This is a genomic window from Rhizobium mongolense USDA 1844 (assembly GCF_000419765.1).
Lineage (GTDB): Bacteria > Pseudomonadota > Alphaproteobacteria > Rhizobiales > Rhizobiaceae > Rhizobium > Rhizobium mongolense.
In genome coordinates, this window is sequence record NZ_ATTQ01000003.1 from 55,162 (window position 1) to 110,536 (window position 55,375).

General features: G+C 59.8%; 54 protein-coding genes and 11 pseudogenes (2 of these 65 running past the window's edge). 39 read left to right on the forward strand and 26 right to left on the reverse strand.

The annotated features are described in order from the left end of the window. Together A3C3_RS0105915 and A3C3_RS0105925 are read left to right on the forward strand one after the other, a co-directional pair. Positions 1-1,082: the 3' portion of a LysR family transcriptional regulator gene (locus A3C3_RS0105915; RefSeq protein ID WP_233450575.1), read on the forward strand. Its footprint begins 292 nt before the window's first position; the window shows 1,082 of its 1,374 coding nt (coding positions 293-1,374); the start codon falls outside the window, past its left edge; it ends in the stop codon at positions 1,080-1,082. 316 nt (positions 1,083-1,398) lie between these two features. Then, positions 1,399-2,379: an MBL fold metallo-hydrolase gene (locus A3C3_RS0105925; RefSeq protein WP_028739437.1), complete on the forward strand. Its 981-nt coding sequence runs from the start codon at positions 1,399-1,401 to the stop codon at positions 2,377-2,379. A 200-nt stretch (positions 2,380-2,579) separates the two neighbouring features. Here the strand turns inward: A3C3_RS0105925 and A3C3_RS0105930 are convergent, their stop codons facing one another. Together A3C3_RS0105930 and A3C3_RS43285 are read right to left on the reverse strand one after the other, a co-directional pair. Beyond that, complete coding sequence (locus A3C3_RS0105930) at positions 2,580-2,786, reverse strand: hypothetical protein (protein WP_028739438.1); 207 nt, start codon at positions 2,784-2,786, stop codon at positions 2,580-2,582. A gap of 74 nt (positions 2,787-2,860) precedes the next feature. Continuing rightward, a pseudogene (locus A3C3_RS43285) lies at positions 2,861-2,989 on the reverse strand (WGR domain-containing protein); the annotation flags it as partial. A gap of 267 nt (positions 2,990-3,256) precedes the next feature. On the opposite strand from A3C3_RS43285, the pseudogene A3C3_RS42490 reads away from it, so the two are divergent. Then, positions 3,257-3,604 (forward strand): annotated as a pseudogene (locus tag A3C3_RS42490) (acyl-CoA dehydrogenase family protein); the annotation flags it as partial. 66 nt (positions 3,605-3,670) lie between these two features. On the opposite strand, the pseudogene A3C3_RS48475 reads toward A3C3_RS42490, so the two are convergent. Then, positions 3,671-3,829 (reverse strand): annotated as a pseudogene (locus A3C3_RS48475) (IS701 family transposase); the annotation flags it as partial. Here A3C3_RS48475 and A3C3_RS48480 point away from each other — a divergent pair. Further along, positions 3,809-4,045 (forward strand): hypothetical protein, encoded by a 237-nt coding sequence (locus A3C3_RS48480; RefSeq protein ID WP_022713699.1) that lies wholly within the window; start codon positions 3,809-3,811, stop codon positions 4,043-4,045. The pseudogene A3C3_RS48475 and the gene A3C3_RS48480 overlap by 21 nt on opposite strands. A gap of 222 nt (positions 4,046-4,267) precedes the next feature. Here A3C3_RS48480 and A3C3_RS0105950 read toward each other — a convergent pair whose 3' ends face one another. Continuing rightward, a complete protein-coding gene (locus tag A3C3_RS0105950; RefSeq protein WP_022713700.1) occupies positions 4,268-4,669 on the reverse strand; it encodes a RidA family protein in 402 nt (133 codons plus the stop codon). 146 nt (positions 4,670-4,815) lie between these two features. Between A3C3_RS0105950 and A3C3_RS0105955 the strand changes: the two genes are divergently transcribed. Further along, a complete protein-coding gene (locus A3C3_RS0105955) occupies positions 4,816-5,409 on the forward strand; it encodes a TetR/AcrR family transcriptional regulator (protein WP_028739440.1) in 594 nt (197 codons plus the stop codon). Positions 5,410-5,725: 316 nt separating this feature from the next. On the opposite strand, the pseudogene A3C3_RS46720 reads toward A3C3_RS0105955, so the two are convergent. Further along, positions 5,726-5,854: pseudogene (locus A3C3_RS46720) on the reverse strand (alpha/beta fold hydrolase); the annotation flags it as partial. On the opposite strand from A3C3_RS46720, the gene A3C3_RS48485 reads away from it, so the two are divergent. From A3C3_RS48485 to A3C3_RS0105975, 3 genes are all read left to right on the forward strand, one after another. Next, positions 5,848-6,138, forward strand: coding sequence for a hypothetical protein (locus A3C3_RS48485; protein ID WP_022713702.1), 291 nt, complete (start codon positions 5,848-5,850; stop codon positions 6,136-6,138). The pseudogene A3C3_RS46720 and the gene A3C3_RS48485 sit on opposite strands and share 7 nt — an antisense overlap. 211 nt (positions 6,139-6,349) lie before the next feature. Continuing rightward, on the forward strand, positions 6,350-7,210 hold the full coding sequence (locus A3C3_RS0105970) for an alpha/beta fold hydrolase (protein WP_022713703.1): 861 nt from the start codon (positions 6,350-6,352) through the stop codon (positions 7,208-7,210). A gap of 33 nt (positions 7,211-7,243) precedes the next feature. Further along, on the forward strand, positions 7,244-8,248 hold the full coding sequence (locus tag A3C3_RS0105975; RefSeq protein ID WP_022713704.1) for an NADP-dependent oxidoreductase: 1,005 nt from the start codon (positions 7,244-7,246) through the stop codon (positions 8,246-8,248). A 334-nt stretch (positions 8,249-8,582) separates the two neighbouring features. On the opposite strand, the gene A3C3_RS0105980 is transcribed toward A3C3_RS0105975, so the two are convergent. After that, the gene (locus A3C3_RS0105980; protein WP_022713705.1) at positions 8,583-9,161 is read right to left on the reverse strand and encodes a TetR/AcrR family transcriptional regulator; all 579 of its coding nucleotides are present in this window, start codon (positions 9,159-9,161) and stop codon (positions 8,583-8,585) included. Between the two features lie 111 nt (positions 9,162-9,272). Between A3C3_RS0105980 and A3C3_RS0105985 the strand changes: the two genes are divergently transcribed. From A3C3_RS0105985 to A3C3_RS43315, 6 genes and pseudogenes are all read left to right on the forward strand, one after another. Further along, positions 9,273-10,061 carry an SDR family NAD(P)-dependent oxidoreductase gene (locus A3C3_RS0105985; RefSeq protein WP_022713706.1) on the forward strand — a complete coding sequence of 263 codons (789 nt, stop codon included), beginning with the start codon at positions 9,273-9,275 and terminating at the stop codon, positions 10,059-10,061. Positions 10,062-10,183: 122 nt separating this feature from the next. Further along, a complete protein-coding gene (locus A3C3_RS0105990) occupies positions 10,184-11,269 on the forward strand; it encodes an alkene reductase (RefSeq protein ID WP_022713707.1) in 1,086 nt (361 codons plus the stop codon). Positions 11,270-11,387: 118 nt separating this feature from the next. Next, positions 11,388-11,576: pseudogene (locus A3C3_RS46725) on the forward strand (hypothetical protein); the annotation flags it as partial. A gap of 20 nt (positions 11,577-11,596) precedes the next feature. Further along, entirely contained in the window at positions 11,597-12,583 is a 987-nt protein-coding gene (gene acuI / locus A3C3_RS0105995; protein ID WP_022713708.1) for an acrylyl-CoA reductase (NADPH), read from the forward strand. Positions 12,584-12,739: 156 nt separating this feature from the next. Further along, positions 12,740-13,123, forward strand: a complete 384-nt coding sequence (locus tag A3C3_RS41210; RefSeq protein WP_233450576.1) for a DUF2147 domain-containing protein — start codon at positions 12,740-12,742, stop codon at positions 13,121-13,123. A gap of 60 nt (positions 13,124-13,183) precedes the next feature. Continuing rightward, positions 13,184-13,321 (forward strand): annotated as a pseudogene (locus A3C3_RS43315) (oxidoreductase); the annotation flags it as partial. 19 nt (positions 13,322-13,340) lie between these two features. Here A3C3_RS43315 and A3C3_RS0106005 read toward each other — a convergent pair. Continuing rightward, positions 13,341-13,919 carry a TetR/AcrR family transcriptional regulator gene (locus A3C3_RS0106005; RefSeq protein ID WP_022713709.1) on the reverse strand — a complete coding sequence of 193 codons (579 nt, stop codon included), beginning with the start codon at positions 13,917-13,919 and terminating at the stop codon, positions 13,341-13,343. Between the two features lie 633 nt (positions 13,920-14,552). Here A3C3_RS0106005 and A3C3_RS0106010 point away from each other — a divergent pair. The 4 genes and pseudogenes from A3C3_RS0106010 to dnaE2 all read left to right on the forward strand — a co-directional run. Further along, complete coding sequence (locus A3C3_RS0106010; RefSeq protein WP_022713710.1) at positions 14,553-15,563, forward strand: aldo/keto reductase; 1,011 nt, start codon at positions 14,553-14,555, stop codon at positions 15,561-15,563. Between the two features lie 42 nt (positions 15,564-15,605). Continuing rightward, on the forward strand, positions 15,606-16,790 hold the full coding sequence (locus tag A3C3_RS0106015) for a thiolase family protein (RefSeq protein ID WP_022713711.1): 1,185 nt from the start codon (positions 15,606-15,608) through the stop codon (positions 16,788-16,790). Positions 16,791-16,815: 25 nt separating this feature from the next. Next, on the forward strand, positions 16,816-17,718 hold the full coding sequence (locus A3C3_RS0106020; protein ID WP_022713712.1) for an alpha/beta fold hydrolase: 903 nt from the start codon (positions 16,816-16,818) through the stop codon (positions 17,716-17,718). A gap of 234 nt (positions 17,719-17,952) precedes the next feature. Further along, a pseudogene (gene dnaE2 / locus A3C3_RS0106030) lies at positions 17,953-18,396 on the forward strand (error-prone DNA polymerase); the annotation flags it as partial. 123 nt (positions 18,397-18,519) lie between these two features. On the opposite strand, the gene A3C3_RS0106035 reads toward dnaE2, so the two are convergent. Genes A3C3_RS0106035 through A3C3_RS0106055 form a run of 5 tightly spaced genes read right to left on the reverse strand, consistent with a single transcriptional unit; the run spans position 18,520 to position 23,846 of the window. Further along, positions 18,520-19,482, reverse strand: a complete 963-nt coding sequence (locus A3C3_RS0106035) for an ABC transporter ATP-binding protein (RefSeq protein WP_022713715.1) — start codon at positions 19,480-19,482, stop codon at positions 18,520-18,522. Next, positions 19,479-20,450: an ABC transporter ATP-binding protein gene (locus A3C3_RS0106040; protein WP_022713716.1), complete on the reverse strand. Its 972-nt coding sequence runs from the start codon at positions 20,448-20,450 to the stop codon at positions 19,479-19,481. Before A3C3_RS0106040 ends, A3C3_RS0106035 begins: the two co-directional genes overlap by 4 nt. Then, positions 20,450-21,367 carry an ABC transporter permease gene (locus tag A3C3_RS0106045; RefSeq protein ID WP_022713717.1) on the reverse strand — a complete coding sequence of 306 codons (918 nt, stop codon included), beginning with the start codon at positions 21,365-21,367 and terminating at the stop codon, positions 20,450-20,452. Before A3C3_RS0106045 ends, A3C3_RS0106040 begins: the two co-directional genes overlap by 1 nt. Further along, positions 21,364-22,284, reverse strand: coding sequence for an ABC transporter permease (locus A3C3_RS0106050; RefSeq protein ID WP_022713718.1), 921 nt, complete (start codon positions 22,282-22,284; stop codon positions 21,364-21,366). Before A3C3_RS0106050 ends, A3C3_RS0106045 begins: the two co-directional genes overlap by 4 nt. A 41-nt stretch (positions 22,285-22,325) precedes the next feature. After that, positions 22,326-23,846, reverse strand: coding sequence for an ABC transporter substrate-binding protein (locus A3C3_RS0106055; protein WP_022713719.1), 1,521 nt, complete (start codon positions 23,844-23,846; stop codon positions 22,326-22,328). Positions 23,847-24,057: 211 nt separating this feature from the next. On the opposite strand from A3C3_RS0106055, the gene A3C3_RS0106060 reads away from it, so the two are divergent. From A3C3_RS0106060 to A3C3_RS45035, 4 genes and pseudogenes are all read left to right on the forward strand, one after another. After that, positions 24,058-24,843 (forward strand): IclR family transcriptional regulator, encoded by a 786-nt coding sequence (locus tag A3C3_RS0106060; RefSeq protein WP_022713720.1) that lies wholly within the window; start codon positions 24,058-24,060, stop codon positions 24,841-24,843. Between the two features lie 69 nt (positions 24,844-24,912). After that, positions 24,913-25,629: a ribonuclease activity regulator RraA gene (locus A3C3_RS0106065; RefSeq protein WP_022713721.1), complete on the forward strand. Its 717-nt coding sequence runs from the start codon at positions 24,913-24,915 to the stop codon at positions 25,627-25,629. A gap of 87 nt (positions 25,630-25,716) precedes the next feature. Next, positions 25,717-25,974, forward strand: coding sequence for a hypothetical protein (locus tag A3C3_RS0106070; protein ID WP_022713722.1), 258 nt, complete (start codon positions 25,717-25,719; stop codon positions 25,972-25,974). 69 nt (positions 25,975-26,043) lie between these two features. After that, positions 26,044-26,189: pseudogene (locus tag A3C3_RS45035) on the forward strand (FAD-dependent oxidoreductase); the annotation flags it as partial. 125 nt (positions 26,190-26,314) lie between these two features. Here the strand turns inward: A3C3_RS45035 and A3C3_RS41215 are convergent. The 3 genes from A3C3_RS41215 to A3C3_RS42500 form a co-directional block, all read right to left on the reverse strand. Then, on the reverse strand, positions 26,315-27,034 hold the full coding sequence (locus A3C3_RS41215; RefSeq protein WP_145611694.1) for a 2-keto-4-pentenoate hydratase: 720 nt from the start codon (positions 27,032-27,034) through the stop codon (positions 26,315-26,317). 161 nt (positions 27,035-27,195) lie between these two features. Then, on the reverse strand, positions 27,196-27,702 hold the full coding sequence (locus A3C3_RS41220) for a beta/alpha barrel domain-containing protein (RefSeq protein WP_051154440.1): 507 nt from the start codon (positions 27,700-27,702) through the stop codon (positions 27,196-27,198). Beyond that, positions 27,675-27,932, reverse strand: coding sequence for a hypothetical protein (locus A3C3_RS42500; RefSeq protein ID WP_051154441.1), 258 nt, complete (start codon positions 27,930-27,932; stop codon positions 27,675-27,677). The genes A3C3_RS41220 and A3C3_RS42500 overlap by 28 nt, the downstream gene beginning before the upstream one ends. A gap of 47 nt (positions 27,933-27,979) precedes the next feature. Between A3C3_RS42500 and A3C3_RS37800 the strand changes: the two genes are divergently transcribed. Continuing rightward, positions 27,980-28,438, forward strand: coding sequence for a Gfo/Idh/MocA family oxidoreductase (locus A3C3_RS37800; RefSeq protein ID WP_198019852.1), 459 nt, complete (start codon positions 27,980-27,982; stop codon positions 28,436-28,438). A 433-nt stretch (positions 28,439-28,871) separates the two neighbouring features. Continuing rightward, complete coding sequence (locus A3C3_RS0106090) at positions 28,872-29,171, forward strand: MurR/RpiR family transcriptional regulator (RefSeq protein WP_022713724.1); 300 nt, start codon at positions 28,872-28,874, stop codon at positions 29,169-29,171. A gap of 193 nt (positions 29,172-29,364) precedes the next feature. Here A3C3_RS0106090 and A3C3_RS0106095 read toward each other — a convergent pair whose 3' ends face one another. The 5 genes from A3C3_RS0106095 to A3C3_RS0106115 all read right to left on the reverse strand — a co-directional run bounded on the left by A3C3_RS0106095 (position 29,365) and on the right by A3C3_RS0106115 (position 34,300). Then, the gene (locus A3C3_RS0106095) at positions 29,365-29,709 is read right to left on the reverse strand and encodes a hypothetical protein (RefSeq protein ID WP_022713725.1); all 345 of its coding nucleotides are present in this window, start codon (positions 29,707-29,709) and stop codon (positions 29,365-29,367) included. A gap of 15 nt (positions 29,710-29,724) precedes the next feature. After that, positions 29,725-30,924 carry a mandelate racemase/muconate lactonizing enzyme family protein gene (locus A3C3_RS0106100; protein WP_022713726.1) on the reverse strand — a complete coding sequence of 400 codons (1,200 nt, stop codon included), beginning with the start codon at positions 30,922-30,924 and terminating at the stop codon, positions 29,725-29,727. A gap of 17 nt (positions 30,925-30,941) precedes the next feature. Next, complete coding sequence (locus tag A3C3_RS0106105; protein WP_028739441.1) at positions 30,942-32,303, reverse strand: mandelate racemase/muconate lactonizing enzyme family protein; 1,362 nt, start codon at positions 32,301-32,303, stop codon at positions 30,942-30,944. A 65-nt stretch (positions 32,304-32,368) separates the two neighbouring features. Beyond that, a complete protein-coding gene (locus A3C3_RS0106110; protein ID WP_022713728.1) occupies positions 32,369-33,535 on the reverse strand; it encodes a mandelate racemase/muconate lactonizing enzyme family protein in 1,167 nt (388 codons plus the stop codon). Between the two features lie 54 nt (positions 33,536-33,589). Beyond that, positions 33,590-34,300, reverse strand: a complete 711-nt coding sequence (locus A3C3_RS0106115; protein WP_022713729.1) for a GntR family transcriptional regulator — start codon at positions 34,298-34,300, stop codon at positions 33,590-33,592. Between the two features lie 211 nt (positions 34,301-34,511). Here A3C3_RS0106115 and A3C3_RS0106120 point away from each other — a divergent pair, with 211 nt between their 5' ends. The 6 genes from A3C3_RS0106120 (at position 34,512) to A3C3_RS0106145 (ending at position 40,990) form a co-directional block, all read left to right on the forward strand. Continuing rightward, the gene (locus tag A3C3_RS0106120) at positions 34,512-35,993 is read left to right on the forward strand and encodes an ABC transporter substrate-binding protein (protein WP_022713730.1); all 1,482 of its coding nucleotides are present in this window, start codon (positions 34,512-34,514) and stop codon (positions 35,991-35,993) included. A gap of 74 nt (positions 35,994-36,067) precedes the next feature. Next, on the forward strand, positions 36,068-37,027 hold the full coding sequence (locus A3C3_RS0106125; protein ID WP_022713731.1) for a carbohydrate ABC transporter permease: 960 nt from the start codon (positions 36,068-36,070) through the stop codon (positions 37,025-37,027). Beyond that, on the forward strand, positions 37,024-37,914 hold the full coding sequence (locus A3C3_RS0106130; protein ID WP_022713732.1) for a carbohydrate ABC transporter permease: 891 nt from the start codon (positions 37,024-37,026) through the stop codon (positions 37,912-37,914). Before A3C3_RS0106125 ends, A3C3_RS0106130 begins: the two co-directional genes overlap by 4 nt. A gap of 10 nt (positions 37,915-37,924) precedes the next feature. Then, on the forward strand, positions 37,925-39,022 hold the full coding sequence (locus A3C3_RS0106135) for an ABC transporter ATP-binding protein (protein WP_022713733.1): 1,098 nt from the start codon (positions 37,925-37,927) through the stop codon (positions 39,020-39,022). Positions 39,023-39,055: 33 nt separating this feature from the next. Continuing rightward, on the forward strand, positions 39,056-40,219 hold the full coding sequence (locus A3C3_RS0106140; protein WP_022713734.1) for a mandelate racemase/muconate lactonizing enzyme family protein: 1,164 nt from the start codon (positions 39,056-39,058) through the stop codon (positions 40,217-40,219). 21 nt (positions 40,220-40,240) lie between these two features. Further along, a complete protein-coding gene (locus tag A3C3_RS0106145; protein ID WP_022713735.1) occupies positions 40,241-40,990 on the forward strand; it encodes a ribonuclease activity regulator RraA in 750 nt (249 codons plus the stop codon). 340 nt (positions 40,991-41,330) lie between these two features. Here the strand turns inward: A3C3_RS0106145 and A3C3_RS0106150 are convergent, their stop codons facing one another. Further along, complete coding sequence (locus A3C3_RS0106150) at positions 41,331-42,218, reverse strand: GntR family transcriptional regulator (RefSeq protein ID WP_022713736.1); 888 nt, start codon at positions 42,216-42,218, stop codon at positions 41,331-41,333. Positions 42,219-42,317: 99 nt separating this feature from the next. On the opposite strand from A3C3_RS0106150, the gene A3C3_RS0106155 reads away from it, so the two are divergent. From A3C3_RS0106155 to A3C3_RS0106165, 3 genes are all read left to right on the forward strand, one after another. After that, positions 42,318-43,376, forward strand: coding sequence for an ABC transporter permease (locus A3C3_RS0106155; RefSeq protein ID WP_022713737.1), 1,059 nt, complete (start codon positions 42,318-42,320; stop codon positions 43,374-43,376). Beyond that, positions 43,373-44,137 (forward strand): ATP-binding cassette domain-containing protein, encoded by a 765-nt coding sequence (locus tag A3C3_RS0106160; protein ID WP_022713738.1) that lies wholly within the window; start codon positions 43,373-43,375, stop codon positions 44,135-44,137. Before A3C3_RS0106155 ends, A3C3_RS0106160 begins: the two co-directional genes overlap by 4 nt. A 79-nt stretch (positions 44,138-44,216) precedes the next feature. Then, positions 44,217-45,134 (forward strand): sugar ABC transporter substrate-binding protein, encoded by a 918-nt coding sequence (locus tag A3C3_RS0106165; RefSeq protein ID WP_022713739.1) that lies wholly within the window; start codon positions 44,217-44,219, stop codon positions 45,132-45,134. Between the two features lie 329 nt (positions 45,135-45,463). On the opposite strand, the gene A3C3_RS0106175 is transcribed toward A3C3_RS0106165, so the two are convergent. After that, entirely contained in the window at positions 45,464-46,573 is a 1,110-nt protein-coding gene (locus tag A3C3_RS0106175) for a LacI family DNA-binding transcriptional regulator (RefSeq protein WP_022713741.1), read from the reverse strand. A gap of 349 nt (positions 46,574-46,922) precedes the next feature. Here A3C3_RS0106175 and A3C3_RS0106180 point away from each other — a divergent pair, with 349 nt between their 5' ends. The 4 genes and pseudogenes from A3C3_RS0106180 to A3C3_RS41225 all read left to right on the forward strand — a co-directional run bounded on the left by A3C3_RS0106180 (position 46,923) and on the right by A3C3_RS41225 (position 51,123). Further along, positions 46,923-47,885, forward strand: a complete 963-nt coding sequence (locus tag A3C3_RS0106180) for a sugar-binding protein (RefSeq protein WP_022713742.1) — start codon at positions 46,923-46,925, stop codon at positions 47,883-47,885. Between the two features lie 79 nt (positions 47,886-47,964). Continuing rightward, a complete protein-coding gene (locus A3C3_RS0106185; protein WP_022713743.1) occupies positions 47,965-49,506 on the forward strand; it encodes a sugar ABC transporter ATP-binding protein in 1,542 nt (513 codons plus the stop codon). Positions 49,507-49,549: 43 nt separating this feature from the next. After that, the gene (locus A3C3_RS0106190; protein ID WP_022713744.1) at positions 49,550-50,575 is read left to right on the forward strand and encodes an ABC transporter permease; all 1,026 of its coding nucleotides are present in this window, start codon (positions 49,550-49,552) and stop codon (positions 50,573-50,575) included. Between the two features lie 37 nt (positions 50,576-50,612). After that, positions 50,613-51,123 (forward strand): annotated as a pseudogene (locus A3C3_RS41225) (DUF4334 domain-containing protein). A 295-nt stretch (positions 51,124-51,418) separates the two neighbouring features. On the opposite strand, the gene A3C3_RS48490 reads toward A3C3_RS41225, so the two are convergent. The 3 genes and pseudogenes from A3C3_RS48490 to A3C3_RS0106205 all read right to left on the reverse strand — a co-directional run bounded on the left by A3C3_RS48490 (position 51,419) and on the right by A3C3_RS0106205 (position 53,485). Beyond that, positions 51,419-52,081: an NADP-dependent oxidoreductase gene (locus A3C3_RS48490; protein WP_446692553.1), complete on the reverse strand. Its 663-nt coding sequence runs from the start codon at positions 52,079-52,081 to the stop codon at positions 51,419-51,421. A 34-nt stretch (positions 52,082-52,115) separates the two neighbouring features. Further along, positions 52,116-52,391, reverse strand: a pseudogene (locus tag A3C3_RS48955) (alcohol dehydrogenase catalytic domain-containing protein); the annotation flags it as partial. A gap of 203 nt (positions 52,392-52,594) precedes the next feature. Beyond that, complete coding sequence (locus A3C3_RS0106205; RefSeq protein WP_022713745.1) at positions 52,595-53,485, reverse strand: LysR family transcriptional regulator; 891 nt, start codon at positions 53,483-53,485, stop codon at positions 52,595-52,597. A 104-nt stretch (positions 53,486-53,589) separates the two neighbouring features. Here A3C3_RS0106205 and A3C3_RS0106210 point away from each other — a divergent pair, with 104 nt between their 5' ends. Beyond that, a complete protein-coding gene (locus A3C3_RS0106210) occupies positions 53,590-54,459 on the forward strand; it encodes an SDR family oxidoreductase (protein WP_022713746.1) in 870 nt (289 codons plus the stop codon). A 34-nt stretch (positions 54,460-54,493) separates the two neighbouring features. Continuing rightward, positions 54,494-54,967: an SRPBCC family protein gene (locus A3C3_RS0106215; protein ID WP_022713747.1), complete on the forward strand. Its 474-nt coding sequence runs from the start codon at positions 54,494-54,496 to the stop codon at positions 54,965-54,967. Positions 54,968-55,055: 88 nt separating this feature from the next. Here the strand turns inward: A3C3_RS0106215 and A3C3_RS41235 are convergent. Continuing rightward, a pseudogene (locus A3C3_RS41235) lies at positions 55,056-55,375 on the reverse strand (ATP-dependent DNA ligase); its annotated part runs 348 nt beyond the window's last position; the annotation flags it as partial.

Genomic DNA, 55,375 nt, shown 5'->3' on the forward strand with positions numbered 1-55,375 from the left:
ACCGGCTAGAGGGAGAATATTGCGAGCTTGCGGAACCGATCGAGGCAGGGGTTGCCGACGAGGAGATACGGTCGCCTGCCGGACCGGCTTTGACTTCGCCTTGGAAAAGCGCTGCGCAATCCGTTACTTTGGACATTGGTCGGATCAAAATCAGGACGTTGGACTTGGCGCATCGTGTGGGCGATCTGGAAATCAATCTTTTGCTCACGCTCGACGCGCTGCTGCGCGACGAAAACGTCACGCATGCGGCCGCAAGGCTGAATATCACCCAATCTGCCTTGTCCGGTCGGTTGAACAAGCTTCGGCAGATCCTCAATGACCCGCTGTTTCTTCCGGCGTCGACCGGACGGGGCGTAACGGCGACGCCGCATGCCCTGGCAATGAAGCCGGAATTGGAGCAACTTCTCGAGCGCTTGAAGCAGTTCGCGCAGAAGGCCCATCTCTTCGATCCCGCATCGAGCGATCGCACTTTCAGGATCGCAGCGTCGGACAATCCTGCGGCAATTCTCGCTCCCGACCTGCTTCCTCTTATTCATGATCGGGCGCCCGGCGTCAGGATCGCGTTCATCTTTCCCGACAGGAGCAGGATCGGCGAGCTGTTGGAGCATGGTGACCTCGATCTCTACATCGGCGCGCCGGACGATGCGCCCCAGGATCTGATTGGCCGCAGCCTGTTCGACGACGAACTGGTAACCGCCCAGCGGATCGGTCATCCCCGCGGAACCGGGCCACTGTCGCTCGACGAATTCTGTTCGCTCGACCATCTGTTGATTTCGTCAAACGGGGGCATGTTTTCGGGGATTATCGACGGAGCCCTGGCTGAGCACGGCCGAAGCCGCAGAGTGACGGTGTCCGTTCAAAGCTATGCGCTCGCTCCTCTCCTCGTGGCGACGACCGACTGCCTGTGCACGCTGCCGAGGCGGTTGCTCCAACGCTTCACCCACAGCCTTGACCTTTTCGAACCACCGCTCGCCCTCGGAAGGTTCGCATTGAAATATTTCTGGCATCCGAGGATGTCGGCGGACCCCGCGCATCGCTGGCTGCGGTCCATGGTGGCTGAAGCGGCGCTTGACAAGTCCTGAGGCGGAATTCAGCCATCAGGCAATGCAATAGGTCGCATGATCCATTGCGATTGGTCCTCGGCGTCGGAGAATGGCACTTTTGGGACGGCCGCAAGATTGGCCGCCGAGAGCTGGATCTCGCTTTTGACGTCAAGCCGATCGACATCTTCGAGCGTCGTTCAGTTCAAGCATCAGATGAGCGGCCGCAAGCCAGCTTGTTTTCTCGCCACTGACGCTTCCGGCCCGCAATCCAGGCCACTCGCTCACTCTTTGTCGCTCCTCGCCGACCACCTGTGCGGCGATGGATTTCAACGTCCAAAAAGCAGGAATGAAAGACATGACAACTGCAAGAACCCTACTTTTATCGACCGCCGTGGCCCTTCTGACCGCGGTTTCTGCACCCGCCTTCGCAGTCGACAACGCACCGGCGACGGCGAGATACCAGCAGGTCACCGACAGCTACTCCTTTCCTCTCGGTGATTTGCGGATCACAGCCCTTTCGGATGGCACCGTCCCGCAGGATCTCTATAAGCTCCTGATCGGAACATCCCACGCCCATACCGACGATCTCCTCGACAAGGAATTCCTGGCAAACCCCGTCGAGGCATCGATCAACGCCTTTCTGATTCAGGACGGGACGCGCACCATCCTTGTCGACACCGGCTCCGGCGACCTCTTCGGACCGGGGAATGGCGGCAAGCTCCTCGACAGCCTTTCCGGCGTCGGCGTGAAGGCCGGTGACGTGACGGACATTCTCATCACGCATATTCACACGGACCATACGGGCGGCCTAGTGCGCAACGGTCGACCCGCATTCCCCAACGCCACGGTCCATGTGGGCGCTCCGGACCTGAAATTCTTCCTCGATCCCTCCAATGCCCAGAAGACAGGCTATGCGGATCAGTATTTCGACGAGGCGGCGAAGACGATTGGTGTCTATGAAAAGCTGGGGAAGGTGAAGACATTTGGTGACGGCGACACGATCCTGCCCGGCATCGCGACCTCCTTACATCCAGGCCACACGCCAGGCAGCGCCTTCTTCACCGTCACGAGCAAGGGCCGATCGATGACTTTCATCGGTGATGTGATCCATGTCGCAGCGGTCCAGTTTCCCGATCCGAATGTGACAATCGTCTACGACGTCAAGCCACGGGACGCCGCGTCCGCGCGCAAGGAAACCTTCTCAGATTTTGCCGCGCGTCGCGAACTCGTCGCCGCGCCGCATCTTCCCTTCCCTGGCATCGGCTACATTCGTGCTGAAGGCCCGGGCTCGTTCTCCTGGCATCCGGTCGAATATCGCAACCGCGCCAGCCAATAGAGCCTGACGAAACGTGCCGCCCCGGAGGATGCAAAGGCGTGAGCCTTGCCGGGCCAGTGAACGAACCGGGGCGGTGCGCCTAGGTTGTGCCTGCAAGGGCCTCCTGTGCTCTCGAACATGGTGCGGCCGCGGAAAAGTCACAGCAATTTGCTGTTGCCATGAGTGCCTTCCGCGCATCTCGCTTGCGTGCGAAAAATTTGTTAGTTGCACCGGTCTGCATGCTCGCGGGGGCGCCAGGGCCGCGCAAGGCCTTCCTTGAGCAGGATCTTACTGACCTCCTGGCTATCGGGAAGATAAACATTCACGAGTGGCCGGTTCTTCGGCGTGTCGTCTCTGCCCCTGGCACCGATCTTGAGAGTCCTGCTCGGCCAGAAGCTGGCCATCAAGCTCTCGTTCTTTGTCGACATCGAAGTATGCTTCCAGACCGGCCGGGACCGGCGAAGGTAAGGTGGTTTCAAGGCTCGCCTCGGTGGGCCTTCCTTCACCACCGCACAGCAGCGCGGGGACAATAGCCGCGATTTCGTTTTTTTCGGAGGAGTTCGAGAAACAGCCGGACCGCATCCTCGTCCCTGTCGAAATGATGGATCATCATCTGTCCCTTCGCTCCTAGAGCGTTTCATGGTTAGACGGAAGCATAGCCGGCGGCTTTGAAGTAGGCGGTGCACTCGTTTGGATTAATGGTTTGGACCAGTTGGCGCAGGTGACCACCGTGTAGACAAGTCCTATCAAGGAACGACACGGAAAGGCTAGCTAGCGGTACAAGCAACTGACCAGATACCGTGGTAGCGCCTACGGTTGCTAAGCTGGCGAGCAAGACGTAGTTCGATGCGGCTGCACTGACCACTAAAGCTATGGCACAGGCGGTCTCAAGGATCGGCAGCTTGCCATCAAGGTCGAGGCCGCGGCTGCTTTGCTTGCAGAAGCAGGTCGAAAGGTGGATATTGCGCGCGTGCAGCTGGAAGCGGCAACGGTGAGCGCGACGCTCGCAGTTGCGGGCGCAAAAGTTCTGACGACGGACGCTGCAATCGACGCATCCAACGCGCTTTTCGAGCTCGCCGGGACACAGTCCGCAAGAGAGGGGCACAATTTCGACCGGCATTGGCAGAATGCTCGGACGCACACCTTGCACGATCCGGTGCGATGGAAGTTCCACGTGGTGCGAGCATGGCTTGGGCTTGGTGTTTTCGTCGCCGGAGGGACCATTCCAAAACGAAGGCCGGCTTGAGACGTGGCGGCATGAGGAGCCGAACGATCAAGCGCGGACTCCGGGGGATGAGATCGATTTTGCACCTCAGGTAGCGATTGATGTGTTTGGAGCCCTTTCCTTCGGTTTGCTGCAAGCCGACCGGCGCAAGTCTGCTCCGAAGGCGGCGGTGACCATGACCAGCGTCACATCGCGGCGCCAGACATGCCAGGAACGGGCTTCGCAATGATCGAGACAGAGGTCGTCCGCGCTGATACCTTCTACATCGATCGGTCAAGCGCCAGCTGGTCGCCGTCGATCCGGCATGGATACGCTCCGTCTGGCGTTTATTTCCATAAGATCGGCCAGACGCGCCTAGCGAAAAACCTGTTCTCCTGCCTGCGCCGCCTTCGTGTGAGGGCTCCGGTCGCCTGCCTGACGGCAATCGTGTTTGACGGTGTCGAGATTGCCGCCATGGTCTAGGACGGCCAACCGATCGTCGATTATTTCCGCCGCCTTGATGGATAGAGGGTTATGGGAGCGATGATGATCTGCGGCGACGAGCGGATCTATTTCTTCGAATTCGAGCGCGTCGATGAACCTTTAGAACCAGTCACCCACAGTTCATTTGTCTCCCATCACCCGTTTGATGACGCTTGCCGAGCAGCTTGTCAGCCGGGCGGAGCTAGCGCGACAGCAGTCCTGTCAGGCCGGCGCAGACGCAGGAATGCGAGCGACAACCTTTATCTCGAAGTCGAAGCCGGCGAGCCAATTTACCCCGATCGCCGTCCAATTGGGGTACGGAGGTTTGCTGAAGACCTGCTGTTTGACAGCCATAATCGTTCCGAACTGGTTTTCGGGATCGGTGTGAAAGCTGGTTACGTCCACGATGTCATCCATCGTGCAGCCGGCCGCGCCGAGTGTAGAATTCAAGTTTTCGAATGCCAACTGTACCTGCCGCTCGAAATCGGGTTCAGGCGTTCCGTCGGCGCGGCTGCCGACTTGTCCAGACACAAACAACAGGTCGCCGGATCGAATTGCTGCGGAATAGCCGTGCTCTTCGTAAAGGGCATGCCTGTTTGCGGGGAAAATAGCTTGGCGGGTCATTCTGATTTCCTCTTGGATAGGTGGCCGGCGAGCGCGGAGTAATGCTTCACAGACTGGACTTCATTTGATATACGACGCGTATGTAATACTCATCTACGCCTCGTATGTCAATCCCACATACGCACCGTATCTGAAATGGAGATAACATGCCCAAGCCCCGCAAAGAGACGATGGAGGAAAACCGCATGAAGCTAATCGCGGCCGCTCGGAAAGCGTTCGCTGAAAAGGGATATTCCGCCGCCTCGATGGATGACTTGACTGCTGAGGCAGGTCTGACGCGAGGAGCGCTCTATCATAATTTCGGCGACAAGCGGGGACTGCTTGCAGCGGTGGTTGAGCAAATCGACTCGGAAATGGCCGCTCGCGCGCAGGCGATTGGGACGCGCGAGGGCGACGAATGGCAGGCGATTTTGGCCGAGGGAGCGGCCTATATTGAAATGGCGCTCGACGCGGAGGTCCAACGCATTGTCCTGTTGGATGGACCTGCTGTCCTTGGCGATCCCTCCAAGTGGCCGAGTCAGAACAGTTGCCTGCAAGTGACCAAGCGATCGGTAGAGCGACTCATCGCCCAAGGCATCATCAAGCAGCTTGACGCAGAGGCTGCGGCCCGGTTGCTCAGCGGCGCCGCTCTCAACGCTGCTCTCTGGGTGGCCGCGAGCGAAAACCCACCCAACGTGCTGCCGAAAGCTGTGGAAGCTTTCCGCTCCCTCGCCGATGGATTGCTGTCCAAGCCGTCGTGAACCACCTGTCGGCGACGGGCACCTTTCCTATGTCCCCAACCGCGTACCGAAAGGAAATTGAGTTAAAGCACTGGCTCGGTTATTCAATTCGGAGGGCACCGAAAAACAAAAATCAAAATGCCGCCTCCGAGCAGCCGCTGTCGCTTCTCAAACAACTTGCATCCAAGCCGGAGAAGCTCTTCTCCGGAGCATTTCGTCAACAATATGGGGCCCTGTGCTTTCGCTACAACGACGATCGAGAGGTCGAAATCTTGTTGGTAACATCCCGCGACACCTGGCTCCCGCACCATCCACGTCTCCCGCCACTCCATGAACGGGCAAGGCCTTCCTTGATCAAAACGTCGCCCAGCTTGAGCAGTTTAACTGCCTTCGAAGCCGACTCTGCAATCGGAACGACCTCGTCGTCCTGGCCGTGTAGCACCAGCGTCGGTACGGTGATTGCCTTCGAATATCATTCCAATCTTCCATGATGAGGCGGTCGAGGAGCTTCTTGCGGCCTTGCCAACGTGCGCTGCTGGCCGCAGGAGCGCCTGCCGCGAGCGCAAGGCACTCGGGTCGCATTGCGAGGCGCTGATCGCGCGGCTGAAGCAGGAGATCGAGAAGGTTCGCTGCGGGTCACAGCCGCACCGAGCGCAAGGCGCGGCCTCTCGAGCAGATGGAACCACACAGCTCGAGGAACTGTTAGACGACGCCAGTGACGACGAACGGGCACCGGAGATGGCTGCCTAGTCGTCCGGCCCTCCGCAATGCGCCCGTCAAAAAAATCTCTTGACATTGTTAGATACGATCATCATTAAGCGATAACGATGATGATCATCATCATTATAATTTCGACCCTGTGCAGTTCGTGCCGCGGCCAAGAATGAGCAAACATGATGCAGTGTGATCCGACCGACGGCCATCTAACCTCGCCGATCCGGCCGACGCGATGGAGCAAACAATGACCAGTTCTGTGCGTTATCTTTCTACTGCGCGCTACATAGATGCGCCAAACCTCTCGATCGACGTACAAGGGGTTACTTTTGCATACCGCGACCTCGGCCCCCGCAACGGCGTGCCGCTCATCCTTCTCAACCATTGGGGCGCTGTTCTTGACAATTTCGACCCACGGATAGTTGATGGCCTCGCTGCCAAGCATCGCGTGATAGCCACCAACTACAGGGGTATCGGCGCCTCGGGCGGGATCGCGCCTGTCACGATCGACGAAATGGCGCGGGATGCGATTGCGCTGATCCGCGCTCTGGGTTTCGAGAAGGTCGATTTACTCGGCTTTTCCCTTGGGGGATTTGTGGCGCAGGACATCACGCTGAAAGCACCGGACCTTGTGCGGAAACTCATTCTGGCCGGCACGGGTCCAGCCGGCGGCAAAGGTATCGAAAAGGTCGGGCCGGTGTCCTGGCCACTCATGATTAAAGGCTTGTTGACGCTGCGCGACCCGAAATTCTACCTGTTTTTCACATCCACGAACAATGGTCGCCGAGCGGCGAAAGCCTTCCTAGGCAGGCTGAAGGAGCGCAGGGCTGATCGTGATAAAGGACCTACACCCCGTGCCTTCTTGCGGCAACTGAAGGCGATCAAGGCCTGGGGACAGAAGGCGCCGCAAGATCTTGGCAGCATCCGGATCCCGGTCCTAATCGCGAATGGCGATAGTGATATCATGGTGCCGACCGCCAACAGCGCCGATATGGCCCGACGCATCCCGGGCTCGCAACTGGTGCTCTACCAAGATGCCGGGCATGGTGGGATTTCCCAGAATTGTGCCGACTTCGTGCCGAAGGCGCTCACCTTCCTCGAGGCCTGAGCCGTCACAAAATTTAATATTGGAGAAGACGCCATGAAGGCATTCGTCGTCGATAAATACAAGAAAATGGGTACTCTGCGCTTGGCCGATATGCCAGCGCCGGAGTTGCGCGACGACGATGTCCTGGTCGAGATCCACGCTACGTCTGTGAATCCGCTTGATTCCAAGGTCAGGGATGGGGAATTCAAACTCTTTCTGCCGTATCGCCCGCCCTTCATTTTGGGCCATGATGTTGCGGGAATAGTGACAAGGGTAGGTCCGAGAGTCAGTCGGTTCAAGGTCGGCGATCAGGTCTATGCGCGTCCGCGAGATCATCGGGTAGGAACATTTGCTGAATTTATTGCCATCAATGAAGCGGATGTGGCGCTGAAGCCTAAGAACCTGAGTATGGAAGAGGCCGGCTCAATTCCATTGGTTGGCCTGACCGCATGGCAGGTGCTGGTTGAAACGGCCCGTCTGAAGCCGGGCCAGAAGGTCTTCATTCAAGCCGGCTCCGGCGGGGTCGGGATCTTCGCCATCCAGCTTGCGAAACATCTCGGCGCGACGGTTGCGACGACGACGAGCACGAAAAATGTCGAGTTGGTAAAAAGCCTCGGCGCTGATGTGGTCATCGACTATAAGAAGCAGGATTTTGAGAAGATTCTCTCGGGGTACGATCTAGTCATCAACAGCCAGGACAAAAAGACGCTCGACAAATCCCTGGGTGTGCTGAAGCCGGGCGGCCTGGTCATCTCGATTTCGGGTCCACCCGACCCTGAATTCGCCAAGCGCCTCGGGTTGAACCTTTTCCTGAGACTGGTGATCCGCCTACTGAGCCGTAGTGTGCGGAAAAAGGCCAAAAGCCTCGGCATTCGCTATTCGTTCCTCCTCATGCGAGCGCAGGGTCAACAGTTAAGCGCGATCGCCTCCCTGATTGAGTCCGGCGTGATCCGCCCGGTGGTCGACCAGGTTTTCCCGTTCGAGAAGACCGGCGATGCTTTAGCGTACGTCGAGACAGGGCGCGCGAGCGGCAAGGTCGTTGTCACCATGAAACGATAGCACCCGTCTTTAGGTTGCTTCCTCTTCGCGCGCTTTCCGCACAGGTGCACCTCTTCAAGCAATTGCCTCTGTTCAGGGGCGATGCTGCCCGGAGCGAGGCCATTGCTGGCTGCGCGGCTGGGAAGGTTCGGCTGCCTGAGGATAGACAGTAACTTCCCCGTCGTGGTAGTCCGAAGCGGGGTGATAAGGGAAACACCATCGCGCGGAGGGCGGGGTATTCGACGCCCAGCGCACGTCTGACGGCGCTTGGCACACCGACGCTGACTGGTGTCGAAGCTGGCTATGGCATGACAACGCTATGGTGGCGAGACGCGGAACCCGGCCGAAATGCTCCTCATTGAGGCTCTGAAAGTGCGGAGGCCGGCCGGCCGGGTCCGTTATGGATCCAGGCCAGGGTCTCCGTCAGTATCTCCTTCGACAAGATGGGATCAACCATCGCCCGCGCCAGAATCGTCGCCCCGACCATCGCCGACCAACTGGCGATTGCCCGGCGCCGGCGGTCGGCGTCTTCAGGCCCTTCGACCTTCTCGCTCATCCAGTCGATCTGCGCCCGCACGCCCTCCGTTATCGCCGCACGGGCCTCAGGGGTCTGGCGTAGCGTGTCGGCGGCAAGTCCGGAAACCGGGCAGCCACCGGCCCTGTTGTCGCGATGGCGCGGCGACAGATACTCCTCCATATAGGCGCCAAGAGCAAGTGTTGCGCCGTTGCGCTCGCCAAGCGCCTGCGTGAGCGCCTGGACGATCAGGTCGTCCTTCGAGCTGAAATGACCGTAGAAGCTGCCATGCGTGAGTCCCGCGGCCTTCATGACCTCTGCGACGCCGACTGCCTCAAATCCTTTCTCCCGAAACAATCGGCTTGCGATCTCCAGGATCCTATGGCGGTTTTCGGCCATCTGTCCACGGCTGATTTTCATTTGGGAATCTCCATCTCCGCTCTTGACTTTTTGATGATACGCATCATTTTAAAGCCGTAATTAGGATCGTCATCATAATTATATAACACTCATTGGAAAGAGAACAAGACAATGGCTGACACTCCCACCGTCCTCATCACCGGCGCATCCTCGGGTATTGGAGCGACATATGCGGAACGTTTCGCCCGGCGTGGGCACAATCTGCTACTGGTCGCGCGCAACAAGGCAAGACTGGAGGCTCTGTCGGCGCGACTTCGCGAGGAAACCGGGGTGACAATCGACATTCTGCCGGCCGATGTCACCAATTCCGATGAGCTTGCGGCGGTGGAAACCCGTCTTCGCGACGATCGTCAGATCGGAATTCTCGTTAACAATGCCGGTGCGAGCCTGGAAGGGACATTCGTCGATCAGGCTGCGAATGATATCGCCCAACTGATTGCGCTCAACGCGACGGCCGTTGCCCGTCTCGCCAGTGCCGTTGCGCCGCGGTTCATCGAGGCCGGCTCGGGTGCGATCATCAACATCTCCTCGGTCGTCGGGCTTGCCCCGGAATTCGGGATGTCCGTCTACGGCGCCACCAAGGCCTTCGTTACGTTTCTCTCCCAGGGGCTCAGCCTCGAACTCGGACCCAAGGGGATCTATGTGCAGGCAGTCTTACCGGCGGCGACGCGGACGGAGCTCTGGGAGCTTGTCGGCATCGACGTCAATACGCTTCAGGGCGTGATGGAAGTGGGCGAGCTCGTGGACGCAGCCTTGGCAGGCTTCGACAAGCGCGAGCCCGTCACCATCCCGCCGCTGCACGACGCCGCCCAATGGGATGCCTATCAGGCCGCGCGCCAGACGATGATCCCGGGCTTTGCGCAGGTCCACGCGGCAGAACGCTATCGCTCCGCCTCGTAGCGCCTCCCGCAGAAACGCGCCGTGACCGAACACAGGCTGTGCCGGAAGGCCGGGCTGTGCCGAGTTCCGGCGCGAAATTCCGAGACATTACGAGATCCTAAAATCCGGACGAAAAAAACGAAATGACTGACAACACACTTTTTGAACCCTATAAGCTCGGCGCGCTGACGCTTGCGAACCGTATCGTCATGGCGCCTTTGACCCGCAACAGAGCCGGCCCTGGCTTCGTGCCGGGCGATATTGTCGCGAAATATTATGCCCAGCGCGCGACAGCCGGCCTGATTATCTCGGAAGGGGCGCAGATTTCTCAGGAAGGGCAGGGCTACCAGGATACGCCAGGCATTTATACGCAATCCCAGATCGACGGGTGGCGGAAAGTCACCGAAGCGGTGCATGCTAAAGGCGGACACATCTTTCTGCAGCTCTGGCATGTGGGTCGTGTTTCACATGTCGATCTGCAGCCGAATGCGCAAGCGCCGGCCGCGCCATCCGCCATCAAGGCCGAGACCAAGGTCTTCGTGAACAATGCCTTCGTCGATGTGTCCGAACCTCGCACGCTCAAACTGGATGAGATCCAGGCCATCATCGCAGATTTCCGTCGCGCCGCCGCCAACGCGATTGCCGCGGGCTTCGATGGCGTCGAAGTCCATGGCGCCAATGGTTATCTGCTGGAACAGTTTGCCAAGGACGGCTCCAACACCCGCACCGACGCCTATGGCGGCTCCGTCGAACATCGGGCACGGCTGATATTGGAGGTCGCTGCCGCCGTGGCTGCCGAGGTCGGCGCGCACCGGACGGGCGTCCGGATTTCGCCGGTCAACAGCATCACCTCGAGCGATCCGCAGGCGCAATTCAACTACATCGCCGAGAAACTCGGCCACATGGGCATTGCCTATCTTCATGTCGTGGAAGCCGGGCGCGGCGGGCCGCAAGAGGCTGCTACCTTTGATTACACGGAACTCAGGACCAAGTTCGCGAACACCTACATCGCCAATAGTGGCTACAACCTGGAACTCGCGACGTCGCGGTTTACGCAGGGCGATGCTGATCTCTTTTCGTTTGGTCGGCCATTTATCGCCAATCCCGATCTCGTCGAGAGACTGAAGACTGCTGCTCCGCTGGCTGAGGTGAACCCGGCGACCATCTACGGTGGTGGCGCCGAAGGCTATACCGATTATCCATTCTTCGTGGCCTCGAACCACGGGTGATAAGTCGGCGCTGCGCCGTTGCCTGGCTCTTTGCTACACGCTCGATGAATGGAAGGCGCGGCCTGCGGGCGCTTTCCTCAGTCTTGAAAGAATGCGGCCGTACTGGCGCCTATCGGACGGGGAGGTGGTGGATGCGGCGCTCGTCGGCTTCGATCGCCGCGAACCCGTAACCATCCCGCCGCTTTACGATGCTGCGCAGTGGGAGGACCATCGCGCGGCGCGAACAGCCATGCTTCCAAAAACTAGGCGGCAATATGCCGCCGGCTGTATCGGTCGATCGATTAATCACGTTCGACATGACTGTTGATGCACTCAGAGGATAAATCAATGACGTTCAAAGCCCTGCTAGCCACCAACGATGGTGAGAAGATTTCGACAAATCTGGTCGAACTCGATGACACAGACCTTATGCCAGGCGACGTCACGATCGCCGTCGATTACTCGACGGTGAATTACAAGGACGGAATGGCGCTTACAGGTCGCGCAGAGATCATCCAGAAATTTCCGTTGATCCCGGGTGTCGATCTTTCCGGCACTGTCGAAGCGTCTTCCTATCCTGGCATCGAGGTGGGCGACCGAGTCGTCGCCAATAGCTGGGGTCTCAGCCAGACACATCACGGCGGCTACGCGCAAAAAGCCCGATTGAGCGGCGACTGGCTCGTCAAGATTCCGGAACCCCTCTCAACGCGGGATGCTATGGCCCTTGGAACGGCAGGTTACACGGCGATGCTGTGCGTGCTGGCGCTCGAACAGGGCGGTATCACCCCCGACCGGGGCGACATCCTTGTGACCGGCGCCAATGGCGGCGTCGGATCGGTTGCAATCGTGCTTCTGTCCGACCTCGGCTACCGCGTGGTCGCTTCGACGGGGCGTCTCGAAGAGGCCGATTATCTGCGCGAGCTTGGCGCGGCCGATGTCATCGACCGCCGCACGCTTTCCGAGCCGGGAAAACCTATCACAGGTGAGCGTTGGGCCGGGGCGGTGGACTCCGTCGGCAGCCATACGCTGGCGAACGTGCTGGCGCAGACCCAGTATCGTGGTGTGGTGGCGGCCTGCGGCCTCGCTCAGGGCCTCGATCTTCCTGCAACAGTCCTGCCCTTCATCCTGCGCAACGTCACACTTGCTGGCATCGATTCCGTGAACGCGCCGCAAGCGGTGCGCATCGAGGCCTGGTCGCGTCTGGCGCGCGATCTCGACCTCGAAAAGCTCGCCCGCACGACGAAGGTGGTCGGTCTGGCCGCGGTGCCGGATATCGCGAGACAAATTCTGGAAGGAAAGGTTCAGGGACGCACGGTTGTCGACGTCAACTCGTAACCGGGAGGCAAGGGAGCTTCCCTCCCAACACCTGCATGAACTTCTGACCGCCACAAGGGTCCAACCCAGCGTCATGGAGACGATAGAAATGCGTATCTCGAAACAGTTTGCCGTTTTCACACTCACTACCGCAGCGGCACTCATGTCATCCACAGCATGGGCGGACGATTCTTCGCTTGTTGGCTTGTGGCGGAACGTCGACGACGTCAGCGGCAAGCCGAGGGCCTTGATCCGAATTACGGAGTCAAATGGCACCCTGCAGGGCAAGGTCGAAAAGTCTTTCTCGGCCCGAACGAGAGCGGGACATGCGTGAAATGCGAAGGCGCGCTCAAGAACGCTCCTGTTACGGGCCTGGTCATTCTGAGTGGCCTGAAGAAGGACGGTGACAAATATACCGGCGGCAAAATCCTCGACCCGGATAGCGGTAAGATCTATAGCAGCAAGATTTCCCTGACCAACGGAGGCAAGAAGCTCAACGTGCGCGGCTTTGTTGGCGTTTCGATGCTCGGACGTTCGCAAGTCTGGGAACGTCAGGATTAGTTTCTAACTCTTGGGTGAAAGCGGCCAACAAGACACTCTTTGAATCGATCATTTCGGATGGCAACCCAGATCTCGCGGGGTCAAGGCTATCAGAACACGCCTGGCATCCACAATCAGACGCGGATCGACGGCTGGCGCAAGGTGACCGACGCCTTTCATGCCACGGGCGGGCACATCTTCTTGCAGTTCTGGCATAGAGCCGCCCAGGCGCGGGGCCCTATTGCTCGCGCACGGCTGCGATGGCGTCGCGGCAATCGTCCAGGCAGGCATCCAGGATTTCATCCGCCAGCGAGGACCCGTCCGGGCAAGCTCTCGAAAGCACGACGGCTCCGACGGCCTGGGCGAGGAGGCTGATGGCTAGTGCGCGTGACCCAGCTCCCGGCGGCTGATTTCGTGCTATGTCGCCCTCGAACGCGCGTAGGAGGTTCTCTATTCCTGCGGCAAAAGCCGACCTGGTTTCATCGGGCTGCCGTGCTGCCTCGCAACTCAGTGCCGCAGCCGGACACCCTTGACCACGGGCATCCCTGTGCTGGCGCGAGATATATAGTTCGATGGCGGAGAGGGCATCGTGACCCGCATAACGCTCCAAAGTTTCTCCGAAACCCCTTGCGGCCGCCTCCGCGATTAGGTCCTCCTTGGACCGGAAGTGGTTATAGAAGCCCCCATGTGTGAGCCCGGCGCGCTCCATCAGCTCAGCCACGCTCACTCCATCGAAGCCGCGTTCGCGAAACATCTCGGACGCGATAGCGACGATCCGTTCGTGGTTTTCCTCGTACTTTTCCTTCGTTATCCGCACTTCAAACCCCTTTTGACGGCTCTGTCCGATTAATGATGTTGTTCATCATTGTGGCTTGACTATTTTGATGATGAATATCATCGTAGCGTCCGACACTTCAAGTAGGAAATCAACGATGGGCACGCATGTGACGACCCCGCCCCGAGGGGATCACTACGACTATCGTCGCCGGGGGCAACGCGGATTCCGGTCGAGCATCGTCAGCCGGTAAGGTTCACTGAACTCGGACGTGTCGCCCAGCTTAATCGCTCGACCGTCGGGCGATTTGCGCGTGCTGGACCATATGGGCCGGGTCGAAACGGGAGGCGGCGAGACGATCAAAGAGTAACGATTGTCACACTCGCGGCTCGCGGTAGCCAGGTGCTGGAGGTCGCACCACTTTTGGGATGAATGCCAACGGGAGATCCAGGCTCGGTTCGGTCCTGCGAACGTAGAAGCTCTGGGAGAGATACGCCATGCAAACCGAACTTCGACTCCGGCGCGGGCGCAAGTAGGGAACTTCATGACATAGCGCACTTCCCCAGCCCTTCTCCTTTTTGGGGCGCGATTGGACCTCCGTGTGGCGCGCCCTAGCCGCAAGGATCGCATGAGTGCTGGCAACGCCTCGCAGGGCTCGAAAGAAAGGAAATGCTCATGAAATACACGCAATTCGGGAACACCGGTCTTCAGGTCTCGCAAATTGCCCTTGGCACCGGAAACTTCGGCACAGGCTGGGGGCATGGTGCCGACCCCGACACGAGCAGGGCGGTCTTCGACGCCTATGCGGAGGCCGGCGGCAATTTCATCGACACGGCCGATATCTACCAGTTCGGGCAGGCCGAAGAGGTTCTGGGCTCGCTGCTGCAGGGGCGTCGCGAGAATTTCGTGATCGCCACCAAGTTTACCAACGGCGCCGTGCCCAATGCCGACCGGCTCGTAACCGGCAATAGCCGCAAGGCGCTGGTCGCCTCGGTCGAGGGCAGCCTCAAGCGCCTAAAGACGGACCGCATCGATATCTACTGGGTGCACCATCCTGATGGCGTCACGCCTTCCGAAGAGATCGTCCGGGGTTTCGAGGACCTCGCCCGCGCCGGCAAGATTCTCTATGCGGGCCTCTCCAACTTCCCGGCCTGGCGGCTTTCGCGCGCGGTGACCTTGGCGGAGCTTACCCATGCCGTTCCGATCGCAGCGGCGCAATTCGAGCACAGCCTGGTTCATCGCGAACCCGAAGCAGAACTCTTTCCGGCGTCCGAGGCGCTTGGGCTCGGCGTCGTGACATGGTCGCCACTCGGCGGCGGCATGCTAACGGGCAAGTACCGGCAAGGCGAGAAGGGCCGTGCCGAAGGCTTGGGCGGTAGTGTGTTCCAGCCCGAGAATTCGGCGCAGCGCACGAAGGTCCTCGACACCGTGCTCGATATTGCCGACGAACTCGGCGCCAGCGCCGATCAGGTCGCCATTGCCTGGGCGGGAACCCATGGCGCGATTCCTATGATCGGCCCGCGCTCTCTGATGCAATTGACGAGCAATCTCGGCGCGATCGCCGTCGCGCTTTCTGCCGAACAAATTGACCGGCTCGATGCCGTCAGCAGCCTCGATCCGGCCACGCCGGTAAGGAGCCCGCGTTTATGGGCAGGCGACGTAACTCCACGAAAGGTCGTTGCCTGAATGCGCTTTCGACAGCTCGACCATCAATAAATGGAGAAAACCATGAGCAAACGTGACATCATCCTCGCCCATCCGGTTCGCACCGCGATCGGCACATTTAACGGTACGCTAAAGGGCACACCCGCCACCGAACTCGGTGCGATCGTGGTGCGGGAGACCCTGCGGCGCGCGGGGCTTTCGGGCGACAAAATCGGCACAGTGGTCATGGGCAACGTCATCCAGGCGGGCAACCGGATGAATCCGGCAAGGCAAGCTTCTATCGGCGGCGGCCTCCCGGTCTCCGTCCCGGCGCTCACCGTCAACCGGGTCTGTGGCTCGGGCGCGCAGGCGATCTTGACCGCAGCGCTAGAAATTGCCGCCGGCGACAGCAATGCTGCCGTTGCCGGCGGAATGGAGAACATGGACCGCTCGCCTTACCTGATGGATGGCGGACGCTGGGGCTACCGTATGGGACCGGCCCAGATCCTCGACAGCATGCTGACGGATGGGCTGAACGACGCCTTCTCCGGCGAGCATTCCGGCTGGCACACCGAAGACCTCGTCACGAAGCTCGGGATCACCCGTGAGGATCAGGACGCTTTCGCAGCTAGGTCTCAGAAGCGCTTTGCCGCCGTACAGGATGCCGGCCGGTTCGCGGACGAGATCGTCGCCGTCGAGATCAAGGGCCGCAAGGGAACAGAGCGTTTTGCCAGAGACGAGGCGCCGCGTGCCGACACGACGCTCGAGTCGCTCGCCCGGCTGAAACCCGCCTTCCGGCCGGATGGCACGATCACCGCCGGCAACGCGCCGGGGCTGAACAGCGCCGCTGCGGCGATGATCGTCGCGGAGCGGGGTTTTGCCGATGCGAAAGGTTTTGAGTCCATGGCGCGCCTTGCGGGTTATGGCGTTGCCGCCGTCGACCCGGGATTGTTCGGTCTCGGGCCGGTGCCCGCCGTTCGAAAGGCGCTGGAAAAGGCGGGCTGGACACTTGCCGACATCGAGCGCATCGAGATCAACGAGGCTTTCGCCGCCGTGCCGATTGCGGTGATGCGCGAACTCGGCCTGCCGGAGGACATCGTCAACGTGGAGGGAGGCGCTGTCGCGCATGGTCACGCCATCGGCGCGACGGGAGCGATCCTCACCACACGGCTTCTCCACTCGATGAAGCGCGACGGGATATCGAAAGGCATTGTCACGCTGTGCATCGGCGGCGGCCAGGGTATCGCCCTCGCTATCGAGACGCTGTAGTCGTCGCAAAAGCGGGGAGGGGAGTATGTTCGAGGGTTTTGAAAACCGCCGGATTGCCGTCGACGGGATAGAGATCGCCTATGTCGCTGCGGGTGCCGGCGAGCCGGTGCTGATGCTGCATGGCTTTCCGCAGACCAAGGCACTCTGGGCACGGATCGCACCGGGGCTGGTGGCGCTCGGCTATCGGGTCATCTGCGCTGACCTGCGGGGCTACGGCGCCTCCGACAAACCAACCGCCCAAACCGATCTGGCCAATTACAGCTTCCGCACCATGGCGACCGACCAGGTTGGGTTGATGCGCGCCCTCGGGCATGAGCGGTTTCATCTCGTGGGACACGACCGCGGTGCCCGGGTGGCGCATAGGCTGGCCTTGGATCATGCAGCGGCTGTGGTTACCGTCGTGCTGATGGACATCGTGCCAACGGCTGTCATGCTCACCGACCTTCGGAAGGAAGTTGCTCGTTCTTATTGGCACTGGTTCTTCCTGGCTCAGCCAGCGCCTTTTCCGGAGAAGATGATCGAAGCAAGCCGTGATCTCTTTTATGAAACCTGTCTCTTCGGCTGGGGCGCGGCGGGTCCGCAGGATTTCGATATCGAACAGCTCGCTGCCTACCGGGCTTCATGGCATGATACCGAGGCGATTGCGGGTAGCTGCAACGATTATCGCGCGGCACTGGCCGTCGATCTCGCCCACGATCTGGCGGATCACGGCAAACGCATATCAGCTCCCGTGCTGATCCTGTACGGCGCTTCTAGCGCGATGGCCAAACTCTATGACCTTCCTGCTACCTGGGCGGATCGCTGCACGACCATGGAGGCTCAAGCTGTACAAGGTGGGCATTTTTTCCCGGACTCTGCGCCAGAGGAAGTTACAGAACAATTGGCTTCATTTCTGAGACGTCGTCCCTTGACCCCCGTGCCAGACTAAAGACCGTGAGAAACGTTGGAAACGACAATTGCTGCATATCGAAGCGCTCGGCGTCGTCGACCGCGACAGTCTCGCAGGCATCGTCCGGGCGCTGGAAGCGTCGCGCGCCACAGGGCTGCGGCTCGTCATCGGTTGCCGGCTCGAGGTCTTTGGCGATCGCGCCTATGTCCCGCTCTGCCTGCGCGGCCGCCCTAACGATCAGCTCCGGCTGCACCAGCTCTCGAACCTTGCCGTGGCGTACCAGTCGCCTCGCTCGTCGAGCTTGCCGAAGCCGATGCCTTTTTGCCGTCTCTCCGTCTCGAGCGTCGTGATGCGCTCTGGGCGATCAAGGCCCTGCGCAACGAGCCGCTGCCTCTCTTTGCCGCTGCGGCGGAGCGGGAGGCCAGGGTGATTGCGGAGCAGCAGGAGCCGGAAGTCGAGCTCAGGCAGATGACCGAGGGCCACAACGTGGTCGAGGATTACAGCCATACCGGCCTGACGCTTCGCCAGCATCCCTTGAGCTTCCTGCGGAGCGACCTCACCAAACGTCGGATCGTCCCCTGTGCCGAAGCGATGGCGGCGCGTGACGGGCAATGGCTGATGGCGGCCGGCCTGGTGCAGGTGCGCCAGCGACCGGGCTCGGCAAAGGGCGTGATGTTCATCACCATCGAGGACGAGACCGGTGTCGCAGTGATTCTGAAGGATGAACGCGGGTCAGCGGTTCGGTTCCTGTCAAGACCTTCAGCCTTGAAAAGGCTCGGCGCTAGCTAGTTTTCAACGCAGCGAACCTTTTCGCTGTGTTTGCGATGCCGAAATAGCTTGCTAATCGACATGGTGGCATGCTGTCAGCAGGCCCGGAGCGGGCGTCCTCTTGATCAACGTCGGTTCCTGTTCGGCGCAAATCGACGTCGCCTTCCAGCAGCGCGTTCGGAAGCGGCATCCGCTGGGCGGATTGACAGGGCTCGGAAGGTCACCCTGCAGCACGATGCGGTTGCGCTTCCCGCGAAGCCTCGGATCCGGGGTCGGTACCGCGGAAAGCAGGGCCTGCGTGTAAGGGTGAGCCGGCGCACTGAAAATAGAATGCTTGGGCCCGGTCTCAATGATCTTGCCGAGATACATGACCATGACCCGGTCTGAGATATGGCGCACCACGGCGAGATCATGGGCGACGAAGAGCATCGCCAGGTTGCGTTCACGTCTCAGCTTGAACAGCAAGTTGACGACCTGCGCCTGGACGGACACGTCGAGGGCCGAAACCGGTTCGTCGCAGACGAGGAGCGTCGGGGTGAGTGCCAGGGCGCGCGCGATTCCAAGCCGCTGCCGCTGGCCACCCGAAAATTCGGAAGGATAGCGGTCCGCATGTTCCGCACGCAGCCCCACGGATTCAAGCAGCTTGACCGTCTCTTCCCGCCAGCGGGCCCTTGGCACGGCACCCGGATGCAGCGCCCATGGTTCGGAGATCAGCCGGTCGACCCGCATGCGGGGATTAAGCGACTGGTAGGGGTCCTGGAAAACGACCTGCATCTTGCGGCGCAGTTCATGCAACTCGCTCCCGGTCGCTTTGGTGATTTCCACGCCATCAAGCACGGCACTGCCGCTGGTCGCTGGCCCGAGCTTCAGGAGGGTTCTGACCAGGGAAGTCTTGCCGCAACCGCTTTCGCCGACAAGACCGAGCGTCTCCCCGCGGGCGATCTCGAAGCTGACGTCATCGACTGCGCGCACGGGGGTCGCGCCGCTGCCGTAGTGGCGGGAAAGGTTTTCGACTTTGAGAAGAGGCTGGTTCATGCTGATGATACCGGGAAGTGGCAGGCGGCCTGGCGGCCGGGCCCCACGGTTTCAAGGGGAGGGACGACCTCGGCGCAGAGCCCTGCGGCGCGCGGACAGCGCGTCCTGAACGCGCAGCCTGAAGGAAGGGCGACGGGATTTGGGGCCGAGCCGGGGATCGGCGCCAGTTCCTCTTCGTCGGTATCCACGCGCGGCTGCGAGGCGAGCAGTCCGACGCTGTAGGGATGTCGAGCATCCTCGAAGAGTTCGAAGACATTTGCGGTCTCGACGATGCGGCCGGCATACATGACGGCCACGCGGTCCGCGAGTTCGGCTACCACACCCAGATCATGGGTGATGAAGATCATTCCGGCATCGCTGCGTTTACGGATGGTGGCCAGAAGATCAACCACCTGCGCCTGGATCGTGACGTCGAGCGCCGTCGTCGGCTCGTCGGCGATGATGACATCCGGTTCGAGTGCTACGGCCATGGCGATCATGATGCGCTGGCGCATGCCACCGGAAAATTCGTGCGGATACTGCCGCGCCCGACGTTCGGGATCGGGAATGCCGATTGCGGTCAGAAGATCGATCACGGCTTTCTCGAGGCCGCCTTCGGGGTTGCGGCCGTGGATGCGGTACATCTCTGCGATCTGCCAGCCGACGGGATAGACAGGATTGAGCGCCGCAAGCGCATCCTGAAAGATGAGGGCGATCCGATTGCCGCATAGATCTCGCCGCTCGTTGCGCGAAAGCTGCAACAGTTCCGCCCCGTCGAAGCGGATCGACCCCCGGTCGATCGCGCCCGGAGGATTGGGAACGAGGTCCATGATGGCAGATGCAGTCACGGACTTGCCGGAGCCGCTTTCGCCAAGAAGCGCCAAGACTTCACCACGCTCCAGCGAGAAGGAGACGCCATTGAGCGCGAGAATGCGGCCGGACGCCGTATCAAAACTGACTTGCAGGTCCTCGACTTCGAGAAGAGCCATCAGCGCCTCCGGCTCACAAGGCGCCAGTGCTGCGACGGATCGTTGACGATACGGAACCAGTTGGCGAGGAGGTTGAAGGACATGGTGGTGAGCATAACGGCCAGACCGGGGAAAAAGCCAAGCCACCAGGCGGACGACAGATAACCCTGGCCCTGGGCGACCATCAGGCCCCAGCTTACCGACGGCGGCTGGATGCCGAGGCCGAGATAACTCAGGCCGGATTCGAACAACATGACCATGGCGAGATTGACCGAGGCGAGCGTCAGCATGGTGGGCGCGACGCTGGGGAGGATGTGGGTGCGCAGGATCCAGGCCGGTCCGCCACCGAAGACGCGCGCCGCATCGACGAAAAGCCTTTCGCGGACCTCCAGCGTTTCGGCCCTTGCGACGCGGATATAGGCCGGCATGCGGGTGACGGCGAGAACGATCACGAGGTTGCTGACGCTCGGACCGAACAGATAGAGGCCGAAGAGTGCCACCAGCAGCGTCGGGAAACCGAGGATGATATCGCAGATCCGCATGATGACGTTTCCGACAATGCCGCCGAAATAACCGGCGATCACCCCCAGCAGCGTTCCGCCGATCAGGCTTGTCAGCACGGTCACCATGGCGATACCGAGCGTCGTCGAAGCCGCCTGGATGAGGCGGACGAGCAGCGGCCGCCCGAGTGCGTCGGCACCCAGCCACAAAGTCCAGGACTGGCCGAAATCGAACGGCTGCAGGTTGCGCGCCTTCAGTGAAATACGGTTGTCGCCCAAGAGTGACAGGGAATCGGTGAGGATGGCGAGCACGACGATGAGCAACCAGATCGCCGCGGCGACGGCCATCGGGTCACCCGCGAGCGCACGCAGGAGCCACAGGATGCGGCGGCTACGGCGCTTTCGGGTCGGGAGGAATTCGGCAGACGTGTCTGTCATTCGACCCTCACGCGCGGGTCGATCGAGGCATAGAGCATGTCGACCAGGACATTGATGAAGAAGATCACCACCGCGACGGCAAAGATCGATGCTTGGACGATCGCAAAGTCGCGTTTCAGAATGCCGTCGATCAGGAGCTTGCCGATGCCGGGAAACCCAAAGACCACCTCGACGACGCCGCCACCGCCGGCGAACTGGGCGGCAAGGTCGCCGGTCACCGTGACCGCCGGAAGGAGAGCATTGCGGAGCGCATGCACGAATGTGACCCGTCCGTCATGCGCGCCCTTGGCCCGCGCCGTGCGGACGAATGTCGCATTCAGCGCCTCGATCATCGAGCCGCGGACAATCTGCACGAGAGTTCCGAAAGGTCGGGCAAACAGGCAGGCGACCGGTAGCACCCAGTAGACCGGGCCGCCGAAACCTGACGTCGGCAAAATGCGGAATGTGACCGCGAACAGAAGTACGCCCATCAGGCCGAGCCAGAAATCCGGAACGCTTGCGGCTGCCTGCGACAGGACATTGACGCCCCGGTCGATCCAGCCACCGGCATTGACGGCAGCAATAGATCCCATGACGATCGCGGCGGTGAAGGCCAGCGCCAAAGCGATGGCGCCAAGTGCCAGCGTGTTCGGCAGCGCCTCCAGAACCACGTCCATGGCCGGGCGATTGTGCCAGAGAGACATTCCGAAATCGAGCCGGAGAATATCCCAAGCCCAATCGAAAAACTGCGCCGGGAGCGAGCGATCAAGCCCAAGACGGACGCGCATGGCTTCGCGCGCCGCATCCGAAGCGTCGACAGGCAGGTAGAGATTGACGGGATCGCCCGTCAACCGCACGAGGAAAAAGGCGGATGTCATCAGTGCTGCAAGCGCGAGCGCTGCGAAGGCTGCACGTTTCAGGAAATAGGTGAAGGACATTCGCTCTCCTCAAGCGACATACAAGCCGTCGGCCGGGCAGATCAGCGATAGCTGATCGACTTCAGTTTGATCTCGTTGCCGGCCTGCACATCAGGCGTATAGTTCACGTTCTTGGCGACACGGGCGATGGTGACCATGTGAAAGAGCGGCGCAATGTTGACCGCATCGACGGCGATGTACTTGAACGCCTGTTGGAACAGCCTTTTGCGCTCGTCCCCGGTCGCCTTCGAGCCATCGGCGATCAGCTTGTCGAGACCGGCGTCGATAATGGTCGACTGGTTGCCATCGGCGGTAAAGCGGTTCGGCAGCGTGAACACTGCGTCGCCCTCGGCATTGTCGATCTGCGTCTGCAGGATGGAGGGCTGGCGATCCTTGTTCCATGGCTTCAGCAGCCGCTTTAGCCACGGGCTTGTCTCGAGCATTTCAAGCCGGGCGTTGAAACCGGCATCCGCCAACATGGCCTGAATGGCCTCCAGGCTTTCGGACGAGTTCGGATAGATGCCGATGCGGCCGTAGATAACAATCTCCTTGTCGACCGGCACGCCATCTGCCTTGGCGGCTGCAACCAGCGACTTTGCCTTTTCCGGATCGTAGTTCCAAACGGGAATGTCAGGATTGAAGCCGAAGACCGACGGCGGCACGACCTGCATCGCCTTTTGAGCGTCCTTGTGGAAGATCGTTCCGACGAGGCCATCCCTGTCGATCGCGAGGTTGAGTGCTTCGCGAACGCGCCTGTCGTTGAGGGGCGCAATCTGCGCATCGATCCTCAACAGCGAGGTTTCGGCGTTTGGAAAGGCATGATCCTCTTCGGTCGTGCCGTCCTGGGGTGCAATCTCATAGGCGATCTGCGCTTCGCCGGTGTCGACCATCGCGGCGCGGACCGCGGACTCGGCGCGCCAGATGATCGTTGCGTTTGGAATTGCCGGCTTGTTGCCCCAATAGCCGTCGTAGGCCACGAGACCGACCGACTGACCGGGCGTCCAAGCCTCCAGCTTGTAAGGGCCCGTTCCGGCCGGGGTGCGCGTCTTGGCGTCACCCGGGGTTGCCGGCGAGCCGATGTCCAGCGCGGACATCTTGTTCGGGAGGATTGGCTCGACGACGTCCGTCCTTATGAGGAGGGTCGTCGGGTTCACGGCTTCTGCATTGAGTTTAAGACCCTTCAGCGTGGCAAGGCCCACTTCGCATGCCAGGGCCGGATCCTGCGCCCGCTTTAGAGCCGCGATGACCGCATGGGTATCGAATGCCTTGCCGTCGTGGAAGGTCACGCCCTCGCGCAGCTTGAATTCCCAGGTCAGGCTATCGAGCTGCCGCCAGCTGGTGGCGAGGCTCGGCACGACCGAACCGTCCTTGGGGCTGAGGTTGACGAGTGCTTCCGTGATATTGTTATGCAGAATGCGTGAGTTGCCCGAGAGGTCCGTATCGCACGGGTCGAGCGATTTCGGCTCATCCGTCACCACGACCGTCAGCTTGTCCGGGGCCGCGCGAGCGGGAATGGCGACGCTTGCCGCCAACGACATTGCAATCCCCATGCTCAACGCATGGATACCCTTGATCTTCTTCATGAAAGCCCTCCAATACATCCAAACGAGCCGCATATGGCGCCTCGGTGATCCCTTCCTGAAAGTCATCCGGGTTCGCGGGGCCACCCGCGATCAAATGCCTTTACTTCCTCCTGCAACCGAGTAGTGTCAAATATGACACTTGCGGCTTGGAGCATGCGCGTCCGGTCCGTCCAAGTCAAGGCGATTAATTCTTATATGGAATTCGTAGTTCATGATTGAACCTAAGCATGGATCGCCCGTTGTTGAAAAGACCGCGCACCTGCTCCAGGCGGTCGCCGATGCCAAAACGGGGATCTCCCTGGGCGAATTGGTCGCTCAGCTTGGAGTGCCTCGTTCGACGGTCTATCGCATCCTCAATTCGCTGACCGCACATGGGCTTGTGGCGCGGGTGAAGGGCGGAGCCTCCTACGAACTGGGGCCAAAGTTTGTGGAACTCGCGCGACGTATTTCGCCTGGCGCGGACAGGGTAACGCTGATCGAGATCGCAAGGCCAATCCTGACGGCTGCGGCGGAGCGGATTTACGAGTCTTTTCGGTTGGCTGCGCCTGAAGGCGATGAAATGATGACGATTTTTGCGGCGTCCAGCCCCGGCGACTACGCGCTTTTCATAAAAGTCGGAGGACGTTCTCGAAAGCATGTCGGAGCGGCCGGCAAACTCGCTCTTGCTTATTCCGACTATAACGAAGTTGAAGTCTACTGCGCCGGCGGGCTCGAAGCCAGGACGCCCTATACCATCACAGATCCCGAAGCGCTGAAGGAAGCGCTCGCCGATATTCGCCGCAATGGCATTGCCGAGGACAATCAGGAATCCAATCTCGGTCTGCGGGCTTTTGCGGCTCCCGTTTTCGATTCCGGCGGCCATCTGGTGGCAACGATAAGCGTGCCGTTTATCGGAGAGGCGACGCCGGATCGGGCTCGCTCGATCAAGCGTGAAGTCGTAGAAGGAGGCGCGGCTTTGACGAAGGCTATCAATGGGGTTCATCCATTATCCAAATAAGAAATACGATATTCTATATTGAACTGTTAGCCCGTTGTGCTAGACCTCTATGCAGATACGGAGGATCTCATGACGGCTTTGGACCCATCGGTTTACGCAAAACTCCTGCGCACAAATTCAGCGAGCCTCAGCACACTGCTCTTGAAGCGCGGACTCAGGAACACGGCGGTTCGCGGCGTGCGGCCGCTCGCCGGCGCCGACAAGCCGATGGTCGGCCCGGCCGTGACGGTGCGCTACATTCCCGCACGCGAAGATATCGACGGTTCGACCTACAGCTCCGATCCGTCAAACCAGCAACGCAAGGCAATCGACACGATTCCGGAAGGCCATGTTCTCGTGTTTGATTGCCGCTCGGTGGCAGAGATTGCAGGCATCGGTGCGATGCTCGCCCGCCGGCTGGTCTACCGCGGCTGCGCTGGCCTTGTTCTGGACGGAGGCGTCCGCGACACGGCCGACATCGCCCAGCTTGGACTTCCCACCTATTGCATGGGACCGGCGGCCCCTGCCAATCTGGTGGCGCACCACGCATCGGATATGAACCAGCCAATCGCCTGCGGCGGCGTCGCGGTCTATCCGGACGACATCATTTTCGGCGACAGCGAAGCCGTGATTGTCATACCGCGCGAATATGTGTGCGAAATCGCCGATGAGGCAGTCGCGATGGAGGAGCAGGAAGAGTTTCTTAAGCTCGAAATCGTCTCCGGCAAATCGACGCTGGGCATCTATCCTCCGAACGCGGAGACGCTAGAACGATTTGAAGCGTGGCGCAGGAGTCGTACCGCCTGACCTTGTTCTCGCTGAGGAGTTCTTGCGGGTAACGGGAAATCCGAGGTGCAATCATAGCGACGTCGAATAGCGCCTCTCGCGGTCGGCGTGGCGCTCGCCTTCGGCGTCCTCGGTTATTTCATGGAAGAAAACGGCATTCCGATCGCGCCCTTCGTGCTCGGAATCGTTGTCGGCCCCCTGGTGGAACAAAACTTCCTGACCTCGATGATGAAATCCGGCGGATCGTTGATTGCATTTTTCGATCGACCCATTGCCGCAGTTGTCGGCGTCATCACGCTGCTTATCTGGGCATCGCCAATTATCGCAATGCTCAGGCGACAGAATTCGAGGTCGCACCGGGTGTGACCTTGGCGATTAACCGTCCGATCCGATTACAGGTGCTACCGCGCTGGCAATGAGTATTGAAAGCTACCGATGAGTGCCACCCAAATGCCAGAACGGGAATCGATGGCATTCGACGTTGTGATCGTTGGGGCCGGGCCTGCAGGGCTTTCGGCTGGCGATCCGTCTCAAACAGGTCAACCGATCTGTCGATCGTCGTCCTCGAAAAGGGCGCAGAATGCGAACCCGATATTCAATTGAATTAGCATCGTTTCTGCAATTTCGAGCGGGCCCTAACACAGCGTAAAATTCAGAACAGCGTCTATGCCCAATTGGACGGATACGTCGCCGGGATCGGTAACATCTACTGCACCACAAAGGCTTCCCGTCGTGATGATTGCGCCTGCTCTGAGCGACGAGGCGGGCCTGGATCGGACATTCGCGTAATCGCAGAAAGCCAGGTCAGAACGTCTTTCGTGGGATGCTGAGCAGCATCGTCGAAAGCGACCTGCTTGTTGAGCCAAAGCTTGAGGGGAATATTCGAACCGGGCTGAAGGACTGCCAAGGGTAGGGCCGGCCCTCTAACATAACCCGCGTTTCCAAGGCGGTCTGCCAGAAAGGCCAGGAAGGAAATGCTACCGCCTTCCGCAATGCCGCTCCAAACCAGTTCTGCGCCAAGATAGACGTCGGAAACTACGGCCTCGATATCGGCCCGCCCGTAGGCCTTGTCCGTCCGAACAGGAAGATCCTGGCTAAGCTGAACCGCGATTTCGACCTCAATTTTCATACCTTTTCGCCAGGCGACTATCGCATTGGAAGGTTTATCTAAGTATGGATGCAGAGGGGCGGCGATTGGGTTACCGTCGGGCGATTTGGCTACCTTCCAAGCCGAGACGTCTGCTCCTTCAAGCTTCGACAACTGGCTCTGTACCTCTATCGCGTCCTCAAGCGCTAAAGGCACTGACACCAGCTGACCGGTCGGAATCTGGCGTCCGTCATGACGGAGGCTGCGTAGTTTATAAGCCAAAGCAATTATATCAGGAGTGGCTAGCATATGGGTCGTGTCTGCCTCTTGAAAGGTCATTCGGATGGCGGTTGCTTGAAAGATGACAGTTTCGGAATCGTGCGATCTTGACCGCACTAAAGCCCGGCGCGCTCAGCGGATAATTGCCATTCTTGAGGGCGCGGTTTTCCATTGCCACGCCCTTTCAAAAAGCGACGAAATCTGACGGTGACTGTTATTCGCTAGGACACCTGCTTGATCCGGTCACGAAACCCTGCCGTCCCTTGCTGAATATGGTCCAGCAGATCCATAACTGCCCAGTGACGCTCGGCAATGTCATAATCTGTGACACGAGAATGGACGCTCTCAAAGGTGCCAAGACGCTTGTGCCAAACCTTGGCAAGACCCGGATAGCCCATCGGCTCAGCCATCGCCGCTAGCGCCAGGAAAATTTCCAGTTCGCGGCGAAGCTCGCTGTCGTCGGAGGCATGCGTGTAAAGCCAGGCGTACAGGTCTGGGTGGATATTGGTAAAGACGCCAGAGAACCCTTTCGAACCTGCCCGCATAGCGGCTGCGGCGATGGCTGCATTGGCGTTGACGATCGCAAAGCCAGAATCGCCGGAGAGCGCGACGCGTCGCTTGACCGTTTCGAGATCGCAGGAGACATCCTTCAACGTTACGAAGCGGCCGGTGTCGCGGCACAGCTTGAACTCGTCATCGCTCAAGAGACGGCGATAGGAGCCGGGCATTCGTACAGACCGAGAGCCAGGTCGCTCGGGAGCCAACTCAAGATGGCATCGAGGCTGGAACGAAATGCTTCGGTTCCGGCATTCCCAGTGTCGAGCCTGTTGCTGACCAGGACAAGTGCATCGATGCCTGTTTCCGCCATCGCCGCCAGTTCGGCGCGCTGGTCATCGCGGTTCTCGCTGATGTGTCCTGACGAGATCACCGGCACGCGCCCGCCAGCCAGCGAGACCACCTTTTTGGAAAGCTCAACTCGCTCTTCCAGACATGGCGAACTTTATCATGGGCGCGGCTCCGGTGAGCATTTCGGCGGTCGGAACGTCCGTCGTCGATCCTGAGATTGGCGCGGCAGGCGATGTCGATACCGCCGTCGTTACCCTTTCCTACGCAGATGGCCGCATTGCCGTGATCAGGAACAGCCGCCGCGCCCTCTACGGCTATGATCAGCGGTTGGAACTCCTGGGCTCCGAAGGCCTGCTACAGGCTCAGAACGTGCTGGAGAACACGTTGATCAAGTCCAGCGCGTCCGGCGTGACGAGCGCAAAGCCGACTTATTTCTTTCTTGAACGCTACATGCCCGCCTATGCGGCGGAATGGGCAGCATTTGTCAACGCTGTGAACACAGGCTCGGCTCTGCCGGTCACGCTCGATGATGGTGTCGCAGCGCTCGCCATGGCGGAAGCTGCAACCCAGTCTGCAAAGAACGGATCCCCCGTGAAATTGGTAGAGGTTCTTGGCTGAGCTTTCGGAGAAGCAAAATACTCTCTGTCGGACTACTCCTCCTGTCCGATCTAGCGGCGGCACGAACTTCGGATCGAGCCGCCGCATACTACTGATTTACCGAAGGATGGTGCGACGCGAAGGACTCGATCAACGAGCTGCTGCAACTACAGGTACCGGCCGAGGATATCAGCTTCAACGATGGTGCGGACGGGAATGTTCGCCATCCGAGGGGACGGTTTCGTAAACTTCGATCCGGTCGTCCGGTTTGTGAAGAACGCGGATTGTGCCGGATGGCTCGTCGTCGAAGCGGGCATGACCCCGCGATCGCGCCTCCGAGAGAATACATGGCGCAGGCCTGTGGTTCCATCCAGGCAAAGTTCAGGGGTTAGATGACAACCTCCAACGACCCTTCCCAATAAGTCATAGCCGAACATGCGCCGGAAGCACGATCATGAGCACGGAAAAAACCATTCGAAAGCCGACGACCATCGCCGAGCTCAAGGAGATGATTGTAGCAACCGGGCTTAGCCTCCCAGAGCAACAGGAGCGCGTCGCACGCACGGCTCTCGCCCATCCGGAAATTGTAGCATTCGGCACCGCGCAATCGCTTGCGGACCGATGCGTAGTGTCGCCCTCAACCGTGGTCAGAGTGGCCACTGCTCTCGGGTTCGATAACTTCAGGGAGTTCCGACAGGTTTTCCGTCAGCACATCCGGGAGAGCTCGATTCGAGCCGCGGACACCCTATGCTGACAGGAAAGCCGCAATCACCGCCACGAATGACATGAGTTTCATAAATGGCTGTTATGCCAGCTTGGCTCACTGAGGGGCCGAAGGTTCGAACCCCATCAAGGCGAGCAATGGGGCATGGCTCCCCTTGTGGGACGTATAGCTTTGATACATAAACGATGAAGTGAATGAGGTCAGGCAGAACGCCGCGGAATGGCTAGAGGCGATCTGCGCAAGAGCCGACACGCGTCAGGATTTGTTTCAAGCTGGGCCTGCCGTGATAATAGAGGGCTGCGGTCCGCTCATACGCGGGTTCGTAAAGCCCAAAGGTCTCGGGGGCGGAAAGGCTGAACGCGGGATTGCTGCTAATATCCGGATTGTCGAGTTTTGGAAAGCGCCGTTGTTTGTGGGCTAGATATGCTTCCGTGCCGATAAAAGCCTGCGCGTCCGGGTGGTCCAGCAGACAGTAAATGTCGTAATAGTGCCGAAGGAAATTGGAACCGGTCTGCTTCAGAATGTGGGTGGCAAGGACATCGCGGACATTATGCGGCCCGTAGGTCAATAGCCTCTTATGGGTTCAGTCGAAGAAGCCCGCATCCTCTTCCCTGAGATATCTCCTGGCCGCTTCGGCGTCGATATCGAGGCCCAGCCCCGGCGCTTCCAGTAGGTCCACCATACTGTCCTTCACGATCTGCGGTGGCAAGCCGACTACCAGATCCTCCCACCAGGGGTCGGTGGCGCTCGGATATTCGAACGCGATGTAATTTGCAGGCAAGGTGGCGCAGACATTGATCAACGCGCCGAGGCCCAGGAGGCCGTTGGCGGTCCCGTGCGGTGCCATCAGGATCGAGTGCATGTAGGCGTGCTCGGCGACCCATTTGAGTTCGGCAATACCGCCAACATCAGCTGGATCGGGGCCGATGACGCGCACCGCCTGCGTCTCGATCAGTTCCTTGAAATTGTGCCGCAGGTAGATCTGCTCGCCAGTGTGGATTGGCGTCGAGGTGGAGATGGTCAGTTCCCGATAGGCCTGCGGATTGACCCACGGCACATAGTCGCCAGTCAGCATGTCCTCGAGCCACATCAAATTGTACTTCTCTACCGCGCGAGCGAACTTAATCGCATCGGGCAGCATCCAGCCCGGACCGCAGTCGAGCGCCAGGCTGACTTTGTCGCCCAGCACTTCCTTCATCGCGATCACGCAGTCGAGCATGTGATTGAAACCGCGCTCGCTGATCACGCCCTGATCCATGGCACCGTGATAGCCGGCCTTCTTCTGCGTCACGCCGTAATGGAAGTCCTCAATGGTGTCCTTCATGTTCGAATGGAACGAGATTCCTTGCTTGACCATGAAGAAGTTCTGCGGCTGCTCCATCATCCATTTGACGTCAGCGGCGTAATCCTCCGGCCGGTCGCCGGTGCGTCTCCGGCGGATCGAGCCGTTGTAGACGCGCACCTTGTCGCGCACCTTGCCGCCGAGCAGTTTATAGGCGGGCACGCCCGCGGCCTTGCCGGCAATATCCCACAGCGCATGCTCGATAGCGCTTACCGCCGCGCCGTACGGCTTGAAAGAGCCGCGTTGGCGGATCTTCAGCATCACTCTCTCGACGTCGGTCGGGTCCTCGCCGACCAGCGCCTCACGGAAATGCAGCACCCAGGGCTTAAGATAGGACTTGGTGAACTCGACTTCGCCCAAGCCATGGAGGCCCTCGTCCGTAACGATGCGGACGATCGGGTGTTTGCCGATAACGGCACAGCGGAGGTCGGTGATCTTCATCTTCGGTTCTTTTCGCCTCAGCTCCAGGTACGATCCCAGGAATACTCATCGTCCCAGTGATCCGTGGGCTGCCAGATGCCGGTGACACTCGGCTGCAGATGCTGCGAGATCACCTCGTCGACGACGTCGTCAATCCCCAGGCCCGGCTTGTCCGGAACGGTGATAAAGCCGTCCTTCACGAGTGGCTTGGGAAGGCCGGTGACGATATCGTCCCACCAGTCGACATCGACAGAGTGGTATTCGAGTGCCATGAAGTTTTCAGTCGCGGTCGCGACATGTGCCGCGGCCATTGCGGCGATTGGGCTTTCTGCCATATGGATGGCCATGGCGACACCGTGGTCCTGCGCCATGTCTCCGATCTTTTTGGTCTCGAGGATGCCCCCGCTGGTGAGCAGGTCTGGGTGGATAACGGAAAGACCGCCGCTCTTGAGCAGAGGCTCGAAGCCCTCCTTGAGGTATATGTCCTCGCCGGTGCAGATCGGCACCGTAGTGGCGTCCTGCAGTTGTCGGTACTGCTGGGTGTACTGCCATGGGATCACATCCTCGAGCCAGGCTGGCACGTATTTTTCAATTCGCCTGGCAAGGCGAATGCCGTTCTGCACTGAGATGTGGCCGATGTGGTCGATGGCGAGCGGAATATCCATGCCGATGACCTCACGAACCTCGGCAATGTATTGCTCAAGGAAGTCGAGGCCCTTGTCGGAAAAGTGGAGGCCGGTAAACGGGTGCGGGACGCTATGCAAATCGTACGCAGCGTTGCGGACGCGCCGCTCTTCAATGGTGTTCAGCAGGCCGCGGCCGGGGTGGTCGCGGTACCCTTCAAGTGAGCCGGCAGGAGACACGACCGCACCGGGCACATCCGCGATCTGCATCAGCCCCAGATCCATCTTGAGGAAGGTGAACCCGAGCTCCATGCGTTGCTTGAGGCGCCTGCCGGTCTCGGTGCCGCTCGGCACGGTGGCGTCGGTGTCGCAGTAGACGCGCACTTTCTCCCGAAACCGGCCGCCGAGCATCTGGTAGATGGGGACGCCATAGGCCTTGCCGGCAAGATCCCACAACGCGATTTCGACCGCCGATACGCCGCCGCCTTGCCGGCCGTGCCCGCCGAACTGCTTGATCCGGCGAAACAGGCGGTCGATGTTGCAAGGGTTCTCGCCAAGCAACCGGCTCTTCAGCATCAGCGCGTAGGTGGCGCTGGCGCCGTCGCGCACCTCGCCAAGCCCGACGATGCCCTGGTTCGTGTAAATCTTGAGCAGCGCTGAGGTGAACGGCGCGCCGACGATTTCGGCTACCCGCATGTCGATGATGCGAAGGTCGGACGGCTTGGAATGCGTGTTCACCCGATTGAGCGCCTCGTCGACTCCACCTGCCATTGGCATCATTTATCCTCCTTCTGGTCGGCGAGGCTTGTCGCCGCGCACGGCTGCGGCGGCATAGAGCGTTGCTAGCCCAGTTCTATCTCGTGGCCCTGAAGGTAGTCGCGGTTCATCTCAACGCCGAGACCAGGCTTCGGCGTAAGCTTGAGGCTGCCGTTCGAAACATCAAGCGGTCTGTCGATGAGGTGATCGTATTTGCCCAGGTTCCACTCCGACGTTTCGAGTTTGTAGAAGTTAGGAACGGTCATCATCACCTGCGCTCCCGCAACCACGTTGATCGGTCCCGCGGCGTCGTGCGGCGAGACCGGGATGTAGTAGGCTTCGCATAGGGCAGAAATCTTCTTGAGTTCGGTAATGCCACCGGTCCAGGTGACGTCCGGCATGATGTAGTCAGCGAGCTTGTTCTCGAGCACCGGCACGAAATCCCACTTCGTGTGGCCGCGCTCGCCCCACGAGATAGCGGCACTCACCTTCTCACGGACCTGCTTGAGGGCGTTGAGGCTCTCGGGCGGACAGGGCTCCTCAAACCAGTCGATCTGACCGGCTTCCTCGAGGCCCCGACAGAGGCGAATGGCAGTGGGAACGTCGAAGCGGCCATGCGCATCGATGAGGATGTCGACATCAGAGCCCGCCGTTTCGCGGATCAGAGCCGTCAGTTCGGCGGCTTCGCGCTCGTCCTTGCGGGTCATGCTGCCATCGAGGTAGCCGTCCCGCCGTTCGCGGGACTGTCCATCGGCGGTGCGGCCCTGGTGGGGGAAAGGATCGAACTTGAGCGCAGTGTGGCCGGACTCGACGATGTCTCTAATTTCGCGGACCACAGCCTCCTTGCTGGTAAATTTGGCCTCCTTGGGATGGGTGTAGAGCGCGATTTCATCGCGTACCGGTCCACCCAACAGCTCGTAAATTGGCTTACCAAGGACTTTGCCTCGGATGTCCCAAAGGGCTATGTCGATGGCGCTCACGCATTCGACTGCGGCGCCGCGACTGCCCATGTAGGTGAAGCTGCGGAATACCTTGTGCCACAGATACTCGATACGCGCCGGGTCCTCGCCTGTTACAGCGGCACCGATCTGCCGCAGCATCGTGCAGAGGGCGCGGTTGGCGAGCCTTGTCGTGGTGGTGATCTCTCCCCAGCCGCTCACCCCCTCGTCGGTCGTCACTTCAACGAACAGGTACTCTCCCCAATAAGAAGCCTCGGACTTGATTAACCACGGCCGAACGCTGGTGATTTTCATCTCAGCTGCCTTTATCTGAAGTGGTCGGGATAACGATATTTCAGGCTATGTATTCTATCCTGCCCGAGCGGCGTTACGCGCACGCATGTGTTCGAGGATGTGCCGGCCGGAGCCCTCGACATGGCGTGCAATGAGTTCGGCTGCCTCGTTCGCATTCCCCGCTTTTACATGCGCGATGAGCTCGCGATGCTCGCTAAGGATCGCGGCACGCCGGGCGAGCGTGAAGTTGAAACGCCGGCTGACGGCTCGAAGCACTTCGCGATGCTTCCACCAAAGCTCGGCGGCATGGCGGTTGTAGTGCTTTTGGTACATTACGGTGTGAAAGGCGGTGTCCAGCTCGCTGTGCCTGAACGTGTCGGCGAAGTTGTTTTCTTCAATTAGGCCTTGGATGCGTTCGAGTTCAGCAATGTCCTCGACGGTGGCCATATTCACGAACCATCGCGTCAGTGCCGGCTCGATCAAGACTCCTATCTCGTAGATGTCCCGAACAAAATCCTGATCTATGGGCCGCACGCGCGCTCCGCGGTTGGGAACGAGGGTGACAAAGCCCTCCCCGCGCAGCAGTTGCAGAGCCTCGCGCACCGGGTTGGTTGACGTGCCGTGGCGCCGTGCGAGATCGGTGACCACAAGCCGCTCGTTAGCAGCGAGCCGCCCTTCGATGATGTCTTCCCTGATCAGTTGATAAAGCGAGGCGCCCTCGCTGGAGGCCCCGATAGCGTCGATCCCTTCGGGTGGCTTTGCTTTAAAATCGCTTCCTTCGGCCACGGCTGTCCCCAAATCAATACACACATTATTCTCGTTATCACGCGAGATGGCCATAAACAATGTACGATTTATCTAGTTGACAGACAATTCGCGATCTGAAAACGTATAAAAATCTCGAAGGGATACATTGGCTGAAAGCGTCCCGCGCCGATGAGGAAAGACCGCTCGCCTCGATGCAGAGCGGCATGGGAGAGAACCTGGAGGATACCCTATGACGAGGATTTCACTCGGCGGTGCCATCCTGCGCGGCACTGTCTCCACTGCTTTGATGGTATCGTTGATGTCCGCATCGGCGCTGGGTGCGCCGCCGGTCGACTTGAACAAGTGGTCGCCGGAATATGTGCGCTCCATTGCCGGCACACAGGATTTTGACACGGCGGGCGATTGCGCCAAGGTCACCCCGCTCGACTACAAGGGGCGACTGACTTTCTGGTATCAGGGCGTGTTCGAGGGCGACCCCGACCTCCTGCGCCAGTATTACAAGGAGTTCTTCGAGACCTTCCGCAAAACCTATCCAAACATCCAGCTTGAGGAACAAGCCCTCACCTACAACGACCTTCTGGACAAGTTCCGGACCGCGCTCTTGGGCAATGCAGCGCCCATGGCGGTCCGCCTGCAAATCCTGGGTGGCACCGAGTTCGCCTCAAAGGGCTATCTGCAGCCGCTCAAACCCGAGGATGTAGGGTATTCGACCGAGGACTTCTGGCCCGGCGCAATGAAGGCCGTGACCTGGGAGGAGGTGACCTACGGCATTCCAACCAACAACGAGACGATGGCGTTCATCTGGAACGCCGACATCTTCAAGCGTGCAGGCCTCGATCCGGACAAGGCTCCGGCAACCTGGGACGACGTCGTCAAGTATTCCAAGCAGATCCACGACAAGCTCGGCATTGCCGGTTACGGCCTCGTGGCTCGCAAGAATGCCGGCAATACGCCGTATCGCTTCATGCCGCAGCTGTGGGCCTATGGCGGCGGCGTCTTCGACGAAGCCACCGCGAGCCCGACCTATAAGCAGGTCGAGCTCAATAGCCCGCAGAGCAAGGCGGCGCTGCAAGCCTCGTACGATATGTATGTTCGCGACAAGTCGGTTCCGGTTTCGGCACTCACCAACCAGCAGGCAGATAACCAGCCCCTCTTCCTCGCTGGCCAGCTCGGCATGATGGTCTCGCACCCGTCCGACTACAACGTCATGCTCGACCTGCAGAAGAAGGCGACCGGCACCGACAAGGACAAGGCGCAGACCGTCATCGACAACATGCGCTACGGTCTGATTCCGACTGGCCCCGATGGCAAGCGCGCCGTCGTGTTTGGCGGCTCGAACATTCACATCCTGAAGCCCGAGTATGTCGAGGGCGGCAAGGTAGACGAGCCGGCTGCAAAGGCTATCATCTGCATGTGGACTAGCCCCGAATGGTCGCTGAAGATGGCCTACGCCGGCTCGAACCCAGGAAACCTTAACGGCTTCAAGACCAAATGGATGAAGGAGCGTCTGGACAACATCAAGTTCCTTGATGTCACGACCTCGATGCTGCCATACGGCATCCCGTTCCCGGCGCTGCCGCAGTCCCCCGAGATCATGAATATCATCGTCCCGGACATGCTGCAGAATGCCCTGACCGGAGCCATGACCGTCGACCAAGCAGCGGACGATGCTGCCAAGAAGGTAAAAGACCTGATGGACGGCGGACTCTAGTCCAAGCCTGACCACGATCGGACCGGCTGCGCCGAGAGTGCAGCCGGTTGTTCCGAAGAATAAGGGCACGCACAGTGACGATCTTGATCGGCAGGGCAGAGGCTCGCCAAAGACTGCAACCCGATAGGTCCGGCGTGCTGCGAAAGATTTGGGAGCATCGCGCTGACTACGCGTACGTGCTCCCTGCGATCGCCGTGATGCTCATCGTCATAGCCTATCCGATCTACTACACGATCGAGCTATCGTTCTTTAATACGCCGCCTGGCCTGCAGCTCCGGGACAAGATTTTCATCGGCCTCGGCAACTACGCCGCCATCCTCACAAGTCCGGTGTTCTGGAAGGTCACCTCGAACACTCTTATCTGGACACTGGGATCCACTTTCATCTCATTTGTCCTGGGGTTTGCCAGCGCGCTGGCGCTCCATCGTGACTTTGTCGGCCGCGGCATCCTGCGCGCCGTCCTGATCATTCCCTGGGTCATCAGCGCGGTCGCCGCGTCCTATATCTGGAAGTGGATCTACCATTCGGACTTTGGGATCATCGGCGCGGTGCTGGTCGGCCTCGGATTGGCCGACCGGCCGCCGAATTTCATCGACAGCGTCAGCACTGTGCTGCCGTCCCTGATCGTCGTCAATATCTGGCGGGAGTTTCCGTTTGCCATGATCATGATGATGGCTGGCCTGCAAACAGTCCCCGACCAGTTGCTGCGCGCCGCAAGAGTCGACGGAGCCAATGCATGGCAGCGGTTCTGGCACGTCACCTTCCCGCACTTGAGAAACGTCTCGACGGTGACGATCCTTCTGCTGGCAGTGGCCAACTTCAATTCTTTCATCATCCCCTGGATCATGACCGGCGGCGGGCCGTCGAACGCATCGCATATCTGGATCACCCACATTTATGAGCTCGCCTTCGGCCGCCAGCGCTGGGGTGTGGCATCGGCCTATTCGGTGCTGCTGTTCCTGATCCTGATGTTGCTCGGCTACTTCTACGTCCGTGCGCTAAGCGGCAACGAGCGGAAGGATGGGACGGCATGAGCACGATTGCCGAGACTGCTCCTCGAGGCCAGGCGCGTCGCCGTATGCGCATCGACGGATGGCGGTGGGGCGGACGCATCTTCCTTGTGTTCATGCTGCTTTACACCGCGTTACCGATGATCTGGATGCTGATCACCTCGATCAAGTCCGGCTTCGCGGCCATGCAATTCCCGCCGCAATGGTGGCCTGACCAGCCCACCCTTGACAGCTACCAGAAGCTGCTCGATCCGCAAAACAGCGTCGGCCAGGACTTCCTTCGCTTCTTCTGGAACAGCCTTTTCGTCTCCACTGCCACGACCATCCTTTCGGTGATCGTGGCGGTTCCTGCGGCCTACGCGTTTTCGCGCTTCACCTTTCCGGGCCGGAACTTTCTGTTTTTCGCCGTCTTGCTTCGCAATATGTTCCCGGCGGTGATCTTTCTCGTGCCGCTCTTCATCCTGATGCGCGCGATCGGGCTGGTGAACACGCATGGGTCGCTCATTCTCACCTACCTCACATTCGGCCTGCCGCTGGCAATCTGGCTCCTCAAGGGCTTCTACGACAACATCCCGGTGCAGCTCGAGCAGGCGGCGCGCATCGACGGAGCGACGCGGTTCCAGGCCTTTGTCCTGATCGTGATGCCGCTCTCGGCGCCAGGAATCATCGCCACGGCGATCTATTCCTTCATCGGCGCGTGGAACGAGTACATCTACGCCTACACGTTCCTCTCCAAGAACGACCAGTTGACACTGCCTGTCGGCATCCAGCGCTTCTTCTCGGAAAATACGACGGACTTTCCGGGCCTGATGGCGGCCAGCTTTATGATGAGCGTGCCCGTCGTGGTCCTGTTCCTCGTCCTGCAACGATACTTCGTACGCGCCCTTACAGAAGGCGCAGTTAAGCACTAGGGAGTTGCCGGTGGCCCACGTGGTCCTCAAAGATCTTGTCAAGACCTATGGCAGCTTCAAAGCTGTCAACGATGTTTCGCTGACGGTCAATGACGGCGAATTCGTTGCGCTCGTCGGCCCTTCAGGCTGCGGCAAAACAACCACGCTCAATCTCGTAGCGGGGCTGATCCCCATCACATCGGGCGACATCGTCATCGGGGACCGGGTGGTCAACGACCTCGACCCCAAGGACCGGGACATCGCAATGGTGTTCCAGAATTACGCGCTCTATCCGCAAAAATCGGTCTATAAAAATCTGGCGTTCCCGCTGCAGATGCGCAAACTGCCAAGGGACGAGATCGACAAGAAGGTCAAGGAAGCAGCGCGAGTGCTCGACATGACGCAGCTGCTCGAGCGCAAGCCGCGCGAACTTTCGGGCGGGCAACAGCAGCGTGTGGCCCTGGGCCGCGCCCTCGTTCGAGATCCGGCGGTATTCCTGATGGATGAACCACTCTCCAACCTCGACGCGAAGCTGCGCGTGCAGATGCGGTCGGAGATCAAGCGCTTCCACCAGGACCTCAAGGCTACGATCATCTATGTGACGCACGACCAACTCGAAGCCGTGACCATGGCGGACAGGATGGCGGTGATGAACGGCGGCTACCTGCAGCAATACGATTCACCGGCGCAGGTCTTTGCCCATCCGGTGAACATGTTCGTCGCCAGCTTCGTCGGCAGCCCGGCGATGAGCCTTGTTCCGCTGGAGGCATCAACGGTAGGCGGCAATACTGTGTTGACCAGCGCGGAGGGCTGGAGCCTCGAGCTCTCGCCACACAACGCCCAGAAGGTCGCGAGGGCAACCACCAAGAAAGTCGTGCTCGGCGCACGTCACTCGACGATCAAGCTGCACAAGAGTGCGGTGCCAGGAAGCATTCCTGCCAAGGCCTACACGGTGGAGCCGACCGGAGACGTCACCTTCGTACAGGCGTTCCTGTCTGGCGCCATCGTCAACGTCAGCGTGCCGCCGACCATTGCCGTCGCGCCCGACGAGCCGATCTGGCTCGAGTTCGACCAGGAGCGGATGCATCTGTTCGACGGCGAAACAGAAATGGCCCTCAAGGCCAACTGATACAGAGCCGATGCGTCTGGAACGAGGGTGTGGATGACTACGAAGCTTAAAATCACCGCTATCAAGCCCTATGCAGTATGGGTTGGAACACGCAACCAGATGCTCGTCAAGGTCGAGACCGACAACGGCATCTTCGGTTGGGGCGAGAGCGGCTTGAGCGGTCGCGAGAAGGCCGTGGTCGGCGCGATCGAGCACTATCGCGAGTTTCTCATCGGCCGCGACCCGATGCAGATTGGTCGGATCTGGCAAGAAGTTTATCGCAGCCAATACTTCGAAGGCGGGCGCGTTCTGCAGGCGGCGATTTCCGCCATCGACATTGCCCTTCATGACATCAAGGGCAAGGCGCTGGGGGTGCCGGCCTACGAACTGTTGGGCGGCAAGCAGCGCGACCGCATTCCTACCTTCGCCTCGACCGGTGACGAGGCCGAGGGCGATGTTGCCATCGAACGAGCCCGCGAACTACGCGCACAGGGGTGGCAGACGATCCGCTTCTTTCCCATCGGGCAAAACAGCAAGGACATCTTTGAGCCGCGCGAATCGATCGGCGCCACCGCAAGCATGCTAAACAAGGCGCGCGAGGCGCTGGGCGACGACGTCGTCCTCGGCATCGACTATCACCATCGGTTGTCGGTGGCAGAGGCGGCGAGCTTCTGCAACAAGCTCGGCCGTGGCGTGCTTGATTTCCTCGAGGAGCCGATACGAGACGAGACACCGGAGGCCTACGAATCCCTGCGCACGATGACCGACATCCCGTTCGCCATCGGCGAGGAATTTGCCAGCAAGTGGCAGTTCCTACCCTACATCGAGCGCGGCATCCATCAGTTCAACCGGCTCGATGTTTGCAATGTTGGCGGGCTCACTGAAGCGATGAAGGTGGCTGGCTGGAGCGAGGCGCACTATGTGGACCTGATGCCGCACAATCCCCTTGGCCCAGTTTGCACGGCCGCGACCATCCATCTCGCCGCCGCGGTGTCGAATTTCGCTTGGCTTGAGACCAGGGTGCCCGAAACAAAGCTGGGCTTCGACAATTCCGACTTCTTCCCCGTGCAACCACGGCTCGACGGCCCCGACTATCCGGTCGGCGATCTGCCGGGGCTCGGCGTCGAGGTCAACGAAGAGGCGGTCAAGGCGGAGAGCTTTCGTTTATGGGAAGCGCCTCACCTGAAGCGCCGCGACGGTTCGGTTACGAACTGGTAGTTTCATCCACCGGAGTCTAAAATGACGCATACTCCCGACATTACGCGACCTCCCAAAGACCTGATCGACGCACTGAAGGAAATCGGCGCCGCGACGGTTGCCGGCACGCTTGGCCACATGGGCTTCCGCAATCCGCACATGGTGGGTCCCGTGCCGCAGAACCGCGGGAAGTCGATCGTCGGGCCGGCGCTGACGCTCCAGTTCATGCCGCAGCGACCGGACCTCTTCACCGAGGGAGAATATGCCGATCCGGAGACGCAGTTGCACCGGCACGTGCTCTATCACGTGCAGGAGGGCGATGTTGTCGTGGTCGACGCACGCGGCGACATGAGCTCGGGCGTCTTTGGCGATATGATGTCGACCTATTTCAAAGGCAGAGGCGGCGCTGGGATCGTAATCGACGGGTGCATGCGCGATCGGCCCAATGTCGAGAAGCTAGATCTCCCACTCTGGCTGCGTGGCTGGACTCCCAACTACCATGTGCAGACCAGCATCTATCCCAATGCCGTCAACGTTCCGATTGCTTGCGGCGGTGTCACGGTAATCCCCGGCGACATCATCGTCGCCGACGACGACGGGGTGGTGGTGCTTCCCGTCGCAATGGCCTCGAAGGTAATCGATGAGTCGCAAAAGCATCACGATTGGGAGGAGTTCTCGCGCGTGAAGCTTATGGAGGGCGGGTCGTTGCAGCGCTACTATCCGCTGCATGACGATGCTCGCGGAGAGTATGAAGAGTGGCGCAAAACAAACCGCTTGGAGAATCGAAGTTAGACTATGGATTAACCGAGGCGAGCGGCAATGCGGATATGCAGGCCAAAGGTTTATCCTGCAAAAGTCGTTGATTGGCAGAGGCTATCCGGCTGTCGGATGCCATCGCGATCGTCACACCAGAATACAACTCCTTGAGTAACCGCTGTTCTGGCCCCACGTTGTCTCCGTCGCCGTAATCTGTTCGGCAGTGTTTTGAAGCATGCCCAGGACAGGTCCCTCAACGCCGCGATGACGTCGAGCGGACGACGGATATGTCGATGTCACAGCCGAGTGCATGGCCGGGGGATCGTGCCTGTTCCGCATTGGACCATGAGTGCCGCGTGCATCTCATCAGGCAAGGCTATTGCATGATCGAGCGAAGCAAAGTCTCGCGGGCGGAAGTCAGATGCAGCCGACAAGCGCGATCGATCGAAGCGACGTTGCGGCTTTCAAGGGCTTCGATCAACGCGAGATGTTCCTTGATGGCAACCTCATTCCGCGCGCGTTCATCGCGCTTGTTCCACTGATAATGATAGTGGAAGACCATGGCGATCACGTCTTGGAAGCTTTCGATAAAGCGGTTTGGCGCGACTGCCGTAATCAGCCGGTGAAATCGGCTGTCCAGCTCCGAGAAATCCTGATAGCGAGCGTCGATATCTGCGAGCAGTTCCAAATGTGCCGCCCGCATAACCTGGATTTGTTTCCAGATGGGCGACCCGTCGGGCAGGGCGGCGAACAGCCGTGCGGAGCGCATTTCGAACATCTCTCTGATCTCGAACAGTTCGAGCGCAAAACCGGCTGTGAACCCTTTAAAAACCCAGCCGGCATTCTGACGCTTCTCAATCAGCCCATATTTCTGAAATCGATTGAGAAACTCACGGACAATCGTTGTCGCGACGCCGAATTTCCGAGCTAATTCCGTCTCATTGATTTCAGTGCCGGGAGAGGCATCACCGCGCAGCATCCATTCCATGAAGCTCGTCTCGACCTGTTCCGAAATTGCTAAGGTCTCTTCCTTCGGATAGCGCTCTTTCTGCTGCGGCTGCTCACACATGATCCGCCGATGCCCTTCAGATATGATGATCCCACGTGCGGCCATCCCCGCCAGTACCTTCCGCACCGTTGTTCTGCTCACGCCAAGCTGGGCGCGCAGTGCATTTTCGGACGGCAGTTCCTCCCCAAGATCGAGCGTCCGAATGATCTCTATCATATCATTGAATGCCCGCTTGAAGGTCGTATCAGTTCTCATGACGCAACTCCCGGTATGGTTATATATCCATAAAAAACAAGTTGACGTACGTGTATCATATATTTCTTATGTATAAAAAACAGGGGAGGCTAGGGGAATTTGGAAGACTCCGGGATTCTGCCTCAGAATTCGTCCCGGCCTGGTGGTTTGCAAGATGCAACCTTCCACCCGAGACAATCTGGCATCACATTGGGACTGAAGCTATTGAGCCTTGGCCCGCTGTTGATCTTGATTTTGCTCATCGCCGTCGTCAGTTTGATCACGCCGGCTTTTCTAAAGCCTGTTAACCTGGGGAACATCTTGGCGCAGACGGCAGTGATTGCCGTTGTGGCAATGGGGCAGCAGCTCGTTATCCTGACGCGCGGAATTGATCTGTCTGTCGGCTCGAATCTTGCGCTGGCGACAGTCATCGGCGGACTCGTCTACCAGCAGGGCGATTCCTCGGTCGTGGTCATTATGGCCATGCTGCTTGCCGGTGCTGCCGTCGGTGCGCTCAACGGCGTGGTTTTTGTCTACGGGCGGCTGCCACATCCCTTTATCATTACACTTGCCAGCTTGAGTATCTGCCGCGGCCTGGCACTTGCATTGGCGCCTGGTCACACCACCATGCGCGGAATGCCCGATGCTGTGACTGCGATCGGCGGCGGTACGACGCTTGGTGTGCCCAATTCCTTTTTTGTCGTCGGCATGTTCGGGCTTTTTTTTCTGATCCTGACGAAGTCGATGGTCTTTGGCCGATGGATCTATGCGGTCGGCGGCTCGCCGAATGCTGCCAGAAGCATGGGTATACCAGTAAGGGGCGTTCTGCTTTCGACCTATATTATTTCCGGCTTTTGTGCAGGTCTCGGCGCGATGCTGCTCGCGGGCCGGACTGCCGCCGCCTCGCCAATCTACGGCAATCTTTTGGAGCTCGACACGATTGCTGCGGTGATTATCGGTGGCGCCAGCTTCCTTGGCGGACGAGGCCATCTCGGCCACGCCCTGATCGGCGCCGTGCTGATCGGCGTCATCCGCAACGCCCTTAACCTTCTCGGCGTCGACGTGTTCTTTCAAATGATCGCGATTGGGCTCGTTATCGTCATCGCCGTAGAGGCTGACGTGCTTCGTAACCATCTCGAAGCGCGCGCACGCGTGCTTCAGTCGGCGAGCCTACAATGAACCCGACATCCACCACACCGGCACTTTCGGTTCGAAACGCCCAGAAGCGCTTCGGCGCAATCCATGCCCTGAAAAATGTGAGCTTTGATGCCTATTCGGGTGACGTAACCGCTCTCTTGGGTGACAACGGCGCCGGCAAGTCGACGCTCGTCAAATGCATCAGCGGACTTCATAGTCTCGACGAAGGAGAGATCCTCGTGGATGGTGCTCCCGTATCGCTCCATTCAACGGCGGCCGCCCGCCGCGCCGGTATTGAAACCGTCTATCAGGATCTGGCGCTTTTCGACAACCTGACCCCCGTACAGAATTTCTATTGCGGACGGGAAATCGCGTTTCCCTCTTGGTTGCCGCGTCCGCTCCGCTTCCTCAACACGGGCGTGATGAGGCGGGAAGCAGCGAGTGTCATCGATCGCCTGAAGGTTAAGCTGCCGAGATTCGATGCGCCGGTCGCGCTGATGTCTGGCGGACAACGACAGGCGATCGCGGTGGCGCGCGCTATAGTTTTTGCGCGCAAGCTGGTGATTCTTGACGAACCAACGGCCGCCCTCGGTCTTCGCGAGTCTCGCCAGGTGCTTGACCTTATCAATCAGCTCAAAGCCGACGGCAATGCCGTGATCATCATCACGCACAACATGGAGCATGTGGTCGAAATCGCCGATCGAGCGGTTGTGCTGCGGCAGGGTCGCAAGGTGGGCGAATTGAAGCCAACGGAAGCAAACAAGCAGGACGTTGTCGCGATGATTGTCGGCGCGGAGGCTTAAGGGAGATCGCTGCTTCGTTGGAGCAGCGGACAACGAGATCGCTCTAGAGGAGGGCGGTCGAAAACGTGGGAGGTGTATCATGAAACCGCAATCCCTGCTGGGAGCTCTTACGCTCCTGGCCGTCGCCGTAGTCCCGTCCTTGGCACAGGAGCCGGTGAAACTCGGCTTTATAACCAAATTCCCCGTACCGTTCTTCGCAACAATGGAGAACGCAGCCAAAGAATATGCCAAGAAAAATCCCGGCGTAGAGATCATCTACGGCCAGGGTACGTCCGCAACCGACATCGAGGGCCAGATTGCACAGATCGAGTCCATGGTGACACGAGGGGTGCAGGGCATTGCCCTCACGCCCGTCGATCCCACCGTGTCAACTGCCCTGGACAAGGCAGTGGCGGCCGGTATCAAGGTCGTGCTGATGGATAACAATATTCCGGATTGGAATGGCAGGACGGCGCTTGCCACGACGGATAATTTCGCTGCAGGCAAAATCGCCGGCGAATACCTCAAAGCTGTTCTTAAGGCCGGCGACACGATGGGGATTCTTGAGGGCGTGCCCGGCGTGCCAGCGCTGGATGACCGTGTGAAGGGTATGCTTGAAGGACTGAACGGTCTTGACGTCAAGATCGTCGGCAAAGGCGCAACAAACTGCAGCGAGGAACTCGGGATCAGTGTCGCCGAGGATCTGCTAACGAAGAACCCAGACCTCAAGGCCATTTATGCCGCTTGCGGCCCGCCCGCTGCTGGAGCGGCGCGCGCCATCAAGAACGCCGGCACTGCCAATGACAAGATTGTGCTGGTCGGTTTCGACTTCTGCTGCGGTGAAGAGGAGGCGCTGAAGAGTGGAGTGGAGGATGCGTCGGTGGCACAGTTCCCCACCAAGATGGCTGAACTCGGTGTGGATGCGCTGGTAAAATCGATTCGCGGAGAGAAGGTCGAGTCTTTGATCGACTCCGGCGCTGCCCTGGTGACGCCTGAGAACATGGCAAAATTCCAGTGAACCGTTGCCCCTGTGGGTATTGGATCAAGCAAACGGCCCGTCCTTCGCGGGCGGGCCGGACGCGTGACCGCTCCTTGTGCCCGGATTTCAACCTTCTCCTCAGCCGGCTTGAATTTTCTCGGCACGCGATATGCCGATCCCCGATACCGCAGTTAACCTTTGCCGGTTGTCGACTTCTCGTCGCTGCCGCACCCGTTGTCCCTTTCGCCTTTCTCAACCGTTGTCGTGACCGGTTCGGCCACGACAAAGTAGTCGCTGGAAGCCAGGGAGAGCGGGTCAATTTTCCTGGCCAACGCCGGCGGCGTTTTGCCTTGGTGCAGACCCGAGACCTATGGCTGAGGATGTGCTCCATCGTGGATCTGCCGTGCTTCGGCGCGCGGCACGGCGACGGAATGACGCTTAACGAGCGAGCATTCGAGCTTCGCAATTGGATAGCGCTTGCCGGGCGTACTTTCCGGGTTGAGATGTTCGATCGCCCATTGCCCCATGGCGAGATGTGGAAGAACCGACGTCGTCAGCGGGGGTACGAGATGTCGCGAAATCTCCTCGTCATCGTAACCCACCACCGACATGTCCTGAGGAATGCGGAGCCCTGCGTCTTTCAGCGCTTCGTAGCACCCGATGGCAGTGCGGTCGTTCTGGCAGAAGATCGCGGTCGGCGGCTCTGTCAGAGCAAGCAGTTTCATCGTGGCGGCATAGCCGGCTCCCGCCGACCAGTCGCCTTCAACCACAAAGTCCGGGTCGAAGGGTATATCGGCGGTGGCGAGCGCCCGACGATATCCCGTCAGCCGGTCCTGCGCAGCCTGCATCCAGATTTCGCCGGTGATCGTTGCGATGCGATGATGACCGTGCATGATCAGATGCCGGGTCGAGGTCTGCCCTCCGGCGATCTCGCTCGGCACTACGGCAGGAAAGGCATGGTCCGCCGTGTAGCAGTTCAGCAGTACTGTCGGGATGTTCAGCTTATAAATATAAGAAGGAAGCTCGATCTGGCGGGTATAGATCGTCATATATATAAGTGCCGATATGCCCCCATTCGTCAACGCCTCGATTGCCTTCGGCTCCATGATGGGATCACTGAGCGTCTGGGTTACCAAAAGGACATTGCCGGCGTTCCAGGAGGCTTGCCGCGCGCCTTCGATCGCGACGATCGCTTCCGGGCTGGTGGCAAGCTGATCTACGGCGAAACCGATCACGTTGTCCGTTCCCGAATAAGAGGCCGTGGTCGTATAGGTCGGCCCCACGTAGCCGAGCGCACGCGCCGCCTCCAAAACCCGGTCGCGCGTCTGCTGCGAGATACGGGTGCCGGGCGTGTCGTTGAGGACGAAGGAAACGGCTGCCTGCGAGCAGCCAGCCGCCGCGGCAATGTCCATCATCGTGACGCGGACGGGCTTATCGACGGCGTGCCTGTTCTTCTTTTGGGTCCTGGGCTTTCGCATTCGTGGAACTGTCTCCGATCAGGATAAATGGATTTCACTCGTCAATCAGGCGTGTTGGCTAATAAATATTAGCAGTCATTCGAAAGCGCTGACAATGGCATGGATTATTACAACGCTTTAGACTGCAGCAGTTTCCAGTTAAAAATCTGCATATAAGTCAGCGAGTGATCAAATGTTTTGATGTGCTTTGATAATACTATTTACTAATTAAGATTATTGTATACCGTCGCTGGAGCGATCGGAACCTATGCCCTTCGTCGCTTTCGCGACGGCCCTAGGAGGGGGCGCGCATCCGGCCGGCCGCAAATCGCAAACGGGCCATGCAACCGCGGCCCTCGGGAGGTATGTTATGAAGCAGCTGAAACGCAATGCAGCCTTGTTCTTCGCCGGGTTGATGCTGAGCGCGGCGCCGATCGCGGTATCCCATGCCGCCGACAAGCCGACGCTTGCATTCGTCGTCAACGGAGCGTCCGACTTCTGGAAAGCCGCCGAAGCGGGCGTGAAGAAGGCGCAGGGCGAAATGCCAGACTACCAGATGGAGCTGAAGTACCCTGAGCAGGCATCGGTCGCCGTTCAGCAACGCCTGATGGAAGACTTGGTCAGTGCCGGTGTTAAAGGGATCATGGTCTCTGCGGTCGATCCCAAGACCCAGACAGACGGCCTGAACAAGATCGGATCGCAGACTGCTCTCTTCACCACCGACAGTGACGCGCCGCAGACCAATCGCGTCGCGTATATCGGTTCATCCAACATCGACGCTGGCCTGCAGGCAGCCGAAATCGCCAAGAAGGCGATGCCGGACGGCGGCAAGTGCATTGGATTCGTTGGCCTGCTCGGCGCCGACAACGCCAAGGAACGCATCCAGGGCATGAAGGACGGCCTGAAAGGCACGAAGATCGAGCTGACCGATGTACGCGGCGACGATATCGACCAGACGCGCGCAAAGAAGAATGTCGAGGACGCGCTGGTGGCCAGCCCCGACGTCACCTGCATGGTCGGTTTCTACTCCTACAACACGCCGCGCATCTATGAGGCGCTGCGCGACGCCGGCAAACTCGGCCAGATCACCGTCGTCGGCTTTGATGACGATCCGATCACGCTCGGCGGCGTCAAGGAAGGCACGATCGCAGCGACCGTCGTGCAGCAGCCGTTCGAATGGGCCTATCAGGGCATGAAGCTGATGGCGGCCTACCTCAAGGGCGACAAGTCCGGCGTTCCCAGCAACGGCTTGATCATCATCCCGACGGTGATCATCGGCAAGGATGACGTCGACAAATATGCCACCAACCTGAAGGCCATGGCTGGAAAATAACCCTCCTTCGCGGCGGGGGCACTTGCCGCCGCCGCGAAGGACGTCTCATGCCGACAGCATTAGCAGCCATGGACAGGCGATGAACCACAGCTCCGACATCCCGTCACCGGACGCGCTTGCAACGCCGTTCCTTTCGCTTTCCGGCATTGGCAAGACCTATCCAGGCGTCGTTGCGCTCGAGGGCTTGTCGATCGACATCATGCCGGGAGAGGTCGTCGGCCTCGTCGGCGAGAACGGGGCTGGAAAATCGACGCTGATGAAGATTCTTGGCGGCGTGATCGCACCCGACCGGGGCACGATCCTGCTCGACGGCGCAGAGCTTCGTTTCCTTACTGTGGAATCGAGCATCTCATCCGGCATCGCCTTCGTGCACCAAGAACTCAATCTCTTTGAGAATCTCGACGTTGCTGCCAATATCTTCCTGGGCCGCGAACCGCTGAAGGCGGGACCTTTCAAGCTCGTCGATCGCGATCGGCTGCGAGACATGGTGAAACCGCTCCTGAAGCGGGTAGGGGCTCATTTTTCCGCCGACACACCCGTGGCATCGCTTTCCCTTGCCGAGCAGCAGATGGTCGAAATCGCCAAAGCGCTGTCCATCAACGCCAGGCTCGTCATCTTCGACGAACCCACGTCCAGCCTGCCGCTGGCCGAAACCGAGCGGCTCCTCAGCATTATCAGATCGCTGAAAGCGGATGGCATCAGTGTAATTTTTATCTCGCATCGCCTTCACGAGGTTGAGCGCGTGGCGGACCGGGTCATAGTCCTGCGCGACGGCGCGCTGGTGGGCACGCTCGCCAAGAAGGACATCGGCCACGATCAGATGGTCAAGCTGATGATCGGCCGGGTGCTTGCGGCCCGGACCGCAAAACCGCAGCGCTCGCCCGGATCGGTTGCGCTAAAGGTAAGCGGCGTGCGTACTGAGGCCTACCCCGGCCGTCCCGTTGATCTGGAAATTCGGTATGGAGAAATCATGGGGCTTGCAGGGCTCGTGGGATCGGGCCGCACCGAGCTTGCAAGGGTACTCTTCGGCATTGACCGGAGCTACGGCGGCGCCATTCTGCAGGACGGTCGGCAAATTGTGGTCAACTCTGCCCGGGACGCCGTCACTCGTGGCATTTTCCTCGTCCCGGAGGATCGCAAGCGTAACGGCATTCTTCTTGATTTCCCGATCGCCCAGAACATAACCCTTGCCGATCTCCTCAAGCTCTCCAGCCGCTTCATGCTCTCCGCTGAGCGGGAGAGGGCGGCGGCCGAAAAGCAGCGCGTTCGCCTCGGTATCAAGGCGCCCTCCGTTTCGACGCGAACCGGCACTCTGTCCGGCGGCAATCAGCAGAAGGTGGTGCTTGCCAAATGGCTATCGATGAGCCCCAAGGTGATGATCTTCGACGAGCCGACGCGCGGCATCGATATCGGCGCAAAGAACGAGATCTACGGCCTGATGCGAGCGCTTGCCGATGCCGGAGTGGCGATCCTGATGATCTCCAGCGACATGGAAGAGGTGATAGGCGTTTCTGACCGCATCGCCGTCATGCACGAAGGCCAGATCGCCGGCATATTGGAAGAGGACGAAATCAGCCAGGAAAGCGTCCTTTTGCTTGCTGTCGGCAAACGCGTAAAATAGCGGCTGCGGCCAATACAAATAAGTATCGGGGGATGGATCTCGAATGATCAAAAAAGATCTCGGACTGCTGCTTTTGATCGTCGTCGTCGGCATCGTCGTCGCCATCATCAACCCGCGCTTCCTGCTGCCGATCAACCTGGCCAACACCGCCAATCTGATCGGCCTGTTCGGCATCCTGTCGATTGGCCAAGCCTTTGTTATCATAACAGGTGGTATCGAGCTTTCCGTGGGATCGCTCGTCGCGCTTCTCGGCGTGCTGTTCGTCGATTTCATCGCGGTCCAGGATATGTCATGGATGCTGGCGCTGCCGCTCATTCTCGTGCTCGGTGCGGTCATAGGTGCCGTCCACGGCTGGCTGATCACCCGGCTTAACCTGCAGCCCTTCGTCGTCACCCTCTGCGGCCTCCTGATTTATCGTGGGGCGGCGCGCTTCTATACGGCCGACGGAACGGCGGGTTTTGCTTTTGGCCAAAATTTCCCCGAGCTCGAATTCCTGACCGCTGGGCGGTCTTACGGCGTTCCCAACACTTTCATCGCACTCGTCATCATTGCCGTGGTCATGTGGGTTGTGCTCCATCGCTCCGTCTTTGGGCGCTATCTTTACGCGATCGGCAAGAACGAGGAGGCGGCCCGCTATTCCGGTATCCGCACCGGCCGCATGGTCATGACGGCCTATGTCATCTGCGGGCTGCTCACGGCGCTTTCGGCGATTTATTTCGCCATGTACACGCGCTCGATCTCGCCGGCGAGCCATGGTCAGTTCTACGAACTTTACGCGATCGCCGCTGCCGTACTCGGCGGCTTTTCGCTCCGCGGCGGCGAGGGATCAATCGTCGGCGTCGTGCTGGGCACGGTGCTGCTCCAGGAGTTGCAGAATCTCGTGAATTTGCTCGGTATCCCCTCGTCGTTGAATTTCGCTGTCATGGGTGGCGTGATCCTCATCGGCGTCCTGATCGACCAACAATGGCACGCGATCCGCGCAAAACGCCGCCTCGTCTCTGCCGCCCGGCAGGCCGAAACTCGTCTTTCGAACGAAAGCAGCCTGCCGGTGGTCGCCAATCAGGACTAGGTCCGTGGACGGGCCACGGTGTACGTGACCTCTTCCGGTGAGAGAACAGCAGACAGCACTTGAGGCGTTCCGAAACCTGCCATTGATCGAGCCGCGCGAACTCGTCGGCCTATGGAGCGGGCGCGGGATACCGTCAGGACATCTGTTTGACGGCGTGCTCGAAAATCTCGGCTGGTTCGGCAAGCGGTTTACCCCGGGCATGCGGGTGGATGCCTAGCTGTTTCGCTCAGGTGAGCGGCGCCTGGTCGCGATCGATCCGAAATGGATACCGCTCCGCCTGGCGCTTCGCTTCCATGGGGTCGGCAGGGACCCACGTTGCCCGCAACCTGTTTTCCTATCTGCAGCGCCGGCTTCGGGCGAGGGGGCCGGTCGCCTCCCTGAAGACAGTCGTGTTTGGCGGTGTCGAGAGCGCGGCGATGGTCTATGACGACCAGCCGATCGTCGATTATCTCCGCCGCATCGACGAGCACAGGGTCATGGGGGCGTTGACGATCAGCGGCGACGAGCGGATCTATTTCTTCGAACTCGAGCGCGTCAATGAGCCTTGAAAACCGGACGGTCGGACATCATCTATCGCCCATCACCCGTTTCGATGACTGTTTTGCCGAGCAGCTTGGCTGCCGCGCACGGTCGTCCGGGTCGGACAGGGCGCTCCCCGCAAGGGTCGAGCGCCCTGTCTTTTTCAGCCGGTCGGTTTCTCGTTCATGTCGAAAACGCGGCATTGTCTTGGATCTCGCGCAGGCCCCTTGTAGGATGCGTGCCGCAGATTGCCGTCATGGGTCCATCCACGAAACTTGATTTCCGCGATCAATCTTCGCTGGGCGAAGAATAGGTTCTTGTCTGTCAGCGGGCGAAGTCTGCGACGATCTTGCCGGGAGCGTGGCCGGTGCGATTGCGTTCGATTGCCGAGGGCAGATCGTAGAAACCGACGACTTCGGCAACTGTCGATCGCAGGACACCGGCGGCGACTTGCTCGGCGATCGCAGCCAGAAGCGCGGTGTCGGGTCTATTTGACAAAAAGACAGCGCGGCGGTCTTGTGGCGCGCGCGATACGACGTCTGGAGCAGCGATGCTCACGAGGAGGCCGCCAGGTGACAGGAGCATCCAGGACCGGTCCAGGACCTCTGCGCCTACCAGGTCGACAACGAGATCGATGTCGCCCGTGAGGTGTTCCAGGGTCTGGTGGCGGTAATCAATCACCTCGTCCGCACCCAGGGCCCGCACATGCGGCAGGCTTTTGGTCGAGGCCGTGGCATAGACGATTGCTCCCGCCGCCTTGGCGAATTGAACGGCGAAGCTCCCCACACCCCCCGCCGCGCCATGAATCAGCACGCGCCGCCCAGAGAGGTCGAAATCCGCGACCTGCAGGACCTGCCAGGCCGTCATTGCGGCGACCGGAATAGCCGCCGCCTCCACGTCGGACAGACCTTCGGGCGTCTGGACGAGTTTCTCGGCATCGATGAGCAGCTGGTCGGCATAGGCGCCGCATTGACCGAGCGCGGCCATAACGCGATCGCCGCGCACCACGCCCCGTGACACCGGGTCCCGTCTGCAGCACGACGCCGGCCATTTCGATACCAAGGGTGGCAGGCAGCTCCAGCTTGAAGATATTGCGGACATGGCCATCGCGGATCTTCCAGTCGAGGCCGTTCACTCCGGCAGCTCTGACCTCGACCAGGACCTTACCTGGACCCGGATCAGGTACGGATACTGGATCGACCGAGAGGGGTTCGGGGCCGCCATAGACGTGAAGACGTAGGGCTCGGCCGGGACCAATCGGTTTGGATGTGGAATTGGCGTGCTTGAGGTGGCTCATATGGTTCTCCTTCTGGACGGAAGGTATGCACCAAAATCCGTACCATAAGTCACCGAGATGAGACGGTCCGTCTCATTGAAGAGACACCCGATGGACCTTTCCGGCTCCTTTGAAGCTGTGTTCGTCGCCTTGTCCTGTGCCCTGATTTTCAACGCGCTTGTCCTCTTCCGTAGGGCATTTAGGCGCGAAGGTGGCCCCGGTCGTCACCTGCCGATATAGGCGGCCAGCTCGTTCGGCGTCCCATTTGGGAAGGCCTGTTTCAGAAAATCCAGGAACGCGGATACCCGAGCGCTGAGCAGCCGCCTAGACGGATAGAGCGTCCAGAGCGCAATTTCGGGGCCGTCGATGTCCCCCCAATTGACCAATGTGCCGTCAGCCAGGTCGTGGCTCACCAGCGAAATGGGAAGACGTCCTGCGCCGACGCCGGCTCGCACAGCATCCCGGACCATGATGAGCGTCGCCAAGGTGAGCACAGGTTGGATCCTGATCGTCGACCGGCCGCCGGCTGTCTTCACCTGCCATGTTTGCGCTTCGCCTGCACCGCGCGCAACGCCGGGAGCAGCGAGGTCTCCGGTCGGGTGGGGAAGATCGGGGCTCGCCACTACGACCAGGCGGTCGCGGAGAAACACCCTTCCGACCAGGCTTTCGTCGGGATCTGGATTGACCCGGATGACCAGATCGTAGCCCTCCTCGATCATATCGACGGGCCGGTCCTCACTTGTCACCTCAAGCCTCACCTCCGGATATTTGAGGGTAAAGCCGGCGGCGATCCTTCCCATCGCGGTCTGGGAAAAATGTAAAGGTGCGCTGATCCGCAATCTCCCCTTGGGTTTCTGACCGCCCGAGGCAATCGCCGAAGCCGTCTCGTCCAGCTCGGCGAGCAGCGCCCCCGTCCGCTCGAACAGCGCTCGTCCCTCTTCTGTGAGCTTCAGGTTCCGCGCACCCCGTTCAAACAGCCGCAGATCGAGATCACTTTCCAGCTCGGCGACACGCCGGGACAGGGTTGCCTTCGGCCGGCCTGTGGCCCTTGCCGCTTTGCCAAAACCACCATGGCGGGCAACGAGGTTGAAATCGGCAAGCGCCAGAAGATCCATGAGTGTTCCGCCGGTGAGACGGTGTGTCCAAAATCGCCGTCTATCGGGCTACCAGTGAACCACACATATTCGACGTGTCAAGCAACCCAATACGGAGAAATACCATGACCATTCTCGTCACCGGTGCCACAGGCAATGTTGGCCGCCAAGTCGTCGAACACCTCGTCAAGCGCGGCGCCGATGTCCGTGCTCTTGTCCGCGACCCGTCGAAAGCGAAATTCCCGCAGGACGTCAGGGTCGTGCAGGGCGACTTCCTCGACATCGACTCGCTGCGCAACGCCATGTCGGGCGTATCGACCCTGTTCCTCCTCAACGCCGTGGTGTCAGACGAATTCACTCAGGCTTTGATCGCGCTCAACATTGCCCGATCGGCCGGCATCGAGCGGATCGTCTATCTCTCGGTGATCCACGCCGACCTCTATGTGAACGTGCCGCACTTCGCGGGAAAGTTCGGCGTCGAGCGAATGATCGAGCAGATGGACTTCAAGGCGACGATCTTGCGCCCGGCCTATTTCATACAGAACGATCTGATGGTCAAAGACGTCATCACCGGCTACGGCGTCTACACAATGCCGATCGGCGCCAAAGGCCTCGCCATGATCGACGTCCGTGATATCGCCGAGATCGCCGCCCTTGCGCTGCTGCGCCGCGAACAGGCCGCAGAGCCGCTTGCGCTCGACCGGATTAACCTCGTCGGTCCGGAGACGCTGACTGGCGCGGATATTGCCGCCATCTGGTCGGAGGTGCTTGCTCGCCCGATCAGCTACGACGGCGACAATACCGACGGTTTCGAGCAAAATCTGAAACAATTCGTACCCGCCTGGATGGCCTACGACATGCGCCTAATGGGCGAGCGCTTCCTGACCGACGGGATGCTGCCTGAGGTCGGCGACGTCGAGCGCCTGACTGCGCTGCTCGGACGTCCGCTGCGCCCATATCGTAACTTCGCCTCGGAAACCGCAGCTTCTTCCTAACGGAAGCACAGCTGTCTCGAAAGGACCATCAACCATGATCTATTCGACTGCCACAGTTCCGGTGAACCCGGAAGACGAAGCCCCATTGACGCGTGCTCAGGCGTGGAAGGGGCTCGAACTCAAAGCACGCGATGCCCGTTTGTTTCTCGTTCCTGGCCTCTGCACTCGTTGTGAGATTGTTGAGGAAAGCGCGACCCACTTCGTGCGCGAAGCGACAATCGGTGGCAACGAGCTACGCGAGATCGTCACGCTTGAGCCGGAAAGCAAGGTCACCTTTTTCCAGGCGGCCGGTCCGCGCGAGGGAGTGATTATCAACGAATTGTTTGAAGATGAAGAAGGTGAGCTGTTGCTCCGCTTCTACTGCTATATGGGCCTGCGCGGCAAAGAGCCAAATGGTCGCGAGGAGCAGGCCGAGCAGGCTCAGTTCGCCAGCGAAAACGGTTACAAGGCTGCCCTAATGTCGACGCTGAAGCAGACCCGCGAACTGCTGGCAAAGGGAAAGCTCTGAGCATCGCCAGAAACAAAAACAACAGGGCGGCCCCTTCTCGGGGGTCGTCCTGTTTTAGACCGGGCGCACTGCGCAAAGCCGAGCGCCATAATGTCGGCTGGGCGAAGACCAGATTCTTGCCCTTGAGCACTGCCGCCGGTCGTGTGGTCTTCAGCTTTTCGAGCGTGGCGCGCAGGTATTCGGCATCCTTGGTGTTGGAGCCGGTGCTGACCGAGCCGACATAGACCCAGTCATGTCCCTCGCGGCCGGCAAGAAGCAGGCTGCCGATCCCACCGCGCGCAACTGTCGACTGCTCATAGCCGATGATCATGAAGCTTTCGCTTTGGACGCATTTGATCTTCAGCCAGTCGCCGGTGCGGCCGGAGCGATAGGGACGATCCGGTGCTTGGCGATAATTCCCTCAAGCCC

Coding starts and splice junctions, on each gene's coding strand:
- A3C3_RS0106145 (WP_022713735.1), top strand. CDS start 40,241: ATGACGCATACTCCCGACATTACGCGACCTCCCAAAGACCTGATCGAC.
- A3C3_RS0106130 (WP_022713732.1), top strand. CDS start 37,024: ATGAGCACGATTGCCGAGACTGCTCCTCGAGGCCAGGCGCGTCGCCGT.
- A3C3_RS0106060 (WP_022713720.1), top strand. CDS start 24,058: ATGATTGAACCTAAGCATGGATCGCCCGTTGTTGAAAAGACCGCGCAC.
- acuI (WP_022713708.1), top strand. CDS start 11,597: ATGACGTTCAAAGCCCTGCTAGCCACCAACGATGGTGAGAAGATTTCG.
- A3C3_RS0106205 (WP_022713745.1), bottom strand. CDS start 53,485: ATGGATCTTCTGGCGCTTGCCGATTTCAACCTCGTTGCCCGCCATGGT.
- A3C3_RS37800 (WP_198019852.1), top strand. CDS start 27,980: ATGGGCGCGGCTCCGGTGAGCATTTCGGCGGTCGGAACGTCCGTCGTC.
- A3C3_RS0105970 (WP_022713703.1), top strand. CDS start 6,350: ATGACCAGTTCTGTGCGTTATCTTTCTACTGCGCGCTACATAGATGCG.
- A3C3_RS0105975 (WP_022713704.1), top strand. CDS start 7,244: ATGAAGGCATTCGTCGTCGATAAATACAAGAAAATGGGTACTCTGCGC.
- A3C3_RS0105980 (WP_022713705.1), bottom strand. CDS start 9,161: ATGAAAATCAGCCGTGGACAGATGGCCGAAAACCGCCATAGGATCCTG.
- A3C3_RS0105925 (WP_028739437.1), top strand. CDS start 1,399: ATGACAACTGCAAGAACCCTACTTTTATCGACCGCCGTGGCCCTTCTG.
- A3C3_RS0106015 (WP_022713711.1), top strand. CDS start 15,606: ATGAGCAAACGTGACATCATCCTCGCCCATCCGGTTCGCACCGCGATC.
- A3C3_RS0106165 (WP_022713739.1), top strand. CDS start 44,217: ATGAAACCGCAATCCCTGCTGGGAGCTCTTACGCTCCTGGCCGTCGCC.
- A3C3_RS0106175 (WP_022713741.1), bottom strand. CDS start 46,573: ATGCGAAAGCCCAGGACCCAAAAGAAGAACAGGCACGCCGTCGATAAG.
- A3C3_RS0106215 (WP_022713747.1), top strand. CDS start 54,494: ATGATCTATTCGACTGCCACAGTTCCGGTGAACCCGGAAGACGAAGCC.
- A3C3_RS0106120 (WP_022713730.1), top strand. CDS start 34,512: ATGACGAGGATTTCACTCGGCGGTGCCATCCTGCGCGGCACTGTCTCC.
- A3C3_RS0106150 (WP_022713736.1), bottom strand. CDS start 42,218: ATGAGAACTGATACGACCTTCAAGCGGGCATTCAATGATATGATAGAG.
- A3C3_RS0105955 (WP_028739440.1), top strand. CDS start 4,816: ATGCCCAAGCCCCGCAAAGAGACGATGGAGGAAAACCGCATGAAGCTA.
- A3C3_RS48490 (WP_446692553.1), bottom strand. CDS start 52,081: ATGGCCGCGCTCGGTCAATGCGGCGCCTATGCCGACCAGCTGCTCATC.
- A3C3_RS0106210 (WP_022713746.1), top strand. CDS start 53,590: ATGACCATTCTCGTCACCGGTGCCACAGGCAATGTTGGCCGCCAAGTC.
- A3C3_RS0106090 (WP_022713724.1), top strand. CDS start 28,872: ATGAGCACGGAAAAAACCATTCGAAAGCCGACGACCATCGCCGAGCTC.
- A3C3_RS0106105 (WP_028739441.1), bottom strand. CDS start 32,303: ATGCCAATGGCAGGTGGAGTCGACGAGGCGCTCAATCGGGTGAACACG.
- A3C3_RS0105985 (WP_022713706.1), top strand. CDS start 9,273: ATGGCTGACACTCCCACCGTCCTCATCACCGGCGCATCCTCGGGTATT.
- A3C3_RS0106040 (WP_022713716.1), bottom strand. CDS start 20,450: ATGGCTCTTCTCGAAGTCGAGGACCTGCAAGTCAGTTTTGATACGGCG.
- A3C3_RS0106045 (WP_022713717.1), bottom strand. CDS start 21,367: ATGACAGACACGTCTGCCGAATTCCTCCCGACCCGAAAGCGCCGTAGC.
- A3C3_RS0106010 (WP_022713710.1), top strand. CDS start 14,553: ATGAAATACACGCAATTCGGGAACACCGGTCTTCAGGTCTCGCAAATT.
- A3C3_RS41220 (WP_051154440.1), bottom strand. CDS start 27,702: ATGCCCGGCTCCTATCGCCGTCTCTTGAGCGATGACGAGTTCAAGCTG.
- A3C3_RS0106050 (WP_022713718.1), bottom strand. CDS start 22,284: ATGTCCTTCACCTATTTCCTGAAACGTGCAGCCTTCGCAGCGCTCGCG.
- A3C3_RS0106035 (WP_022713715.1), bottom strand. CDS start 19,482: ATGAACCAGCCTCTTCTCAAAGTCGAAAACCTTTCCCGCCACTACGGC.
- A3C3_RS41210 (WP_233450576.1), top strand. CDS start 12,740: ATGGGCGGACGATTCTTCGCTTGTTGGCTTGTGGCGGAACGTCGACGA.
- A3C3_RS41215 (WP_145611694.1), bottom strand. CDS start 27,034: ATGACCTTTCAAGAGGCAGACACGACCCATATGCTAGCCACTCCTGAT.
- A3C3_RS0106180 (WP_022713742.1), top strand. CDS start 46,923: ATGAAGCAGCTGAAACGCAATGCAGCCTTGTTCTTCGCCGGGTTGATG.
- A3C3_RS0106190 (WP_022713744.1), top strand. CDS start 49,550: ATGATCAAAAAAGATCTCGGACTGCTGCTTTTGATCGTCGTCGTCGGC.
- A3C3_RS0106020 (WP_022713712.1), top strand. CDS start 16,816: ATGTTCGAGGGTTTTGAAAACCGCCGGATTGCCGTCGACGGGATAGAG.
- A3C3_RS0106160 (WP_022713738.1), top strand. CDS start 43,373: ATGAACCCGACATCCACCACACCGGCACTTTCGGTTCGAAACGCCCAG.
- A3C3_RS0106140 (WP_022713734.1), top strand. CDS start 39,056: ATGACTACGAAGCTTAAAATCACCGCTATCAAGCCCTATGCAGTATGG.
- A3C3_RS0106065 (WP_022713721.1), top strand. CDS start 24,913: ATGACGGCTTTGGACCCATCGGTTTACGCAAAACTCCTGCGCACAAAT.
- A3C3_RS0105950 (WP_022713700.1), bottom strand. CDS start 4,669: ATGACCCGCCAAGCTATTTTCCCCGCAAACAGGCATGCCCTTTACGAA.
- A3C3_RS48480 (WP_022713699.1), top strand. CDS start 3,809: ATGATCGAGACAGAGGTCGTCCGCGCTGATACCTTCTACATCGATCGG.
- A3C3_RS0106055 (WP_022713719.1), bottom strand. CDS start 23,846: ATGAAGAAGATCAAGGGTATCCATGCGTTGAGCATGGGGATTGCAATG.
- A3C3_RS0106100 (WP_022713726.1), bottom strand. CDS start 30,924: ATGAAGATCACCGACCTCCGCTGTGCCGTTATCGGCAAACACCCGATC.
- A3C3_RS0105990 (WP_022713707.1), top strand. CDS start 10,184: ATGACTGACAACACACTTTTTGAACCCTATAAGCTCGGCGCGCTGACG.
- A3C3_RS0105930 (WP_028739438.1), bottom strand. CDS start 2,786: ATGTCGACAAAGAACGAGAGCTTGATGGCCAGCTTCTGGCCGAGCAGG.
- A3C3_RS0106185 (WP_022713743.1), top strand. CDS start 47,965: ATGAACCACAGCTCCGACATCCCGTCACCGGACGCGCTTGCAACGCCG.
- A3C3_RS0106110 (WP_022713728.1), bottom strand. CDS start 33,535: ATGAAAATCACCAGCGTTCGGCCGTGGTTAATCAAGTCCGAGGCTTCT.